42 protein-coding genes (1 of these 42 only partly in view) are annotated in these 52,728 nt (G+C 59.3%); 14 read left to right on the top strand and 28 right to left on the bottom strand.

Going from position 1 to position 52,728, the window contains the following annotated elements:
* Positions 1 to 61: 61 nt before the first annotated feature.
* Both BMZ66_RS18645 and BMZ66_RS18640 read left to right on the top strand, forming a co-directional pair.
* Positions 62 to 1,012 (top strand): IS481 family transposase, encoded by a 951-nt coding sequence (locus tag BMZ66_RS18645; RefSeq protein ID WP_092677092.1) that lies wholly within the window; start codon positions 62 to 64, stop codon positions 1,010 to 1,012.
* An 88-nt stretch (positions 1,013 to 1,100) separates the two neighbouring features.
* Positions 1,101 to 1,727: a hypothetical protein gene (locus tag BMZ66_RS18640; RefSeq protein WP_092677089.1), complete on the top strand. Its 627-nt coding sequence runs from the start codon at positions 1,101 to 1,103 to the stop codon at positions 1,725 to 1,727.
* A 16-nt stretch (positions 1,728 to 1,743) separates the two neighbouring features.
* Here the strand turns inward: BMZ66_RS18640 and BMZ66_RS18635 are convergent, their stop codons facing one another.
* Positions 1,744 to 2,403, bottom strand: coding sequence for a DsbA family protein (locus tag BMZ66_RS18635; protein WP_143080280.1), 660 nt, complete (start codon positions 2,401 to 2,403; stop codon positions 1,744 to 1,746).
* 264 nt (positions 2,404 to 2,667) lie between these two features.
* Positions 2,668 to 4,986 (bottom strand): transcription termination factor Rho, encoded by a 2,319-nt coding sequence (gene rho, locus BMZ66_RS18630; RefSeq protein WP_092677085.1) that lies wholly within the window; start codon positions 4,984 to 4,986, stop codon positions 2,668 to 2,670.
* Positions 4,987 to 5,429: 443 nt separating this feature from the next.
* Between rho and serS the strand changes: the two genes are divergently transcribed.
* A complete protein-coding gene (gene serS, locus BMZ66_RS18625; RefSeq protein WP_092677083.1) occupies positions 5,430 to 6,704 on the top strand; it encodes a serine--tRNA ligase in 1,275 nt (424 codons plus the stop codon).
* A 199-nt stretch (positions 6,705 to 6,903) separates the two neighbouring features.
* Here serS and BMZ66_RS18620 read toward each other — a convergent pair whose 3' ends face one another.
* The 3 genes from BMZ66_RS18620 to BMZ66_RS18610 all read right to left on the bottom strand — a co-directional run bounded on the left by BMZ66_RS18620 (position 6,904) and on the right by BMZ66_RS18610 (position 10,195).
* Entirely contained in the window at positions 6,904 to 7,140 is a 237-nt protein-coding gene (locus BMZ66_RS18620) for a UBP-type zinc finger domain-containing protein (protein ID WP_262507602.1), read from the bottom strand.
* A 60-nt stretch (positions 7,141 to 7,200) separates the two neighbouring features.
* Positions 7,201 to 8,250, bottom strand: a complete 1,050-nt coding sequence (locus tag BMZ66_RS18615; protein ID WP_092677079.1) for a glycosyltransferase family 9 protein — start codon at positions 8,248 to 8,250, stop codon at positions 7,201 to 7,203.
* A 208-nt stretch (positions 8,251 to 8,458) separates the two neighbouring features.
* A complete protein-coding gene (locus BMZ66_RS18610; RefSeq protein WP_092677076.1) occupies positions 8,459 to 10,195 on the bottom strand; it encodes a DNA polymerase/3'-5' exonuclease PolX in 1,737 nt (578 codons plus the stop codon).
* Between the two features lie 137 nt (positions 10,196 to 10,332).
* Here BMZ66_RS18610 and BMZ66_RS18605 point away from each other — a divergent pair, with 137 nt between their 5' ends.
* The 5 genes from BMZ66_RS18605 to BMZ66_RS18585 all read left to right on the top strand — a co-directional run bounded on the left by BMZ66_RS18605 (position 10,333) and on the right by BMZ66_RS18585 (position 14,406).
* A complete protein-coding gene (locus BMZ66_RS18605; protein ID WP_092677147.1) occupies positions 10,333 to 10,740 on the top strand; it encodes a hypothetical protein in 408 nt (135 codons plus the stop codon).
* 119 nt (positions 10,741 to 10,859) lie between these two features.
* Positions 10,860 to 11,468 (top strand): thioredoxin family protein, encoded by a 609-nt coding sequence (locus tag BMZ66_RS18600; RefSeq protein ID WP_092677074.1) that lies wholly within the window; start codon positions 10,860 to 10,862, stop codon positions 11,466 to 11,468.
* 118 nt (positions 11,469 to 11,586) lie between these two features.
* Positions 11,587 to 11,997, top strand: a complete 411-nt coding sequence (locus BMZ66_RS18595) for an EVE domain-containing protein (protein ID WP_092677072.1) — start codon at positions 11,587 to 11,589, stop codon at positions 11,995 to 11,997.
* A 103-nt stretch (positions 11,998 to 12,100) separates the two neighbouring features.
* Complete coding sequence (locus tag BMZ66_RS18590) at positions 12,101 to 13,765, top strand: hypothetical protein (protein WP_092677070.1); 1,665 nt, start codon at positions 12,101 to 12,103, stop codon at positions 13,763 to 13,765.
* Between the two features lie 86 nt (positions 13,766 to 13,851).
* Complete coding sequence (locus BMZ66_RS18585) at positions 13,852 to 14,406, top strand: DUF4252 domain-containing protein (protein WP_092677068.1); 555 nt, start codon at positions 13,852 to 13,854, stop codon at positions 14,404 to 14,406.
* Positions 14,407 to 14,564: 158 nt separating this feature from the next.
* Here BMZ66_RS18585 and BMZ66_RS18580 read toward each other — a convergent pair whose 3' ends face one another.
* Together BMZ66_RS18580 and BMZ66_RS25225 are read right to left on the bottom strand one after the other, a co-directional pair.
* Complete coding sequence (locus BMZ66_RS18580; protein WP_092677066.1) at positions 14,565 to 15,863, bottom strand: aminopeptidase P N-terminal domain-containing protein; 1,299 nt, start codon at positions 15,861 to 15,863, stop codon at positions 14,565 to 14,567.
* A gap of 181 nt (positions 15,864 to 16,044) precedes the next feature.
* Positions 16,045 to 16,497, bottom strand: coding sequence for a hypothetical protein (locus tag BMZ66_RS25225; protein WP_143080278.1), 453 nt, complete (start codon positions 16,495 to 16,497; stop codon positions 16,045 to 16,047).
* Positions 16,498 to 16,938: 441 nt separating this feature from the next.
* Between BMZ66_RS25225 and BMZ66_RS18565 the strand changes: the two genes are divergently transcribed.
* Positions 16,939 to 17,181, top strand: coding sequence for a hypothetical protein (locus tag BMZ66_RS18565; RefSeq protein ID WP_092677059.1), 243 nt, complete (start codon positions 16,939 to 16,941; stop codon positions 17,179 to 17,181).
* A gap of 109 nt (positions 17,182 to 17,290) precedes the next feature.
* On the opposite strand, the gene trxA is transcribed toward BMZ66_RS18565, so the two are convergent.
* Both trxA and dnaE read right to left on the bottom strand, forming a co-directional pair.
* Entirely contained in the window at positions 17,291 to 17,620 is a 330-nt protein-coding gene (gene trxA / locus BMZ66_RS18560) for a thioredoxin (RefSeq protein ID WP_092677057.1), read from the bottom strand.
* 309 nt (positions 17,621 to 17,929) lie between these two features.
* Positions 17,930 to 21,643 (bottom strand): DNA polymerase III subunit alpha, encoded by a 3,714-nt coding sequence (dnaE, locus tag BMZ66_RS18555; RefSeq protein WP_092677054.1) that lies wholly within the window; start codon positions 21,641 to 21,643, stop codon positions 17,930 to 17,932.
* A 327-nt stretch (positions 21,644 to 21,970) separates the two neighbouring features.
* Here dnaE and BMZ66_RS18550 point away from each other — a divergent pair, with 327 nt between their 5' ends.
* On the top strand, positions 21,971 to 23,038 hold the full coding sequence (locus BMZ66_RS18550; RefSeq protein WP_092677051.1) for a fatty acid desaturase family protein: 1,068 nt from the start codon (positions 21,971 to 21,973) through the stop codon (positions 23,036 to 23,038).
* An 8-nt stretch (positions 23,039 to 23,046) separates the two neighbouring features.
* On the opposite strand, the gene BMZ66_RS18545 is transcribed toward BMZ66_RS18550, so the two are convergent.
* The 8 genes from BMZ66_RS18545 to BMZ66_RS18510 form a co-directional block, all read right to left on the bottom strand.
* Complete coding sequence (locus tag BMZ66_RS18545) at positions 23,047 to 25,356, bottom strand: LysM peptidoglycan-binding domain-containing protein (protein ID WP_092677049.1); 2,310 nt, start codon at positions 25,354 to 25,356, stop codon at positions 23,047 to 23,049.
* Between the two features lie 303 nt (positions 25,357 to 25,659).
* Positions 25,660 to 28,545, bottom strand: coding sequence for an outer membrane beta-barrel protein (locus tag BMZ66_RS18540; RefSeq protein WP_092677047.1), 2,886 nt, complete (start codon positions 28,543 to 28,545; stop codon positions 25,660 to 25,662).
* Positions 28,546 to 28,626: 81 nt separating this feature from the next.
* Complete coding sequence (locus BMZ66_RS18535; RefSeq protein WP_092677045.1) at positions 28,627 to 29,271, bottom strand: O-methyltransferase; 645 nt, start codon at positions 29,269 to 29,271, stop codon at positions 28,627 to 28,629.
* Positions 29,268 to 30,197 (bottom strand): YDG/SRA domain-containing protein, encoded by a 930-nt coding sequence (locus BMZ66_RS18530; protein WP_092677043.1) that lies wholly within the window; start codon positions 30,195 to 30,197, stop codon positions 29,268 to 29,270. The genes BMZ66_RS18535 and BMZ66_RS18530 overlap by 4 nt, the downstream gene beginning before the upstream one ends.
* Positions 30,194 to 31,432, bottom strand: a complete 1,239-nt coding sequence (locus BMZ66_RS18525) for a M16 family metallopeptidase (protein WP_092677041.1) — start codon at positions 31,430 to 31,432, stop codon at positions 30,194 to 30,196. Before BMZ66_RS18525 ends, BMZ66_RS18530 begins: the two co-directional genes overlap by 4 nt.
* Positions 31,433 to 31,582: 150 nt before the next feature.
* Positions 31,583 to 32,581 carry a glycosyltransferase family 9 protein gene (locus BMZ66_RS18520; RefSeq protein WP_092677039.1) on the bottom strand — a complete coding sequence of 333 codons (999 nt, stop codon included), beginning with the start codon at positions 32,579 to 32,581 and terminating at the stop codon, positions 31,583 to 31,585.
* Between the two features lie 131 nt (positions 32,582 to 32,712).
* Positions 32,713 to 33,177 (bottom strand): Lrp/AsnC ligand binding domain-containing protein, encoded by a 465-nt coding sequence (locus tag BMZ66_RS18515; RefSeq protein ID WP_092677037.1) that lies wholly within the window; start codon positions 33,175 to 33,177, stop codon positions 32,713 to 32,715.
* Between the two features lie 401 nt (positions 33,178 to 33,578).
* Positions 33,579 to 35,804, bottom strand: a complete 2,226-nt coding sequence (locus BMZ66_RS18510) for a protein-disulfide reductase DsbD family protein (protein ID WP_092677035.1) — start codon at positions 35,802 to 35,804, stop codon at positions 33,579 to 33,581.
* A gap of 258 nt (positions 35,805 to 36,062) precedes the next feature.
* On the opposite strand from BMZ66_RS18510, the gene BMZ66_RS18505 reads away from it, so the two are divergent.
* On the top strand, positions 36,063 to 37,397 hold the full coding sequence (locus BMZ66_RS18505) for a hemolysin family protein (protein WP_092677032.1): 1,335 nt from the start codon (positions 36,063 to 36,065) through the stop codon (positions 37,395 to 37,397).
* A gap of 79 nt (positions 37,398 to 37,476) precedes the next feature.
* On the opposite strand, the gene BMZ66_RS18500 is transcribed toward BMZ66_RS18505, so the two are convergent.
* The 3 genes from BMZ66_RS18500 to BMZ66_RS18490 all read right to left on the bottom strand — a co-directional run bounded on the left by BMZ66_RS18500 (position 37,477) and on the right by BMZ66_RS18490 (position 40,216).
* Positions 37,477 to 38,121, bottom strand: coding sequence for a TM2 domain-containing protein (locus tag BMZ66_RS18500; RefSeq protein ID WP_092677030.1), 645 nt, complete (start codon positions 38,119 to 38,121; stop codon positions 37,477 to 37,479).
* A 310-nt stretch (positions 38,122 to 38,431) separates the two neighbouring features.
* A complete protein-coding gene (locus BMZ66_RS18495; protein WP_092677028.1) occupies positions 38,432 to 38,944 on the bottom strand; it encodes a gamma carbonic anhydrase family protein in 513 nt (170 codons plus the stop codon).
* A 288-nt stretch (positions 38,945 to 39,232) separates the two neighbouring features.
* Complete coding sequence (locus tag BMZ66_RS18490; RefSeq protein WP_092677026.1) at positions 39,233 to 40,216, bottom strand: radical SAM protein; 984 nt, start codon at positions 40,214 to 40,216, stop codon at positions 39,233 to 39,235.
* A gap of 118 nt (positions 40,217 to 40,334) precedes the next feature.
* On the opposite strand from BMZ66_RS18490, the gene BMZ66_RS18485 reads away from it, so the two are divergent.
* On the top strand, positions 40,335 to 40,826 hold the full coding sequence (locus BMZ66_RS18485; RefSeq protein WP_092677024.1) for a hypothetical protein: 492 nt from the start codon (positions 40,335 to 40,337) through the stop codon (positions 40,824 to 40,826).
* An 11-nt stretch (positions 40,827 to 40,837) separates the two neighbouring features.
* On the opposite strand, the gene BMZ66_RS18480 is transcribed toward BMZ66_RS18485, so the two are convergent.
* The 6 genes from BMZ66_RS18480 to BMZ66_RS18455 all read right to left on the bottom strand — a co-directional run bounded on the left by BMZ66_RS18480 (position 40,838) and on the right by BMZ66_RS18455 (position 46,151).
* A complete protein-coding gene (locus BMZ66_RS18480) occupies positions 40,838 to 41,617 on the bottom strand; it encodes an endonuclease III domain-containing protein (protein ID WP_234795157.1) in 780 nt (259 codons plus the stop codon).
* A 147-nt stretch (positions 41,618 to 41,764) separates the two neighbouring features.
* Positions 41,765 to 42,481, bottom strand: a complete 717-nt coding sequence (locus BMZ66_RS18475; RefSeq protein WP_177204798.1) for a YiaD family glycine zipper/OmpA-like lipoprotein — start codon at positions 42,479 to 42,481, stop codon at positions 41,765 to 41,767.
* Positions 42,482 to 42,703: 222 nt separating this feature from the next.
* Positions 42,704 to 42,994, bottom strand: a complete 291-nt coding sequence (locus BMZ66_RS25220) for a YMGG-like glycine zipper-containing protein (RefSeq protein WP_143080277.1) — start codon at positions 42,992 to 42,994, stop codon at positions 42,704 to 42,706.
* Between the two features lie 201 nt (positions 42,995 to 43,195).
* A complete protein-coding gene (locus BMZ66_RS18465) occupies positions 43,196 to 43,945 on the bottom strand; it encodes a YiaD family glycine zipper/OmpA-like lipoprotein (RefSeq protein ID WP_234795156.1) in 750 nt (249 codons plus the stop codon).
* A gap of 116 nt (positions 43,946 to 44,061) precedes the next feature.
* Positions 44,062 to 44,964, bottom strand: a complete 903-nt coding sequence (gene accD / locus BMZ66_RS18460) for an acetyl-CoA carboxylase, carboxyltransferase subunit beta (protein ID WP_092677021.1) — start codon at positions 44,962 to 44,964, stop codon at positions 44,062 to 44,064.
* 140 nt (positions 44,965 to 45,104) lie between these two features.
* Positions 45,105 to 46,151, bottom strand: coding sequence for a class I fructose-bisphosphate aldolase (locus tag BMZ66_RS18455; RefSeq protein ID WP_092677019.1), 1,047 nt, complete (start codon positions 46,149 to 46,151; stop codon positions 45,105 to 45,107).
* A 333-nt stretch (positions 46,152 to 46,484) separates the two neighbouring features.
* On the opposite strand from BMZ66_RS18455, the gene BMZ66_RS18450 reads away from it, so the two are divergent.
* Positions 46,485 to 47,513 carry an OmpA family protein gene (locus tag BMZ66_RS18450; RefSeq protein WP_234795155.1) on the top strand — a complete coding sequence of 343 codons (1,029 nt, stop codon included), beginning with the start codon at positions 46,485 to 46,487 and terminating at the stop codon, positions 47,511 to 47,513.
* 232 nt (positions 47,514 to 47,745) lie between these two features.
* Positions 47,746 to 49,191, top strand: coding sequence for a hypothetical protein (locus tag BMZ66_RS18445; RefSeq protein WP_092677016.1), 1,446 nt, complete (start codon positions 47,746 to 47,748; stop codon positions 49,189 to 49,191).
* Positions 49,192 to 49,334: 143 nt separating this feature from the next.
* Here BMZ66_RS18445 and BMZ66_RS18440 read toward each other — a convergent pair whose 3' ends face one another.
* Positions 49,335 to 52,229, bottom strand: a complete 2,895-nt coding sequence (locus BMZ66_RS18440) for a TonB-dependent receptor (RefSeq protein WP_092677014.1) — start codon at positions 52,227 to 52,229, stop codon at positions 49,335 to 49,337.
* A gap of 258 nt (positions 52,230 to 52,487) precedes the next feature.
* On the bottom strand, positions 52,488 to 52,728 hold the end of the coding sequence (locus BMZ66_RS18435; RefSeq protein WP_092677012.1) for an energy transducer TonB. 323 nt of this gene lie beyond the right edge of the window; the window shows 241 of its 564 coding nt (coding positions 324-564); the start codon falls outside the window, past its right edge — the gene reads right to left on this strand; its stop codon occupies positions 52,488 to 52,490.

The raw sequence follows: 52,728 nt of genomic DNA, 5'->3' as shown, positions 1-52,728 counted from the left end.
CTAGGTGTATAGTCCCAAGGAGTGATGGTGTATTTTCCGGGCTGGAATTTTGCACGAACCTATGGGACAAGTACTCCACGGCAGCGCCCGCACAACAGCGGCAGTACGGCGCGCTATCCAACACAGCCAGGAAAGCCTACAAAGCTTAGCTGCCCGCTACAGCATCAACCCCAAAACGGTGGCCAAGTGGCGCAAGCGCCCGACTACAGCCGATGCGCCCATGGGCCCCAAGCCGGTATCGACGGTGCTCAGCGCCGAGCAGGAAGCCATCGCCGTGGCCTTTCGTCGGCACACCTTGCTGGCACTCGATGACTGCCTGTACGCCCTGCAGGCCACGATTCCGCACCTGTCCCGCTCGGCGCTGCACCGCTGTTTCCAACGCCACGGCATCAGTCGCCTGCCGCTGAACGAGGACGGGCAGAGCCCGCCGAAAAAGAAATTCAAAGACTACCCCATCGGCTACCTGCACGTCGATTTCGCCGAGGTCCAGACCGAGGAAGGTAAGCAATACCTTTTTGTGGCCATCGACCGCACCAGCAAGGTGGCGTTTGCCGAATTACATCCGCGTGCCAAACGGGTCGCCGCGGCCGAATTTCTGCGGCGCGTGCTCGACAAGCTGCCCTACAAAGCGCATACCGTGCTGACCGACAACGGGGTGCAGTTCACGCCCCAGCCGCACCAATTTCTGCCGGGTGGGCACAGTTTTGACCGCATTTGCCGCGAATATGGTGTCGAGCATCGTCTCACGAAGCCAGCTCACCCCTGGACCAACGGCCAGGTCGAGCGCATGAACCGCACCATCAAAGAAGCCACCGTCAAGCGCTTCCACTACCAGAGCACCGACGAGCTCAACGAGCACTTGCAAGCCTTTTTGCTAGCCTACAACCACGCCAAGCGCTTGAAGACGCTACGCGGGCTGACCCCACATGAATTCGTCTGTGCGCAGTGGCAAAAGAACCCGACTATATTTACCCGAAACCCGACCCACCTCACGCTGGGACTATACACCTAGGCTAGCCCGGGTAGCTAACTTCCGCTTGCATCTTAAGCGGCTTCGCCTCGTATTACTGGTGAGCTTTTTCGTACTTATGTCCCTTCCTATGCGCCCTTTCTGGCTTGCTTTATTGCCGCTGCTGGCGGCTTGCAATTCGACTCCTTCAGCAGTGCAAGAGGGCACCGAAGCCCGCGTTACGGACAAATCCGCGGCCGACACCTCGCAGCTACCGGCTCCGGATACCACCCGCGCAGCGGCAGCCAGCACCCAGTCCGACACCTTGGTTTCGGTACAGCAGACGCATGCCTTCAGCCAGCCCGACTATAAGCCCGACGTGTTCCGCCTCGTGCTACGGGGCCCTTCGGTGCTGGAAGGCGCGGCTACCTTCACCATTACGACTGCCGCCGGCGAGGTGATTTTCCGGGAAACGCTCAGCGCGGCTGAGCTGGAAGCGCCCATGGTCTACGAAATGAAGACGGCCACCGTCACCCCCGCTGAGCGGGAAGCATTTGTGCGGCGGCGTATGAACGAGTTTTTTCGGGCGTCAAGTTTTTCCAGCCCGGCTGTAGTGGCGTCCGCTCCTTACCCTGCCGGGCCCGACGCCCCAGACCGTGCCGCCTGGGACGACCTTCGCAAACGCACCAAAAGCATTCGCTTCACTTATCTAGTGGGAAAAGAAGACCGCCGCAGCATTGCTTGGTCGCCGCTTCAGAAGCAAGTGATACACCTGTAGGAAGCAAAGCAGCCAGCTACTGCGCCTCTGCCAGCAGTTGCTCCAAGCCCTGCCGCACATGCTCGTAGGGCTGGTAGCCGCGGGCCAGCACGTAGCCCTGCTCTCCTATACGCACCACGCTGGTGGGAAAACCCTGCACCCCAATGCGGGCCACTGCCGCAAACTCCTGCTGGGTAGCGCGAACCGTTTCGGGTGCCGCAAAACGTCGCTGAAACTCCACTACGTCGACGCCAAAGGGCAGCAACAAGACGTTGTAAGTGCTGGGCTCGTTGAGGTCCAACCCATCCTGAAACAATGCAGCCTGCACGGCATGGGCGAAGCCTACTGCTCGGGCGGGGTCTTGGGTAATCTGGCGAAAAGCTACAATGGCGCGGCACGGCGGCTCCGAATCGTAGAAGTAGGTACCCTCTTCCGCTAGGGCTTTAAAGGCGGAGCCAAGTGTTACGCCGGTTGCTTTTTCCACATCGCCAAGCGCGTTCTTGATGTAGCCCCAGGTTTCGGAAATGGGCGTGGCGCGCTCGCCGGTGGCCATGCCGCCGCACAGCACCGACACATCCAACCTGCCTGCAAACTCCTGCTGCACCCGGTTGATAACCGGGCTCATGCCAAAGCACCAGCCGCACAGCGGGTCGTGGATGTATAGCAGTTCTGGTAGGGAAACGGGAGTAGTTTGCATGGGCATTTAACAAAGTAAACCGAGAATTGTGGCTCCTACGCTTCACATTCCTCTACCTACCGCCTCGCCTTTGGGGAAACTGCCTGAGTAAAAACAGTAAAAGCTTTGCGTGAGAATTGAATTTATTCTGCGCCAAGGCCGTTGTACTCATGCTATGTTACCCCATTGCTAGACGCTATACCTGCTTATCAAGCATTAGTTATAATTAAACAAAAAGCCCGCTACAGTCATGTAGCGGGCTTTTTGTTTTAAGAACCGAATGGCTTAGCCGTTCATTGATATCAAGAACTCTTCGTTGTCCTTGGTGCCTTTGATGCGGTCCTTCAGGAATTCCATCGCCTCGGTGGCGGTCATGTCCGACATGAACTTGCGGAGTACCCACACGCGGCTCAACTCGTCCTTGCTCATGAGCAGGTCTTCGCGGCGGGTGCCGGAAGCCGGGATGTCGATGGCCGGGAACACACGCTTGTTGGCCAGCTTGCGGTCCAGCTGCAGTTCCATGTTGCCGGTGCCTTTGAATTCCTCGAAGATAACCTCGTCCATCTTCGAGCCGGTCTCAATCAAAGCCGTGGCGATGATGGTGAGCGAGCCGCCGCCTTCCACGTTGCGGGCCGCACCGAAGAAGCGCTTGGGCTTTTGCAAGGCGCCCGCGTCGATACCACCCGAAAGGATGCGCGATGAGCTGGGCTGCACTGTGTTGTAAGCCCGAGCCAGGCGGGTAATGGAGTCGAGCAGAATCACCACGTCGTGGCCACACTCTACTAGGCGTCGGGCCTTGTCGAGCGCCATTTCGGCGATTTTCACGTGGCGGTCAGCTGTTTCGTCGAAGGTCGAGCTCAGTACCTCGGCTTTCACGGTGCGGGCCATGTCGGTCACTTCCTCGGGGCGTTCGTCGATGAGCAGAATCATCAGGTATACCTCGGGGTGGTTTTCCGAAATAGCGTTGGCCACTTCCTGCAGCAGCACGGTTTTACCGGTCTTGGGCTGGGCCACAATCAGGCCGCGCTGGCCCTTGCCGATGGGGGCAAACAAGTCGAGCACGCGGGTGCTGATTTGGCTGGACTTCGTGCTCAGCTTCATGCGCTGGTCGGCGAAGAGTGGCGTGAGGTGGCTGAACGGCACCCGGTCGCGGACTTCCTCCACGGTGCGGCCGTTCATGCTATCGACGCCCACCAGGGCAAAGTACTTCTCGCCTTCGCGCGGCGGACGAATGGTGCAAATCACCGTGTCGCCGGGCTTCATAGCAAACTGCTTCACCTGCTGCGGCGACACAAAAATGTCGTCGGGCGAGGATAGATAGTTATAGTAGGGCGAGCGCAGGAAACCGTAGCCACCGTCGGGCATAAGCTCAAACGTGCCACCACCGGGCACCACCAGGTCGAGGTCCTGGCGGGCGGGGCGCTGGGGCTCGCGCTGCTGCTGGGGTTCGCGGGGCTCGCGAGGCTCGCGCTGGGGCTGGTCGGCGCGGGGCGTGCCGTCGGGGTTGAGGGCGCGCTGCTGGCGCTGCAAGTCGCGCTGGGCGTAGCGCTCTTCGCGGGTTAGGTTGCGGTTATCGCGGCCGTCGCGCTCGGGGCGCGGCTGGTCGTTGCGCGGCTCGCGGGGTTGGCCGTCACGGTTTTCGCGGGGCTGGTCGTTGCGGGGCTCACGCTGTTCCCGAGGCTCGCGCTGCTCGCGGGGCTGGTCATTCCGGGGCTCACGGTTCTCCCGGGGTTGGTCGTTGCGGTTGGGGCGCTGCTCGCGGCCGTCGCGCACCTCACGGTTGTCGCGCTCAAAACGGTCGGCGCGGTTTTCGCGGCGGTCGGAAAAGCCGTTGCCACCAAACTCGCGGCGACGGTCGTCGGGGTTGCCACTGCGGGTATCGGTGCCGTTTTCAGCGGTTCCATTGGCGGTGGCCTCGGCAGCAGCGGCAGCCTCGGCGGCTTTTTCAGCAGCCATTTCGGCGGCGCGCTGCTCCGTGATGGGGCGGCCGGCGCGGTCTACCCGTTGGCGCTCCCGGCGCTCGGGGCGGGCGGTAGTGGCATCCTGTTCGGTGCTGTTTGCTTGGTTAGTGTCGCTGGCTAATTCGCCGCCGTTGATTTGCTCGTCGGCGCTGGGAGCAGCGTCTTGGGCAGGCTCGGGAGCAGCTACTGGCACTGGGTCGTTTGCCAAAGAGGCTCCGGTAGCATCGCTGCCGGGCACGAGGGCAAGGCCCTCGATGGGGTCTAGGATTTCAACCGTAGTAGCAGCGGGTGCAGCGGGCGCTTCACGGCGCAGCTCGCGCGGGGCGCGGCCGTTAGCGGCTTTAGGGGCAGGCGGGGCTACGTCCGAAAAAGGCTGCTCGGCGGTGCTGGGGGCTGGCCGACGGCTTTTGGCACGACTGGGGCTGGGCGCTACTGCAGCCGGGGCGGCGGGAGCTTCGGCAACGGCGGCCGGGGCCGGGGTGTCGGTTTGCTCGGCCAAGCTTGGAACCAAGGCTTGCTGGTCGAGGATTTTGTAAATCAAATCCTGTTTGCTGAGCCGCTTGAAGTTGCCGACGTTCATTTTTTCGGCAATCTCTTTCAGGTCGGACAGCAGCCGGTCCTTCAACTCGTTAATGGTGTGCATAAAGGGAATAGGGGGAGAAACATCGGCTTAAAGCGAGGAGCTGGCGGCCCAAAAAGCCCGCTTGGGGGCTCAAAAAGCCAGCTACGGCACGGAAGCGGACTGGCCGCGGATAGTACATTGGCAAGAAACGCGGGCTATACAGCATAGCAGCGCGCGGAGCGCAATGGATAAGCAAGAAATTAGGTGCAGAAAGGGGGCCGCTGGGATTCAGCAAAAGACGGGCCGGAGGCGGGCGCTGGGGCCCGTTGCTCCTGCCACGGCGGCCGGTTGCTAACGCAATGTTAGCGCATTACGGGCAAACTGCCAAATCGGATGCCTGCCTCGCAAACTTTAACACCGCCCATCGTAAAATAAGTTGCGCGCCCGGCGCAAGCCCCCTGTAGCGGCCTGTGGCTCCGGCCGGTTTTACTTCCGACATTTGCCCCCATTCCACTTCGTACCCCATGCTGCAGATTTCCGTTCTCCGCGACCAGACCGAGTTGGTGCTGGCTGGCCTCGCCAAAAAACATTACGCCACCGCCGAAGCCGACGTGGCCGCCATTCTTGACCTGGACCAGCGCCGCCGCTCCCTCCAAACCACCCACGACGCCTCCCAGGCCGAAGCCAACGAGTTGGCCCGTCAAATCGGGGGCCTCATGAAATCAGGCGACAAAGCCGGGGCCGAAACCCTCAAAGTGCGTACTGCCGAGCTGAAGCAGCACACCCAAGCCGCCGCCACCGAACTCGCGCAGGTAGAAGAAGAACAGCAGCAGCTTCTCTATAAGCTGCCCAACCTGCCGCATGCCAGCGTGCCCGAAGGCCGCGCTGCTACCGACAACGAGGTGGTGCGTGAGCACGGCACCAAGCCTGCTCTGGGCCCCGACGCCCAGCCCCACTGGGAGCTGATTAAGAAGTACGACATCATCGATTTCGAACTCGGCAACAAAATCACCGGTGCCGGCTTTCCCGTGTATAAAAACCAGGGTGCCCGGCTCCAGCGCGCCCTCATCAACTTTTTCCTGGACCAAGCCCGCAACGCTGGCTACACCGAAATGCAGCCCCCGATTCTGGTGAACGAAGCCAGCGGCTACGGCACCGGCCAACTCCCGGACAAGGACGGCCAGATGTACCACGACGCCAAGGACAACCTCTACCTCATCCCCACGGCCGAGGTGCCGCTGACCAATATCTACCGCGACGAAATTGTGCCGCTGGACAAGCTGCCCGTGCGCATGGCCGGCTACACGCCCTGCTTCCGCCGCGAGGCCGGCTCCTGGGGTGCCGATGTGCGCGGCCTCAACCGCCTGCACCAGTTCGACAAAGTAGAAATCGTGCAAATCACGGAGCCCGACCAGAGCTACGACGCCCTGGAAGCCATGCTAGCCCACGTTGAAGGCCTGCTGCAGCAGCTAAACCTCCCCTACCGCGTGCTGCGCCTCTGCGGCGGCGACATGAGCTTCACCGCCGCCCTCACCTACGACCTGGAGGTATGGAGCGCCGCCCAGGGCCGTTGGTTGGAAGTAAGCTCGGTGTCCAACTTCGAAACCTATCAAGCCAACCGGCTCAAGTGCCGCTACCGCGCCGACGGCGGCAAAACGCAGCTACTGCACACCCTGAACGGCTCGGCCCTGGCCTTGCCGCGCATCGTGGCGGCGCTGCTGGAGAACAACCAGACCAGCAATGGCATTGAACTGCCGCAGGTGCTGCACAGCTACTGCGGTTTCGAGCGGATTGTCTGAACCGCGGATTTATCGGATTGAGCGGATTAGTCGGATTTTGTGGACGACTCGTCAATGACTATCAAGAGCATTGCAATGAAGAAAGGCCACCCAATTGGGTGGCCTTTCTTCATTTTCAGAAATTGGGTTTTTCAGTAAAAACTGAGTCGTCCACAAAATCCGACTAATCCGCCAATCCGATAAATCCGCGGTTCAGAAATTAATATTCCGCCATTTCCTCATCCACATAGCACCACAGCCACTTTTCGCTGGGCTCGGCCGAGGCAATGACGGGGTGCTGGGTGCCTTGAAAATGCTTGGTGGCGTGCATGTTTTTCGAATTATCGCAACAGCCTACGTGGCCGCACTCCTGGCAGACGCGCAGGTGCACCCAATCATCGCCCATGGCGACGCATTCCGGGCAGGCGTACTCGCTGGCAGTTGTTAAGTCGGTCAGCGAAGAGAGGTGCTAGCAGATTTCGGCCATAACTCGTGAGGTTTAAGGTTAAGCCACAAGTTAGCGACCGTCGCGCGAAGGCGGCAGTTCCAGGTCCAGCGCTTGGTCGCGCATGCACTTGAAGTGGCCTTGCGGGCATTTGGCAAAGCCTATTTTGGAGCACGGCCGGCACGACAGCCCGGGCACCTCCAGCACCTTGAACTCGGTGCGGTAAGGGTACATGCCGAAGGCGGGCACGGTATTGCCCCACACGCTGAAAATTTCCTTGCCAAAAGCGGCGGCAATGTGCATCAGGCCAGTGTCGTGGCTGACTACGAATTGGGCCTGGCGGAGCAAGGAGGCCGATTGATGCAGCGAGTAGCGCCCGCAGCCGTTGTGGATAAGTAAGGTATTTGGTGGGTTAGTCGGAAAATAATAAGGATTACTGGGAACGACATTGGCCGGTGCTTGAACAGCCGCTTGCGTCTCGAAAGCCTGTTGTATAACATGGCCAATGCTTTCGTCTTCGGGGCCGCCCAGCAGCACAATGGGGCGCGAGAGTTTGCCACACAGCTCAATCAGCTTTTCGACGGGCAGGCGCTTGGTGGCGTGCTGAGCGCCAATGGCTACGGCCACGTAGCCGCGCTGAAATGCGGGCGGCAAGGTGGCCAGGTCTACTTCCTGATTTTCCGGGATAAAGTAATCGAGGCCTCTCTTATCATCTTTGACACCCAGCGGCGCGGCAGCTTCCAGGTAGCGCTGCACGATGTGCACGCGGGGCAACTTGTCGACTTTGAAATTCACGAGCAGCCATTTCTGCCAGTTCAGCTTATCGAAGCTGTTGGACGTTACGCCTAATTGTAGCTTGATGAGGCGCGTGCGCAAGTTGTTGTGCAGGTCGATGATGTAGTCGAACCGTTCGGCTTTTAGCTCTTTTACCAGTTCGCCTAGGCTGCCGGCAAGGCAATGTACTTTGGTGATGTAGGGGTTGGCTTCCAGCAGGCCACGGTAGCCGGGCTTGGTGGCATAATGGACTTCCGCGCCTGGCACCTGCTGAGCCAGCGCCCGCACCACGGGCGTGGTCAGGACGATGTCGCCGATAGAGGAAAAACGGAGGACGAGGATTTTCATGGGCTAGCAGAACAACCAACTCCCCTCCTTGGATAAGGAGGGGACGCTAAGCCGTTAGGCTTAGCTGGGGTGGTTGGATTCGTGGAACGATGCAGGCACGGGTCGTTCGGGTATCGTTCAACGAGTTCAACCACCCCCGTCCGAGCCCTTGGCTCGAACATCCCCTCCTCGGCTGAGGAGGGGAGTTGGTTGTTCTTTACATTAATAACTACTCAAACAGCGACTTCTTGTATTCCAGCGGGGGCTTGATTTCAGCTTTGCGCTTTTCGAAATACGCGGCTGCTTCCTCCGCTGACTTCGTATTAAACGTCATTTCCTTGGTCAAAAGTCCCTTGCGACCCATGAGCACACCGTAGCGCATGTCGGCGTAGCCGTCGGTGTGGTGGGCGTCGGGGTTGATGCTGAGCATCACGCCCTGGTCGAGGGCGTAGCGCACCCAGCGCCAGTCGAGGTCGAGGCGCCAGGGGTTGGCGTTGATTTCGATGATGACTTGGTTTTTGGCGCAGGCGTCGATGACGGCTTTGTAGTCGATGGGGTAGCCCTGGCGGCGCAGCAGCAGGCGGCCCGTGGGGTGGCCCAGCATGGTGGTGTAGGGGTTTTCGATGGCGCGGAGCAAGCGTTCGGTGGCTTTGCGCTCGTCCATTTTCAGGTTGGAGTGCACGGAGGCCACGATGAAATCGAAGCTGGCCAGCACATCGGAGGGGTAGTCGAGGGAGCCGTCGCTGAGGATGTCGCTCTCGATGCCCTTGAAGATGCGGAAAGGCGCCAGCTCGGCGTTCAGCTTGTCGATTTCCTGGTGCTGCTGGCGCACCCGCTCCACCCCGAGGCCATTGGCATAGTGGGCAGCCTGGCTGTGGTCGCAGATGCCGAGGTACTCGTACTGGTGGTCGCGCAGCCAGGTGGCCATTTCGCGCAGGCTGTGGTTACCGTCGGAGTAGGTGCTGTGGTTATGCAGGGAGCCGCGCAGGTCGGCGTCTTCGAGCAGGCGGGGCAGCTTTTTCTCGGCGGCGAGGGCTATTTCGCCCAGGCCTTCGCGCAGCTCGGGCACGATGAATTGCAGGCCGGCTTTCTCGTAGAGGGCTTCTTCCTGCTGGAATTTCTCGCGGCGCGCCCACTGGCGAAGGGTGGTGGAGCCGGGCACTTCTTCTGATAAATGCTCCTCGGCGGCCGAGTTCAAGAACAGCTCAGTCACAAACTGCTCAGTCGTGGTCAGCAGCACTTCAACCTGCACGCCAGAGCTGGTGGCCGTGCCGCGCCAAGCAAATGGGCCCGAGCGGCGTGGGTCGGCGGTGAGGCCGTCCATGGTATTGAGCAGTTCGTGGGCCTTGAGGGGCTTATCCGTAGCGGCTACTACGCTCACCACTTCCACGGTTTCGAGGCGGCGGCGGACTTCGCCGGCCACGGCTACTTTTTCGGTATTGAGGGCCTTGCGTAGGAGCGCCGCAATTTCTTCGCCCAACACCTCGGCCTGCGGATACAGCAGCTTGCCCTTGCTTTGGCCAGCAAACTCCAGGGATTCCAAAATGGATTCCTGGGTCTTTTTGCCGAAGCCTTTCAGCTTGCTTACTTGGTCGCTCTCGGCGGCTTCGCGCAGCTGCTCGGTGCTCTCGATGCCCAGCTCGCGCCACAGGCTGCGGATTTTCTTGGGACCGATGCCTTTGATGCTGAGCATTTCGACCACGCCGGGCGGCGTGACGTCGAGCAGGCGCTGCAGCTCGGAGAACGTGCCGGTATCGAGCAGTTCGGCCACTTTGGCGGCGGCGGTTTTGCTCAGGCCGGTGCGGTCGGGCAGGCCGGAGCGCTCTACTTCCGAAACGGGGAAGCTTAGGGCGTCGAGGGCGTTGGCCGTGCCTTCGATGGCGCGAATCTTAAAGGGGTTTTCGTCGTGCAGCTCCATGAGCTGGGCGGCCAGCTTGAAGGCGCGGGTCAGGGCGCGATTATCCACGGGGAGGGGGTTTTGTGGGAACGAATGTAGCGTACACCGGTGCTTACGCGGTTCGGCAGCCGATGGCCGCCCGCGCCAAAACCACGTACCTAGCTGATTGGCCTTACCTTTCAGCCCACTCCTTTTCGCAGAACACCATGCTCAAGTTGCATTCTGTTGCCCGGCTGCTGCCCGTGCTGCTGCTGCTTTCCGGCGCTTGCCAGCAGCGCCGCTCCAGCGTTATACCCACCATGAAGCAGCTGGAGGGCACGTGGCTGCTCTCGCAGGAGGAGAATGAAGGCGACACGTTGGTGTACCGACCCAATACGTATGCTTTCCCACCGTCGCGGGGCCGCACGGGCTTTGCCATCAAGCCGTTCAGTCGCTTCGAGCAGTTCGACATCGCCCCCGCCGACGGCTTGGCTGGTCGCGACGGCACCTGGGCCATGGACCGCGGCAATCGCCTGCGCGTGAACCTGGCCGAAGGGCAAGACTCGTCCTACACGCTGGAAATTCTTGACCTCGACTCTGTTCGGCACGTGCTCAAGGTGCGGCGCCTGCCGTAGCGGGAATCAGCGGTTGAATCTTCGCAATTTCAGGAGCGAACGCTTCACCTTGACAAGAACCTGAAGAACTGCCTTCCCTGCCACGGCGTTCCGTGCCCACTACCCTTCTGCTTTTGAACATGTCTTTTGTAAGCGCTATTTGGCCAGTACGGGTTGCCGTGCTGGTTCTTCCGTTGGTCAGCGCGTGCTCTACGCAGGCGCAACAGCCTCTCAAAGGCAAATCCACTAGTTCTACTGCTGAAACCACCGTGAAGTCTGCCCCGCAACCGACTTCGCCGCTTAGCTCCTCGCCGCAGGTGATACTAGATTATCCGGTGACCAGCGGCACGCCCCAGGCCCCCGCCGCGGCATGGTTCTCCGACCTAGGAGCTGCCCAGGCGCAGGCCAAGGCTACAAACCGGCCCCTTGTAGTGGTTTTTTCGGGCTCGGACTGGTGCCAGCCCTGCGTGGTGTTTGAGCAGGAAGTTTTTTCGCAGCCCGCTTTCGCGGCTTACGCCCAAAGCCGGTTGGTGCTGGCTCATTTCGATTACCCCCGCCAGGCCCAGAACCAGCCCACGCCCGCCCAAGTTAAGCTTAACCAGGCCGCGGCAGCCCAGCTCAACCGCGAAGGCGATTTTCCGCTGGCCGTAATTGTGGCGCCGGATGGGAAAGTATTGGCCAAAACCGGCTACATACCCGGCGGGCCGGCTGCTTTTGAAAGGTATTTGAACAAAATAGTGGGCAAGTAGGTGGTGAATTGGGGAAGTGGCGGCATCATACTACCAAGAAGCCGCTGAATGGCGGGGCCCTTAGCTTTGCCCTGCAATCATTCACGACTCCCCATTTCGCTGACATTTCCCTTACTACATGAAGCATTGGCTTGTTAAATCTGAACCCGAAGCGTATTCCTGGACCACGTTTGTGCACGAAGACGGCACTGCCTGGACTGGGGTCCGCAACTACCAAGCCCGCAACAACCTGAACCTGATGCAGCCCGGCGACCAAGTGCTATTTTACCACAGCGTGAGCGAAAAAGCCGTAGTAGGCATTGCTGAAGTGGCCGCCCCGGCCGCGCCCGATGCCACCGCCGAAGCCGGCTCGCCGTGGGTGGCCGTGGCCCTGCGCCCGGTGCAGCCCCTGCCCCAGCCCGTGAGCCTGGCCCAGCTCAAAGCCGATGACCGCCTGAGCGAATTGGCCCTGTTGCGCCAGTCGCGGCTCTCGGTATTGCCCGTGCGGCCCGAGGAATTTGATGCTATTCTGGCACTCGGCACGAAATAAAGCTGCCTTTTCACGGAACAGAAAGGCATGGTTCGGTTGTATCTTTAAATTAGTTACCCTTCGTTGGAGTAAGCTGTTACTATTGTTTTTACGGCGCACGGGCATGAAACCTTACTACCCTTCCCTGCTGCTCGCGTTGTGGGTGCTGGCTGCCTCGCCGGCGCTGCACGCCCAGAAGCGCGCCCTGCCTCCGCCCCCACCCAACGCGCCCCGGCAAACCGCGCGCACCGAGCTACCTCTCACTGTGGCAAACAGCGAAGTGCACGTGCAAACGCTGCCCGCCGACAGCACCGTGGTACTGCTGGTGGGCCGCGAACAGACCCTTTCCCGCAAGTCTTCTTTCGGTTTTCAGCAGTACGACCACAACCTGCAGCTCCGCAACGAGCTGGCGCTGGAAGTGCCCGATGAGTTTGAGTTTAAGCGCATATGCGCCGAGGGCAATACTGTGTACGCCCTGTTTTCGTCGCAAACCATACCGGGCCGGCTGATGGCGGCTGCCTACAACGGCCGCCTGGGCCAAGTGCGCACCCAGCAATTCGAAACCAAGCTAAGCCGCGAAATTGTCGAGCTTAAGGCCCTCGACGGCCGCCTGTTTGCCACGGTGCTCCTCAACGACCAGCAGCACGTGACGGCCCTGCTGCTGGACGTGGCCACCGGCCAGATGCAGTACCTCTCGTCCATCTACGAGCCCATGCCCACGCAGCTCACCTTCGTGGCCGATGCCGCCACCCGGCGCGCCGAGTACGTGGTGACCCAAACCAACGGGCGCAAGTCGCGCCTGCTGCTCAAGCAGCTCACCGAGCGCGGCCAGCTAGTAAGCTCCGAATTTGTGCAGACCGAGAGCGAGCGCAGTCTCATTACGGCCCAGCTTACCCCACCCCAGGACACCACTGCCCGCCTGCTGATGGGCACTTACTCCCTGCGCGACCCCACTTACGCCCAAGGCCTGTTTGCCACCGACCTACGCACAGCAGCGAGCCAGGGCACCAAGCCGCCGTTGCGGTTCTACGACTTCCTGCGCCTCAAGCACTTTTTCGACTACATGAAACCCGCACGCCAGGCCCGCCTGCGCGAGCGCACCCAGCGCCGGATGGCCCGCTCGGTGTCGCCGATGCGCTGGCGCTACCGCCTGTTGCTGCACGAGCTGGTGCCGCAGCCCGACGGCGGCTACGTGCTGGTGGCCGAGGTGTACTACCCGCACTACCGCTACAACAGTTACGGCACCTACACGGGGCCATTCAATAACATTGGCAACCAGTTTGGGGGCAACTACGGCAATTCCCGCGTGTTCGACGGTTACCAAACTACCCATGCGCTGGTCTGCGGTTTCGACCGGTCGGGCGCATTGCTCTGGGATAACACCTTCGTGGTCGAAAACCTGCGCCGCTACAACCTGGAGGAAGCCGTGCGGCTCCAAACCCTGCCCGACGGCCGACTGGTGCTGGCGTACCTCGACCAAGAAAAGCTGCGCTATAAGCTGATAAACCGGGCCGAGTCATCGCCCAACGACCACCATGTGCTCATCCAGACCGGTTCCGGCCCCACCGACACCGGCAAGGAGCGGGCCGCCGATACTTTTCAGGCCGATTTGCTGCCCTGGTTTGGCACCCGCTTTGTGGCCACCGGCTACCAGCGCGTGCGCGCCGAGCGCAGCGCTGACCGGGAAGTGTTTTTCCTGAACACGATTGACTTTCAGACGTCCGACGCCAGCGGCGTGCCGAAGGAAGAGCCAATCAAAGAGGAAAAGGCAAAGGCAGAAAGCCGGTAGTGGCTGGAGAGCGAGGGGCAGGCCGCAGGCAACCGCAGCCCGGCCTGCGTGCGTACAACGCACCTATTCCAACGCACCTTTGCCCCATGATTCAAAAACTTCGCCTTCCCGTTCTGTTCCTTATTTTGCTCATGGCCGGCTGCCGCACCGCTGGCCCTGGCACCCCGGCTACTACCGTGGCTTCGTTTTTCTCGAAGTACCAAGGCCGCTCGGGCTTTAAAACCATGGACTGGTCGGCCGACCTGCTCGAACGCCTGGCCTTGGTGCGAGCCGCCAAGCTGCTCGGCGGCTCTGAGCTGACCAATGCCATTACCGGCATTCGCAAGGCCCGCGTCATCAGCTTCGCGCCGGTGACTGGCTCAGCTGAGAACCTGGCCCAGCAAGGTCTGGTGCAAGAGGCCACGGGCATCTTGCAAGGCAATCGCTATGAGCCAATTTCGGCGGGGACGGCCCTGGGCAACGACTACAAAGTATCGGTGCGGGCCAACGGCGACCGGGTTTCTGAGTTTGCCGCCATCGGCCAGCTGCCCGACGTGACCGACTCGTTTGTGTTGGTTGATGTGGAAGGCAATTTCACCCGCGCTCAGGTGCAGGCCCTCACTAAGTACCTGCCGCAAATTGTGCAGGCCACCGCTCAATAGCGCAACCCTGCACTAAAGGCTAGCCCTGAAACCGGGGCAAAAAAGAACGTCATGCTGAGCGGAGCCGAAGCATCTCTCCCGCGCCACTAATTGATTTTAGTAGTGCGGGAGAGATGCTTCGGCTCCGCTCAGCATGACGTTCTGGGCTTATCCAGCTGTTATTGCCCTGCTGAGGCCATCAGCTTCTCAATATCATCGGCCTGTAGTGGGATGTTGGCCATCAGGTCTTCGTTGCCTGTGGCGGTGAGCAGAATGTCATTCTCCAAACGGATGCCCAAGCCTTCTTCCGGAATGTAAATACCGGGCTCCACGGTGTACACCATGCCCGCCTCGAAGGTGCGGTACTTATAGCCCACGTCGTGCACGTCGAGGCCGAGGTAGTGGCTGGTGCCGTGCATGAAATACTTCTTGTAGAGCGGCGCGGCGGGGTCCTGGTTTTTCACGTCGGCGGCATTCAGCAAGTCCAGCTTGATGAGCTCCTGTTCCATGTGCTCGCCCACGGCTCGGTGGTAGGCTTCGATTTCGCCGCCAGGCACGAGGCGGGTTTTAGCGAAGTCCATCACGGCGAGCACCGAGTCATACACCTGACGCTGGCGCGGAGTGAACTTGCCATTGACTGGGATGCTGCGCGAAAGGTCGGCGGCGTAATTGGCGTATTCAGCCCCGAAGTCCAGCAGAATCACATCGCCGTCCTGGCACTGGTTGTCGTTGGTGGTGTAGTGGAGCACGCAGGCGTTTTTGCCGCTGGCTACAATGCTGCCGTAGGCCGGGCCGCGGCTGCGGTTGCGCATGAATTCGTGCACGATTTCGGCCTCAAGCTCAAACTCCCACACTCCGGGCTTCACGAAGCCCAGCAAGCGCCTAAACGCCTTTTCGGTGATACTGCAGGCCTCGCGCATAGCCTTGATTTCCTCGCGGCTCTTGATGGCGCGCTGGCGGTGTAGCAGCGGCGCGGCGCGGCGGTAGGTGTGCAGCGGGTACTGGCCCTGCAGGCGCTTGATGAAGCGGGCATCGCGGGTTTCTACCTCCACCACGGCCCGAATGTGCTCGTTGGAGTTCAAATAGACGTTTTCGGCCTCGTTCATGAGGGCGGGCAGCACCGTGTTGAAGCTGTCGAGCCACATGATGCTGCGAATGCCCGAGTTAGTGCGCGCTTCGTCTTTGGTCAGCTTGTAGCCTTCCCAGATGAGGATGTGCTCGGAAGTCTCTTTCAGGAACAGGATTTCGCGGTGCTGCGGCAGGCGCGCATCTGGGAAAATCACGAGAATGCTTTCTTCCTGGTCGACGCCGCTGAGGTAAAACAGGTCGTTATTTTGCCGAAAGGCCAACGTGCCGTCGGCGTTGGTCGGCATGATGTCGTTGGATTGAAAAACGGCCAGCGAGGCTGGCGGCAGCTGCTCGCGGAAGCGGCGGCGGTTCTCAACAAAAAGCTCGGGGGCCAGGGGGGTGTAGCGCATGCAGGGAATTGGTTGGAATGGGAACCGCAAGTTAGGCAGGCGGCTGTTGGGGGCCGAAACGGCTGGGGCTAGAGGTGCAGGGGCTGCGTATGTCCCTCGGCTTGGTTATCCCGAGTTGTATTGTACAAAAAAAGCCCTTGCCAGTACTGACAAGGGCTTTGGTGTGAACGGAGCAGCGCCGTTACTTCTTGGTTTTGGTCATCACCTTGCTCGATTTGTTGGCTTTGTAGCGCATATCGGCGGTGCCATCGGCTTTGCGGGGGCCCGTGACTACTTCGGTGCTGCTCTTGTTTTCCGAATAACGCATGTCGGGCGTGCCATCGGCCTTCATTTTGGTGCTGTTGGTGGTCTTGGTGTTGCCCGAGGGCGTGGTCATGGTGCTCGACTTGGTCATCGTGCCCTGGCCCTTGGTGCTGGTCGATGACTTAGTCATGCCCGCGGGGTTGTTCGTGGTGGTCGACCGCGTGGTGGTCACCCGACCTGGATTTTGGGTGGTCTGGGTGGTTGTTTTGGTTGAGTTGGCGCTTGTGGTGGCTGTTGCCGTGGGCGCGGCCGGAGCAGCAGGCGTTTGGGCTAAGGCCGCCGAGCCGGCAATCAAACTCAACGAGACGAGAAAACTGAGGATGCGCTTCATGATTAGGGACGAATAAGGGTGGGCGAAAAGATGGACCTCGTACGCAGTTAGGCGCGTCACAGTTGGCTGTAAATGTGAGCCTTTGTTCTTAAAAGCACGGGGTTTTTAAGCAGCACTCTATAAAGCTAGCTCTGGCCCACTGCATGACCTTCAAAAGCCCGAGCTATGCCTGCTGGCCGAGCCGAAAAGCATATGAAATATAATATATAAAGTAAATTGAAAAAAAATTCACCCGCCCTCCAATATACTACATATCAACATTTTAATCCGAGACAACTGTAGCCTCTTCAAATTCAAATAATGTCAATTATTAAATAATACAGTATTATTTGCAATTAACCCATTGCAATAAAAGTTTAAAATATGGTACTTTGCCAAAACGACATCTACTCCTTCACCAGGAGGCCCGCTTGCTAACCACACACTTAAACCCTTTTGGAGATGAACAAAAAACTTTACTCTTTGCTCGCAATATTCGCCCTGTCGACCCTGGCAATCGGCCAAACGCAAGCCGCCACAGTCGCCGCAGAGCCCACAGCAACCAGCATTTTGGGCATAGGCTTAGGAAAGAAAGCTTCGGCCCCCGAAAAGCTTGACCGGCAGCTGCACCAGCGCCAGAAGCAGCTCAAGGCCAAAGCACGCCACATCTCCCGGGCCAACTGGCGCCGCTGCCAGCGCGGCTAGCAGCCTGCCTCTCCCCGGAGGCCGGTCCTCGGGCCAAGCAACACCTGTATAAACGAAAAGCCCCTTGCCAGTCTGGCAAGGGGCTTTTCGTTTATAGACAATAACGGAATTAAGCCGTTACCTGTGCTTCTAGTTTTTGGGCCAGTACGTGCTTCGGAACAGCACCTACTTGCTTGTCAACGATTTGGCCGTTCTTGAACACGAGCAGCGTCGGGATGCTGCGGATGCCGAACTTCATGGAGGTTTGGGGGTTGGCATCTACGTCAACCTTGCCCACAATGACTTTGCCTTCGTATTCGCCGGCAAGTTCTTCCACTACGGGGCCTACCATGCGGCAGGGACCACACCATTCGGCCCAGAAATCGACCAATACTGGCTTGTCGCCGCTGATGATTTCATCAAAGTTGGCGTCGGTTATTTCAATTGCTTTGTGTCCCATTTTAGTTTGGGTTGGGTTAATGTTATTCTGGCGTATACGGCCAACGGGGTCGCAAGGTAGCAGATTGGATGGTTAAACAGTGTGTACGGGGGAAAGTTCAGAAGGGTCATCTCCCCCGCTGTGACACCCGGCGAATGGCTTAATTAGCTATCCGAAAGCTGGAAACGTCATGCCGAGCGCAGCCGAGGCATCTCGCTCGCATCGCCCTCACAATGGAGTTGCTACGATAAGCGAGATGCCTCGGTCTCTGCTTGGTGCGCAGAATGCTCGGCATGACGCTCTGTATACCACATTGCTGTACTACAAGCCCTAGATAAGCGTGCAAACCTCCATTTCCATCTCCTTCATCTTTTCAATAAAGGTTTTGGGCTCAATCTGAAAGCGGCGCGAGAACATGTCCACGGCCAGGTGCTCGTGGGGCTCGGCAAACTGAATTTCGAGGCGCTTGCTGCCGGGCGCGGCTTCAATAGCTTCTTCCAGACGGTCGAGCATGGGGCTGGTCACGGTGCGCAGGTCGAGGCGCACGCGCACGCCCTTGCTGCGCTTCTCGGCCACGTCGGCCAGGGGCTCCATGGTGAGGATGCGCAGGTCCCACTGGTCCTGGGTGTGGCGGCGCAGCTCCTGCTTGAGGCGCACGTACATGGGCGGCACCTGCTCGTTGGGGTAGTTGCGCGGGTTGATGAGCGGGGCAAACTTGGTGTAGTCGTCGCGGAACAGCGCCGGATTGATGCTCGTCTCGTAATCCTCCAGGGTGAAGGTGCAGAAAGGCTGACCGGTCTTGGTGGTCTTGAACAGCACGTTATTGATAAGGCCGGCCACAGCCATTTCCTTGTTCTTAATCTCCTCCACCTTGTCAAGGCCGCAGGTGCAGTAGGCATCCAGCTCCAGCTTGTAGCTATCGAGCGGGTGGCCCGAGAGGTAAAAGCCCACCACTTCCTTTTCGCGGCGCAGCTGCTCGGTTTTGCTCCAGGGCTCCATCTCGTGCATTTTGGGCAGCGGCGCGGCCACGGCCCCGAAGGCTCCGGCCCCGAACAGACTGTGCTGGGCCGATTCCTTGGCGGCTTGGTGCTGCTGGCCCATTTTCATGGCCTTCTCGATGAGGTTCTGGTCGCCGGCGGGCGCATCCAGGTATAGGCGGCGGTGCTTACCGAAGCCGTCGAAGGCCCCGGCCTGAGCCAGGCTTTCGAAGGTCTTCTTGTTTACGGTGCGCAGGCTCACGCGCTTGGCGAAATCGAAAATATCGGAGTACTCCCCGCCTTTCTCGCGCTCCTCCACCATGCTTTCCACCGCGAGTTCACCCGCGCCTTTCACGGCGCCCATGCCGAAACGGATGGCGCCTTCCTGGTTCACGTTGAACTTGAGCAGGGATTCGTTCACATCGGGGCCAAGCACGGGCACGCCCTGCTTGCGGGCTTCCTCAATGAAAAAGGTCACCTTCTTGATGTCGCCCATGTTGTTGGTGAGCACGGCGGCCATGTACTCGGCCGGGTAGTTGGCCTTCAGATAACCAGTCTGGTAGGCTACTACTGAGTAAGCAGCGGAGTGCGAGCGGTTGAAGCCGTACTCGGCAAACTTCTCCATCACGTCGAAGACGTCATTGGCCTTTTTGGCCGGGATGTCGTGTATCCTCTTGGCGCCTTCGATGAATTTCTCACGCTCCAAGGCCATCTTTTTCATGTCCTTCTTACCCATAGCACGGCGCAGCAAGTCGGCGCCACCGAGCGAGTAGCCGGCCAGAATCTGGGCCGTCTGCATGATTTGCTCCTGGTACACCATGATGCCCTGGCTGTATTCCAGGATGGGTTTCAGCAGCTCGTGCGGGTACTCGACTTCTTCGCGCCCGTGCTTGCGGTTGATGAAGTTCGGGATGAACTGCATCGGGCCCGGGCGGTAGAGGGCGTTCATGGCAATCAGGTCTTCAATATTCGTCGGCTTGAGGTCCTTCAAATACTGGCGCATGCCTTCCGACTCAAACTGGAAAGTACCGATGGTATCGCCGCGCTGGTACATGGCGTAGGTCTTCTCGTCGTCGAGCGGAATCTCGTCGATGTCGATGGTCACGCCGTGGTTACGCTCAATCAGACGCAGCGCATCTACGATGATGGTCAGGGTTTTCAGGCCCAGGAAGTCCATCTTCAGCATGCCGGCCGACTCAATCACCTTACCGTCGAACTGCGTGATGAGCAGGTCCGAGTCCTTGGAGGTCGAGACGGGGATGTACTTCGTGATGTCGTCGGGCGCGATGATGACGCCGGCCGCGTGAATGCCGGTGTTGCGCACCGAGCCCTCCAGCTGCGTGGCCAGGCGCAGAATCTGACCCTTCAGGTTTTCGGGCGACTCATCGCGCCGAATCATGTCCAGTTCCTGGTTTTCGGCGAAGGCGCCGGCCAGGGTAGTGCCGGGCTTGTCGGGCACCATCTTGGTGAGGTCGTTGGTTTGCGGCAACGGCAGCTCCATGGCCCGCGCCACGTCCTTGATGCTGGACTTGGCGGCCATGGTACCGAAGGTGATAATCTGGGCCACCTGCGTTTTGCCGTACTTATCCACCACGTAGTCAATGACTTTTTGACGGTTCACGTCGTCAAAGTCAATGTCGATATCGGGCATGGACACGCGCTCGGGGTTCAGAAAGCGCTCGAATAGTAGCGAGTACTTGATGGGGTCGATGTTGGTGATACCCACGCAGTAGGCCACCGCAGAACCGGCAGCTGAGCCCCGGCCCGGACCCACGGCCACGCCGATGTTGCGGCCGTGGTTGATGAAGTCCTGGGTGATGAGGAAGTAGCCCGCAAAGCCCATGGTCTGGATGATGCGCAACTCGTAATCCAGCCGCTCCTCAATTTCGGGTGTACGCTCGGCGTAGCGCGGCGGCTTGCTCATCTTCACCGTGCCGCTGCCAGCGCCCGGTCCAAAAGCCCCCACGTAGGTCAGCTCGCGCAGGAATTCATCGGCATTGGCAAAGGGCGCAGGAATGGGAAAGTTGGGCAACAGAATGTCGCGGGCCAGCTTGGGCGGCGTGATTTTGTCGACAATCTCATTGGTGTTGTCCACGCTGTCGGGCCGGTCGGCAAACAGCTCGTTCATCTGCGCTTGGTTCTTGAAGAAGAACTGGTCGTTGGCGAAGCCAAAGCGGGTGTGCGGCTTGGGTTTCTGCAGCTCCTCGTCGATGCGGCGCAGCTGCTTCTGGGCGTTTTCGTCGCGGGAGTGGTCGCGGCGCAGGTTGTCGAGCAGGTCGTAGCGCACCTGACCATTGCTGGTAAGCAAGGTGTAGTAGTTGGTGCGCACGTCGCCGACCGGGATGCTGTGCTCCTCGCCGGTGTTCACGCACAGCAGTAGGTCGTGGGCGGCGTAGTCGGTTTGGTCGACGTAGTGCGAGTCGTTGGTGCAAATCACCTTGACGTTGTACTTCTTTGCGAAGCCGAGCAGCACCTGATTCACGTCTTCCTGGCTTTTGCCGGTGCCATCGAAGTTCATCAGGCCATGGCGCTGGATTTCGATGTAGTAGTCGTCGCCGAACACATCAAGCCACCACTTCAGCTTTTCCTCGGCCTGGGCTTCGGTCCCGAACAGAATGGTCTGCGGTACCTCGGCGCCGATGCAGCAACTGGTGGCAATCAGGCCCTCGTGATATTGCAGCAGCAGCTCCTTATCAATACGCGGAAACTTGGAGTACAAGCCCTCGATGAAGCTCATCGAGCAGAGCTTGCTCAGGTTGTGGTAGCCGGCCTGGTCCTTGGCCAGCAGCAACTGGTGATGGCGGGTGTCGCGCTCGCCTTTCTCGCGGCTGAAAGCCTTCTTGTGCCGGTCCTCCACCATGTAAAACTCGCAGCCCACAATGGGCTTCACGTTGTACTTGTTGGCCTCGGCCACGAAGTTGAACGCCCCGAACATGTTGCCGTGGTCGGTGAGGGCTACAGCGGGCATCTCGTCCTTCTGCGCCTTCTTCATCAGGGCCGAAATGCTGGCCTGGCCGTCGAGTAGCGAATACTGGGTGTGCGAGTGGAGGTGCGAGAAAACGGGCATATTTTTCAATTAACAGTTATCAATTAACAGGGAGCAATTGATAATGGGAGCGGCGGTTTTAGTAAAGATACCCCCGGGCTGGGGGCAATCCCAAACCCTATTTGCCTGCTGCCTGATTCCCTGAGGGGTGCGTTTTTTAGGGCTTTGGCCAGACCGCTGGCCTCTGTCTAGCCGTCGATACTGAACTTGTTAAGCGCTACCGCGTTTTATATCAAGCTGCCGTTAGCCTTCTGGGCTCGCTGCTGATTTTGTGTGCCGCGCCGCTGCTTTCGAGCACTTCGCATCTGCTTTCTAGTCCCGGATAGCAATAATCTTCCTATCCCCACTATGAAAAGCTTTGTTGCTACCACCGACCCGGTTTACCTCGCCCCTACCAATCCATCCCGCTTCGACCAGTTTTTTGGCCGCTACGTGCAAGATGTGCGCGACCTGCCGTTTATCTACCTCATTCTGAAGATATCGGCCACGCTGCTGCCTTTGGCGGTGCTGCTGTTTGTGCCTGCGCTCACGGGCTGGGCGTGGTGGGCGGTGCTGGCCGTGTACCTGTTTCTGGGCAACCTGCGCTTCAAAGGGCCATTTGGGCTGATGCTGCACTGCACCAGCCACCGGGTGCTGTTCAAAAAGAAGTACGGCTTCCTCAACAACTACATTCCGTGGGTGATTGGGCCGCTATTTGGGCAGACGCCGGAAACTTATTTTACGCACCACCTGGGCATGCACCACCCGGAGAACAACCTGCCCGACGACGACAGCTCCACCATGTTTTACCAGCGCGACTCGCTGCGGGGGTTTGCGCAGTACTTGGGCAGCTTTTTCCTGCTGGGCATCCCGCAGCTGGTGCAGTACTTCACGCGGCGCAACAAGCCCAAGCTGCGGCACCGCCTGCTGCGCGGCGAGCTGGTGTACATCGCGGCTACCATCGGGCTGGCGTTTGTGAACCTGCCGGCTACGCTGGCGGTGCTGGTGCTCCCGGTTATTCTTTCGCGCGTGGTGATGATGCTGGGCAACTGGTCGCAGCACGCCTTCATCGACGCCGCGGCCCCCGATAACTGCTACCGCAACAGCATTACGTGCATCAACACGCCCTACAACCACAAGTGCTGGAACGACGGCTACCATATTAGCCACCACCTCAAGCCGGCCCTGCACTGGACCGAGCACCCGCACCACTTCCGCCAGAACCTGGCCGAATACTCCCGGCAAGATGCCATCGTGTTCGACGGCATCCACTTCCTCCACGTATTTCTGTACCTGATGACCAAGCGCTACGACCGGTTGGCTCAGCACTTCGTCAACCTTGGCGACCGGAACCGCAGTACCCAGGAAGTAGTAGCCCTACTGCGCGCCCGCACCCAGCGGATTTCCCGCACGGCCTACACCGCGCAGCTGGCTTAGCAGCGGCGCTATTTCCCTTTCACGGTGAGCACCTCCCCAATCCGGACGTTGCCGTCGAGCTTGTTATTCCAAGCCTGCAGGTCGGCCACGGTAACTTGATACAGCTTGGAGATGCTGTACAAAGTCTCTCCCTTTGCCACAGTGTGCTGAATATCTGCAGATGCCGGCGCAGCTTGCGAAGCAGCAGGCTTAGGCACATAAATGGCCGGATTGGGCCGCCCTGCTGTGCTAGTAGACCGGGCTGCCGGCACGGGCATAGTAACCGGCGCAACAACCGGCGCAGCAGCTGCGGGCTGCGAATCCGCCGCATTCAGCAGCAGCACCTGGCCCACGGATAAGGTAGCAGGCAAAGTAAGGTTGTTCATTGCCATGAGCGTAGCCGGAGACATCTGATAGCGGCGGCTGATGGAGTAGACCGTTTCACCCGGCTCGACGCGGTGCGCAGCTTCGGCAGCAGTCGCAGCAGTCGGTGTGGCTGAGGCCACGGGCCGGGGCGCGGTGGGTACCGGACGTGGAACTGCGGGCTTGGCTGGAGCTGGTACCGGCACGGGCGCCGGCGTAGGTATGGCGGCTACGGCCGGGGCCGGCTTAGCTGGTGCTACCACGGTGGGAGCCGGGTTAGGTGCTGCGATGGGCTCTACTTCTGCTTCTGCCACCAGCTCAGGCTCACGCGGCTCATCGGCCAACGGCGCCGAGGCCGGCGCTGCTGCGGGAGGCGGCAGCTGCGCCACTGTTGGGGCTGGAGCAGGCGCATAAACCGGAGCAGATGCCGGGGCTGGAACGGGCGCAGACTCTGGCGCGGGTACAGAAACCGGCGCGGGCGCCGTCGGACGAGCCGGGGCAGGCGCTGCCGCTACCGGAGGGGTGCGGCTAGGCAATGCCTCGCCCCATCCCTCTTCGGAATCCAGGCGGCGCTTTCTGGAAGGTTTGCCGGCTCTTGCCACGGGGGCACTGGACCGCTGCTCAGCCACTGGCTCGCTGCGCACGGGCTGCGGGATGACAACCGGCCGGCGTTCGATGCCGCGGCTCTCGGGCAGCGCCCGGTACTCCACGGCCACTTCGCGGGGGCGCACGTGCTGCAGCCAGAGCAGGCGGCCGGGGCGCAGCTCTTCGTTGCGGGCCATGCGGTTTTTATTGAGCACGGATTTTCTGCGCATGCCGTACTTCTGCGCTACGTCGAATACAGTTTCTTTGGGCTGCACCACGTGGTATTCCACGGCGCCCACGTCGCGCTTGCTTTCCAGGTAATACGGGCGGCCGGTGATGGCCACGTCAAAAGCCCGGAGCTCGTTATAGCGCAGAAACTCGCCCAGCCGCTTGTTGCCCCGGTGGGCCAGGTCAGCGGTGGTTTCGCCGGGCAGGGCAATCAGGGCGCGCAGGTTGTTGAGTCGCACCTCGGCCGTGGTAGTTGGGCTTACTTCGGGCACATTGAGCAACTCTTTGCTGCTTTGCAGGCGCTGGTTGGCAATGATGCCCGCCGCCTGCGTTACGTCGCCAATGGGCACAATGAGCGTGTAGGGTCGGTCGGTGGGCACGGCGGCGGCCAGCAGCCAGCGGTTGTGTAAGGCTAGGTTGGCAGGCTCGGTGTGTAGGGCGAGGGCCTGAGCTTCGAGGGTTTGGCCGGCGGTGGCCGGGAACTCCTGCAGGCGCAACGGCGGCTTGGGGTTGAGGCCACAAGCTGGCTCAAACGCCACTTTATGGGCCAGAAACGTGATGATGTACGGCGAAGTGGCCTCGGTAATGGCCATTTCGGTGGCGTTCACGTCGGTGGGCAGCACGTAGGGCTTCACGCCGGTCAGGCCCAGGTTGTAGCTCAAGAGGGTGTTCAGCCAGTTGCGCAGCGAGGCATTGTTGCGCAAAAGGTAGCGGGCAGCGGCGCGCGTGCTGGCAGTGAGGTGCTTGCGCTCGTCCACGTTATTGTTCATCACCAGGCCCAAGCCAGCAGCGGTTTCGCGCTTAAACTGCCAGTAGCCCACAGCCTCGTGCACGCTTTGCGCATCGCCGAGCAGGGCACTTTCCTGCAGCACCAGGTAGCGGAAATCAAGCGGCACGCCTTCCTCTTTCAGCACGCGGTCGATGATGGGGAAGGCTGCATCGGCCATGTCGACCCGGGCCTGAAACGAGGCTTGGTGACGGCTCAGGCCATCGGCCTTCTGCTGCACCAGCCGCTGCGCTTCATCGTTCAGCACCAGGCGCAGGCCCAGCACATCAAACGAGGCGGCCACCTGCGGCCGGGGAAAAGCAGCCGAGGCACGGGCCGCCAACGGACCCGCCCACGCCAGGGCCCACAACAGAAACAATACTACAGAATTTCGCATAAACAAAGCGGACGGAGGGCGGCCACCGTGGCCACCTCCCGCCCGAAGTTGCAAAGAACCTGAATTTTGACCAAATGGTCCGTTGTGCGTGGTGCGGCGCGCTAACCATGGCAACTGTCTATCATACCCAAAGTCCCCAAAACCCTGTCAAGCCACAAGCTATCCAAACGTTTGTCATCCTGAGCCTGCGAAGGACCTTATCACCAAAGAACAATTTGCAGCAATCAATCGGCACAAGCGTGGTAAGGTCCTTCGCTCTGCTCAGGATGACAGGCTATTACTTACCAACTGATGAAAAATTACCTACTGCGAGCCACCGCCGCGGCGCCCACCACCATCCGGCCGGCCAGAGCCGCGCTCGCCGCGGGGGCCATCGGTGGGCTCAGCAGGAGCCACCACATTGCCGCTCCGGATGTTGTAAGTAAACATTAGCATGAGGTAGCGCTGCAGGATGGTGGTTTGCACGTCTTCGTAGTAAGCCTCCGTCACGTTGCGCTGAATGGCGCGGTTCTGGCCCAGCAAGTCGAAAGCGTACACCCGGATTTCGCCACGCTGGCCCGGCAGTACTTTTTTGCCCAGGCTGGCATTCCAGAGCACGTATTGCTGGTTGAAGCCCGCCGAGAGACCCGAAAAAGCCTGATGCACAAGGTCGGTTTGCAGGTTGATGCCCGGACCGAAAATCCAGCCCAGCCGGAACCGGGTAACCTGCGCGAAGTAGTTGGTATTGAGGCGCGCCTGCAGGGTGTTGCGCACAAAGTTCTGGCTTGAGGTAGTGGAAGCCGTGAAGTCCAGGTTGGGGCTGATGTTGGAGCTGAGCGTGATGCCGGCCCCAAACGAGGGCGTGCGGGCGAAGTTCAGGCCGCCGTTCACGATGCCCGGCCGTTGGGTAAAGTTGGCGTTGGCGCTCAGGTTCACGTTGGTTTTCAGGGCTGTGATAGGCCGGCCGTAGCTCACCAGCGAGCGCAGCGTGTACTCCTGGCTCAGGTTGGTGGGCTGGGTGAGCTGGCCGCCGGCAGGCAGGCGAACGGCGGGCGCGCCCTCGGGCACCACGCTGGTGTCGCGGGCCGCTACCAGGGTGCGGTTGGAAATGGGGTCCTGGGTAAACGAGCCCGACAGCAGCGCAAAGAAATTGCTGGATACTTCCGGGTTGGAGGCCGTATAGCGCAGGTTGGCCGAGTGCTGGAACTCCTGGCGCAGCGTGGGGTTGCCAATGGTCAGCTGCAGGGGGTTGGAGTTGTTCACCACGGCCTGCAGCTGGTTCACGTTGGGCGGGCTGGTGCTGGTGCGGTAGTTAAAACGCAGGTTTTTCTGCCGCGTGAAGCGGTAGTTGACGTTGGCGTTGGGCAGCACATTCACGAAGGTGTAGCGCCCGATGCTGGGCCGGGGGAACTGTGCGTCGCTGTAGAGCTCGGCATACTGCCCCGATAGTCCCACGCTGGCCTGGTACTTGGGGGTGTTGTGCCGGTAGGTCAGCCCGCCCGACTGCGTGAGGTAGTAGTTGTCGAACACGTTGCTCAGGCCTTCGTTGAGCTGGCGGGTGTCGCCGGTGAGCAAGTCGTAGGTGTATTTCTGCGAGCTGTTGGGGGCGTAGTTGATGGTGTAGTTGCCCTGCAGGATGTCGGTGCGGCTGAGGGCCTCGGTCAGCGAAAGGTTGCCACTGATGTTGCCGCCGTTTTGGTTGAGGGTGCTGGCCTGGTTGAGGCTGTTGAGGGCCGAACCGGTGTCGACGGTGCGCAGCAGGTTGTTGCCGTCGCGGTGGCTGTAGCTGCCCCCAATGTTGAGGCTGGCCGTGCGGCCGGGCTTGGCAAAGCGGTGGCGCAGCAGCAGGTCGCCGCCGGTGTTCAGGCCATTATTGTTGGAGCCGTAGTTGCTCGCAATGCGGCTTTGCTCTTCCCCGCCGCGCCGCGTGAGGCCGGCAATGTTGGTGGTAGCCTCGTTTTGCTGGTAGCTGAAGCGCGGCCGAAACAGAATGGAATTGGCCGAATCAATCTTATGCTCCAGGCGCATGTTGAAGCGCTGGTTGGTGTTGAGGCTGTTCTGGTTGTTGTTCTGGGTGTAGGTGGTGTTGGCTTGCTGGGGCAGCACGTACTGGCGCTGCGTATTGCTGAGCAGCGTGTTGTTGGCCCGGTTGAAAAAGTAGCTGGCCGACATATCGGTCTTCTTGTTCCAGGAGTTCGAGTAGTTCAGGCCCACGGCATTGGTGCGGGTGATGCCCCCGTTCTGGTTCACGAGAAAGTCGCCGGCGTTGCCACCGTTGCCGCCGCCACCCTGGCCACCGCCTCGGCCGCCCCGGCCCCCGCCGCCCTGGTTGGAGTTGCCCACCACGCCCAGCAGGTCCTCGGTGCCGAAGTTCTGCTCGTTCACATTATTCGACTGGGCCAGCACCGAAATACGCTGGTCGCCCTTGAAGGTATTTACGTTGCCGCTGGCGCGGTAGCGCTCCGTGCCCGCCCCGGCCAGCACGCGCCCAAAGGTGCCGTTGCGGAATTCTACCTTGGTTACGATGTTGATGGTCTTGGTGGTGTTGCCGTCGTCGAAGCCCGAAAACCGGCTCTGCTCGCTGCGCTGGTCAAATACTTCCACTTTGTCCACCATCTCGGCGGGCAGGTTGCGGAGCACGGCGTCGGGGTCGTTGCCGAAAAACTCTTTGCCGTCGACCAGCACGCGCTGCACAGCCTCGCCCTGTGCCTGCACCTTGCCATCGGTGCCCACGGTCACGCCGGGCATCTTCGTGATGAGGTCCTGGGCGGTGGCATCGGGGTTGGTTTTGAAAGCCCTGGCGTTGAACTGGGTGGTATCGCCCTTCTGCACTGATTGAGCCGCCTGGCCAGTCACTATTACTGTCTTAAGCTGCACGCCGCCGGTTTGCAGCGCCAGCAGCCCCAGCTGTACGGGCGTGCCGTTCACCACCACGGCCTGGCTCAGTTTCTGATAGCCCACAAAGGAAGCATCGAGTACGTAGCGGCCGGGGGCCACGTTATCAAACTGAAAGCGGCCTTCGGCGTCGGCGGCGGTTCCGGTCCGGACCGAATCGGGCAAGCGAATGAGAAGCACATTGGCCCCGATGAGCGGCGACTGGTCTTTGCCATCGGCCACGCGCCCACTTACGGAGGTAGGTGCAGGAGCCTGCGCCCGGGCCGCGGCGCTCCCAATCAACAACAATAACAAGAGAATGGTAGAAAGCCGCATAGAACTGAAACTGGTGACGCAAACGCTTCTGACTGCCGTGGCCAGGCCAGGTTTAACGAGTAATGGGGCAGCTGCTGCCAATTATTTCTTGCGCAGGAGCAGCAATCCATCGCGCAGGGGCAGAAAAACCGGCTCTACCCGTGCGTCCTGAGCTACTTTGTCGTTGAAGGCCCGCACGAAAGGAGTGTCCTTATCGCCGCTCTTTAGCTCGTGCGTGGGCAGCACCTTGCCGCTCCACAGCACATTATCGACGATAAGCAACCCGCCCGGACGCACCTGCCCCATGACTGCCTCAAAATAAGCGTCGTTGCTGCGCTTGTCGGCGTCAATAAAGACCAAGTCCCACTCTTCATCGACCAAGGTCGCCAAAACGTCGAGCGCCGCGCCTATGTGCAGCTGCACCTGCGCCGTGAGGCCCGCTGCCGCTACGTAGCGCCGAATGCGGGCCTCTTTCTCGGGGTCAATCTCAATGGTGTGCAGCACGCCGTCTGGCGCGAGGCCCTCGGCGAGGCACAGCGTTGCGTAGCCGCAAAAAGTCCCAATTTCCAGCACGCGGCGCGGTCGCATAAGCTGGCTGAGCATGCTCAGAAACCGGCCCTGCACGTGCCCACTGCTCATGCGCGCCGTCATGGTTTGCAGGTGCGTTTCGCGGGTGAGCTGGGCCAGGAGCGGCGGCTCGGGGGCAGTGTGCAATTCGGCGTAAGCCTGGATGGAGTCGTCGTTCATTCTTCCGGCGAGAGGGAACTGGCTTTAGTACTTGCCTGCAGATAGATATGCTGACGTTGGTATGCCAAAAACTCACTTCCCACCTGATGCTGCGGCTTATAATGCAGATGACCAGATAAGCCTAATAGTGTCATGTCATTCGCAATAGCAAAACTGCCTAAATCAAAAAGAACATGATGGTTGGGACAGAAACAAAGGACATTGGCCAAAATATCGGGTCCGTGATGCGGAGCACCTAAGGGTCTAATGTGCGCAGCCTCCGCGTATAGACCAGTTGGACCTTGTAACTGCGCATCGCACACTTGGCACCGATACCTGTAGAGACTTTTAACCTCTCTCGTTATGGCAGTATCTCTAATTAGGCGTGAAGTCGTGGCTTCGTAGCGAGGAGCGGCTTCGTTTACAATAGGCTCAGGGCCGTGGAACAAATCAGGTACTATATATGGCTTTTTAAGAGGCGCTAGCCCTACAGAAGCTGATGACAACATAGGCTCCAGCCTAAACCTGAAAACACCGAAGCCCGACTTTCCCACCGCGTATTGATGGCTTGTTACCCGAAAAAGTCCTTCGTAACGAAACGCAGACGTTTTAGTATCAGTGCGCACTTTGCGATAAACACGCACTGGCCGGCCCGTTGCTTCGCTTCGAGCCAAGCCCAGATTCGAGTCCGTTAAAGTTTGGTCCGCTACCTGCTTGCCCGACTCTTGGTTTCTCCCACCATGCCCGGTGTAAAGGATATAGTCCTCATACACCTCGTCGTCCTCGTATTTATCTGACAACACAATGCTTTCAGCTCCTTCCTTCTGCGTTGCGCAAATGCCGGCTTGCCTAGGCCGATGCTGTCGATGCAGCGACAACTCCAACCTAGATTCAAACAAGTCGCCCGGACGAGCCGTGCCTACATGGCCAAAGACAGGCGCACTCATTTACCTTGCGGCACGTACTGCAGCACGCTCAGGTGGTCCTCCGTGAGCACTTCGTTAGCCATCTCGCGCAACTCGGCCGCCGAAATTTGCTCGATTTTCTCAAAAATCTCGCTCAACGGCTCCACTCGGCCCAGGTCCAGGGTGCTTTTGCCTAGCAGCTGCATCAGGCCACTGTTGCTTTCTTCGCTCATAGCGAGCTGGCCCATGAGCTGGTGCTTGGCTACGTGCAGCTGGTTGGTGGTCAACAGCTTTTCGCGCAGCAGCTTCAGCTCCTTTTGCACCAGCCCGAGGGTCCGCTTCACTTGCTTGCCCTCGGTGCCGAAGTAGATACCGAACAAGCCGGTATCGGTATAGGGCGAGTAAGTGCTGTCGATGGTGTACACAAGGCCGTACTTCTCGCGCACGGCCAGGTTCAGGCGCGAGTTCATACCGGGGCCGCCCAAGATGTTGTTTAGCATGAAAAACGGGATACGGCGCTCGTCTCCAATCGAGTAGGCCGGGCCACCCACCAGGCAATGCGCCTGGGTAATGGGCCGGGTCTCGACCTGCAGCTTGCGCTCGTAGCCGCCCACTGGCCGGCGCACCCGCGAGCCGAGCCGGGCCGGCAGCGGCGCCAGAAACTTATCGGCCAGCCGCTTCACCTCTTTAAACGGGAGGTTGCTCACCGAGCTGAACACCAGCCGGTCGGTACGCATCTGCTCCTGCAGGAAGGCATGAAAATCGGCACTCTGAAAACGGCTCACGCTCTCGCGGGTGCCCAGAATGTTGACTCCCAGCGGATGGTCGCCGAACACCACCGTATCGAAATCATCGATAATGGCGTCTTCCGGGGCATCTTGGTACATGCTCATTTCCTCCAGAATCACGCCCCGCTCCTTCTCTACCTCGCGGCCGGGGAATACGGAGTGGAACGTGAGGTCCGTGAGCAGCTCAAACGCGCGTTCGAAGTGCGTGCTGAGCAGCGCGGCGTAAAAGCAGATTTTTTCCTTGGTGGTGTAGGCGTTCAGCTCGCCGCCCACGGTTTCGAGGCGGTTGAGGATGTGAAACGACTTGCGCTTTTCGGTGCCCTTAAAGGCCATGTGCTCCCAGAAGTGGGCCAGCCCCTGCTGGTGCGGGGCCTCGTCGCGCGAGCCAATGTCGAGCAGAAAGCCGCAATGCGCAATTTTGGTATGCAGTACCTGCTTGTGCAACAAGCGGATACCGTTAGGATATTCGTGAATTTCGTAGTCGGGCATAAGAAGTACAAAGGTACTTGGGGCGGTTTACAATTAACATTTAACAATTGACAGCGAACAATTATCTGTTGGTTATTAACAATCCAAAGCCGGATTTGACAGCCGCGAATAACTGTTAATTCCTCACTATTTATTGTTAAATGCTACTTGTTAAATGTTAACTGTCCCAAGCAGTTGTTCTACCTCAATGGTATGGGCGCACCGAAAGTGCCCGAGCGGGCAAGCGCTGTGCCCGTGCAGGCCGCAAGGCTTGCAGGGCAGCGGCACTTTTGTTTGCACCACGTACGCAACCGGCGACAGCGGCCCGAACCCAAACTCAGGCACGGTGCTGCAAAAAACCGCCGTGACGGGTGCCCCCACGGCCGAGCACAGGTGCATGGGCGCCGAGTCGTTCACGTAGTTCATCACGGCCCCGCGCATGAGCGCTGCCGAGGCCAGCAAGCTCAGTTTTCCGGCTAGGTTCTGCACATTTTCTCGGCCGCTGGCGGCAACCAAACGCTCGCAAGCCGCCACATCGGGCGGGCCGCCCAGCAGGTACACCCGCAGGTTGGCGGGCAGCGCCGCGAGTAGCTCCAGCCATTTTTCTTCCGGGTACTGTTTCGTGAACCACACCGAAGTCGGCGCCACGCACACAAAGGGACCGGCCGCCGCCAAAGGTGCTGCCACCGCCTCATCGGCCGCCGACGGATAGAGCCGGGGCACCGCCGAACTTGGCGCGCCCCCCAGCAGGCGCAGGTTGCGCGTCACCTCATGAGTGCCGTCACCAATGTAGTGAGGCACGCGTTGCGTAAAGAATCGACTCAGCGGGTTCTTGGCAAAGCCGACCCGCTCGGGAGCTCGCGAAAATGCCGTGAGAAACCCAGTACTGGCAAACCGCTGCAGCGTGACGACCCGGCCATAACCTGTGGCTCGTATTTTCTGCAGCAACTGCCATAGCGCGGCGTATTTGCGATGTTTCTTGTCCCAAATCAGCACCTGCCGCACGTGGGGGTGGCCGGCCAGCAGGCCTTCGTTGCCGCGCCGCACCAGCACATCGACGGGCGTAGCGGGCTCGGTTTGGTGCAGGTATTCCAGCAGCGCCGTCATCAAAATGACATCGCCGATGAAAGCGGTTTGAATGAGCAGCGTGGCGGGCGGAACGGTGGGCATAAACGAACTACGAAAGTAAGCCAGCCAGCACTCGTTGCTACTGAGCTTTCGCCTCAACAGAAACAAGGCAGCCGCAACGCACTTGGGGTACGTTGCGGCTGCCTTACTCGGAACCATGCACTTGCCGTTGACTAAGTCAGCTGGGCCGGGCGGTTGATAACTTCTTCCAGCGAAATCAGGGTTTCGGTGCGCTCGATGCCGTCGATGGGCTGAATCCGGTCGTGCAGTACGTCGCGCAGGTGCTGCGTGTCGCGGCACACTAAGCGGGCAAACACGCCATAGGCCCCTGTGGTAAAGTGAATGCTAACCACTTCCGGAATGTCGCGCAACTGGTGCACCACACTGGTATACACCGAGCTTTTGAGCAGGTAGATGCCGAGAAAAGCATTTACGCCGTAGCCCAGCTTTTGGTAATCAATGCGCAACGTGGCGCCCTGCACAATCCCAATCTCTTCGAGGCGGGCCATGCGTACGTGCACAGTGCCCCCCGATACATTCACCTTGCGGGCAATTTCGGTATAGGGCATTTTGGCGTCCTGAATGAGCAGGTTCAGGATATTCCGGTCGGTGTCGTCAAGTTCGTAATTGCGAGCCATTTTTTGCAGAAAAGAATTAAAGGGAATACAAAACTAAGTTGTCAAAATTAAATTTATTGCAAATTCTATTACAAAGACAGCAATAGTTTGCATCAATCAGGTTGTAAGGTTACATTTGTTACAATCCAAGGCAGATAACTACACGAGAATGTAGGAAGCGTTGCAAACGAAGGTTCTGGTGTTCCAGTCTTTTCGTTTCGGGCTTTCTGATGAGAGAAATAAATTTCTTTCGCTACGGCTGTGGTTAGAAACAGAGGAGAAGAGGGGAAAAACGAGGCAGCGCATCTGGGTGGGTGCGCGCCTCACACTAGTAGGAGGCGGCTTCTGGGTGGAGGCCGCCTCTTCGTGCGTTAAATCGATTGTGGAGGGCTGGCAGAGGAATGACCGTGGGTCTGCGTGGGCTAGCGCGTGGCCACCGGCGTCTGCTGCCCTCGAAACTGCTTCAACCCAGCATCCAGAAACGCGCTGAATTGCGCCACATTGGGCTCATAGGCAATTGGCGTTACCAGGGGTTTGCCAGTGGCATCGTCCGGGTCGATGATAACATAATACGGCTGGGCGTTGAAGCCATAACGAGTAACTTGTAAATCAGCATTTTGCTTGCCCAACGTGGTTTTGAGCTGCTTGTCGCGCGGCGACGTGTACCACTCGGTTTTGGGCAGTTCCGATTTGTCGTCGACGTACAAAGCTACTACCACGAAGTCGTTGCGCAGGCGCTGCAGCACCTGTGGGTCGCTCCACACGGTAGCTTCCATCTTGCGACAATTGACACAGGCATGCCCGGTAAAGTCAATAAAAATCGGCTTATTCTGCTGACGGGCACAGCGCTTAGCCTGCTCCAGGTCGAAGTAGCCATCGAGGTTGTGCGGTAGTTCCAGAAACTCGCCAAAACGCGGCGGCTCGCACAAGGCGTTGGCTGACTGGCGGGCGGGCGTGGCGGTGCTCTGGCTGGCCGTGGCCAATGAGAAGTCGCGCTTGGTTTGGGGAGGCAGGTAGCCGGCCAGCAAGGGCAGCGGCGCTCCAAACAGGCCCGGCACCAGGTACACGGTGAAGGCAAAGGCGAGCACTGCCATTAGCAGGCGCCCCACGCTGAGGTGGTCGAGCGGCGAGTCGTGTGAGAGGCGAAACTTGCCTAGCAGGTAGAAACCCAGCAGCGCCGAGAGCACAATCCAGAGCACAATGTATACGTCGCGGTCAAGCAGCTGCCAGTGATAAGCCAAGTCGGCAGTGCTTAAGAACTTAAGGGCCAACATAAGCTCCACGAAGCCCAGAGTTACTTTCACCGTGTTGAGCCAACCGCCCGAGCGGGGCAGGCTTTTCAGCCACGAAGGAAAGATGGCAAACAGCGTGAACGGCAGCGCAAATGCCAACGAAAAGCCCAACATGCCCACAATGGGTGTAATCCGCTCGCCGCGGGCGGCCAAGCCTAGAATACTCCCGACTATGGGCGCCGTGCACGAAAACGATACCACTACCAGCGTGAGGGCCATGAAAAAGATACCCATCCAGCCGCCTTTGTCGGCCTGAGTATCCACGCTGTTCACAATGGTGTGCGGAAGCGTTATTTCAAACAAGCCCAAAAACGAAAGCCCGAACACCACGAATACCACGAAGAAAATGACGTTTGGCAGCCAATGCGTGCTGATGAGGTTAGGCCCGTCTTCGCCCAGCAGCGCCGACACCAGCACCCCCACCAGCACATAGATGCCGATGATGCTGGCCCCGTACACCAGCGCCTTCAGGATGCCGCGCTGGCGGCTGTCGTTGCCGCTCGTGAACAGCGAAACCGTCATGGGCACCATGGGAAACACGCAGGGCGTAACCAGCGCCGCCAACCCAAACGTGAACGCCAGGAGCGCAAATGACCAGAGCCCCCCTGCTTTGTTCACGGGGTCTTCGGCCACAACGCCGGCTACGGCCGGTGCGGCGGCAGCTACCGTCGCGGTGGGCTCTTCGCTGGGCACTACATCGCCGGGTAGCACCGGTGCAGTAGCAGTTGCTGGCGATTCAACAGAAGCCAGTGGTGTAGCACCCGGAGTAGCCGAAGCAGCAGGAGCCGCACCCGGCGTCGCCGTTGCCACTGCAGCAGCTTCTGCCGGCGTCGCACCGGGCTGGGCAGTTGCGCCAGTGGCAGGCCCAGGGCCACCCGCTACGGCTACCGGTCCGAAGCTCAGGGTTTCGTTGCCGGGCACGCAGCGGCCGTCCACGGTGGTGCAGCTTTGGTAATCAGCTTCGGCCGTGATGGTGAGCGGGCCCGGCTGCAGCACGCGAATACGCTGGCGCAGCTGGCCAGTTCTTTCCCAGAAGGCGACCTCGCCTTTGAAAACTTCGTCCTGCTCGTGGTGCGATTTAATGGACTGCAGCTTGCCCACCAAGGCATAGGCCGGGCTGGGCTTAAAAGCTATCGTGAATACTACCGGCCCTACTTCGTCGCTAAAATCAGAAGCGTACAGGTGCCATTTGTCGTCGATGCGCGCATTCACGACCACCTCAATCTCCTCCCCTACCTTGGCGCTGGACTGGCTCAGCGCCGTGCTCAAGTGAGTGGGCTTAAGAATCTGGGCAGTAGCCGGGGCGACCACGCACAACCAGAGCAACAATAACTTAACCATCAAAAAAATCTTCATAACTGCAAACCAGAAGGCCGCTGTATTGTGTTACCTCTCCATCATGAAGAAGGCTGGCGCGACGGAATCCGTTCCCGCCAATCATAGGCATCGACGGCAATCCCGCCCTTCCTTACATGTGCTTTCTTTCACAAAATAAGGCTGTCCGTACCACAAACTGGCGGCCGGAAAGTTCAGCGGCCCAACTAGCCGCGCTAATCTCCGTACTTTTGAAATAAATAAGGTTCCCAGACCGACCGTGTCGCGGGAGCCATCCACATGGGTTTAAAAATATTATTCACCGTTTTACTTGTTTTAGTAAACGGATTTTTCGTGGCCGCCGAATTCGCGCTGGTCAAAGTGCGGATATCGCAGATAGAGCTGCGCGCCAAAGAGGGCAACCGACTTGCCAAGCTCACCCTGAGCATCTTACAGGACCTGGAAGCTTACTTGTCGGCCTCGCAACTGGGCATTACGCTGGCCTCACTGGCCTTGGGTTGGATAGGCGAAAGCGTGGTGGCGTCCATCATTCTGGCGGCTGTTCATGCCCTCGGCCTAAACGTGACGGACGAGTTGGCCCACCAGATTGCGCTGCCCACTTCGTTTGCCACCATCACGGTGCTGCACATCGTTATTGGCGAGCAGGCGCCCAAAATGCTGGCTATTCAGCGCCCTGAGGCTCTGAGCATCGCTATTGCCCTGCCGCTGCGCATATTTTATATAGTGAGCTTTCCCTTTATCTGGGTTCTCAACAAGCTCTCGGGCATGACGCTGCGTCTGATTGGGGTAAATTCGGTGCACGGCAGCGACGCCCACACCTCCGACGAGCTGCGCATGCTGCTCGACCAAAGCAAGGAGAGCGGCGAGATTCAGGACTCGGAGCACGAGCTCATTGAGAACGTGTTTCAGTTCAACGACCGCATGGTGAAGCAGATTATGGTGCCCCGCACCAAGCTCTCGGCCCTAGACGTGAACGCCCCCGCCGACCAGATTCTCGACATCGTGTTCAACGAGGGCTACTCGCGCATGCCCGTTTACGAGGGCAATATCGACAACATCGTGGGCGTGCTCAACGTGAAGGACTTGCTGCCCATCATCAGCCGGCAGGAGCCCGTGGAGCTGGCCCGCATCATGCGCCCGCCCTATTTCGTGCCCGAAACGAAGAAAATCAACCGCCTGCTGCGCCAGTTTCAGCGCAAGCACATTGTGATGGCTATCGTGAGCGACGAGTTCGGCGGCGTGTCGGGCATCGTCACCATTGAGGATATCATGGAAGAGCTCGTGGGCGAAATCCAGGACGAGTACGACAACGAAGTGCCCGTGGTGGAGAAGGTGACCGAAGAGGAATACCGGGTGAACCCCGCCACTCCCATCTCCGACGCCAACGAGTACCTTCCCTTCCCCTTGCCCGAGGGCGAAGACTACGAAACCGTGGGCGGCCTGCTCAACGTTATCTACGGCAGCATCCCGGAAGTGGGCGACGTGGCCGTGCTCGACCCTTACGAGTTCCGGGTGCTGCAGCGCTCGCGCCGCGCCGTGGAGCTGGTGCAACTGCGCGTGACTACTGTGGAAGAGCGCGCCGCGCCGCGCGGGGACTTGGGCCACGAGCTGTAAGGCGGCCCGCGCTGCCACGGGACTACCCGCTTCTGAGAGTGCAGAATACTGGTAGTTGAGAGGCCTTATTTGAAGCGAGCTATACACCTTCCCTGAGGATGTGCATTCCATCAATCAGGGCCCGTAGGTATACGCTCAATACTGCGCCAACGCCTAGTAGCAAAAAGAAAACCGCTACGAGTGCCGCTCCCAAACCGCCACCGAACACGGCTAGGTTGCCAATGGGAATGGCCAGGGCCGCTAGGGCAAGACCAGCCAGCGTGATAAGCAAATACCAAAGTGCCCGCCTATTGTCGCCGAGGTAAAATAAATGGGCTCCGAAAAAGCCTAACACCACAGCTAGTGCAAACGCTACACCTTTGCGCGCATAGCGTACTGGTGGGTCGGGTTCCAGCGGACTTGCCGCCTTTGCTAGGCGCTTGCCAATCACTACGTGCTGTGTGACAAATAGCATTGGCATGGGGATTAAAACCGCAGCTGCGGCACGCCGGGCCTTGGTAGCGGGCCGTCTACGGGAATGTAGGAGCAGCGTTTTTGTGCGTGACGACGCGACCATCTTCTCGGTTACAGACATAGGGCCTGCGGTAATGGCCGTTGCTTTCGGCCCTTCTACTGTCGCTTGCGCTACCGCAGCCCCTGCCTGAAATTGATAGCTAGCGCGCTGGCAGCTATTAATAAGATCAAGGAAAAGAAAGGCACAGAGCGTGCGGTAGAAGTTGGCCATGAATTCAATGGAAGAAAATACCAGCGTCTAGTGAAGCTCCCGTTTACTAATAGGGTTATCAACACCGCTATGGGTAGTAATTGCTGCTAAGCAACGCTGCCTGATTAGTCTTGGCAATCCGTTATGTGCTAATAATAGGCTTTCTGACTACTTGGATTGGGAGTCTAAAAAGCTGAATCCACATTCCAAGCGTAGTAAAACAGCATTTTTAACGGACTTTTCAAAAACTTAAAAGAGCAGTCAATTCTTCTGCGTTGCACACACCGCGGGGGCACCGGTAACAGAATCATGAAAAGTCAAGCCTAGGTTCTTATCGAAACCAGCTGGCGTAGGTCTGGTAATTGACTGCGGTGCGCTTCAACCCTTCGCGCTGCTCGTCCGTCACAGGCTTAATTTTTTTGGCGGGCACGCCGGCGTAGAGGTAGCCTGGCTCGCACACGAAGTTTTCCAGCACCACGGCCCCGGCCGCGATGATGCAGCCGCTGCCTACCACGGCGTGGTCCATCACAATGGCCCCCATGCCAATGAGAACATCGTCTTCCACGGTGCAGCCGTGTACCAGAGCCCGGTGCCCAATGCTCACGCGGCTGCCGATGGTGAGCGGCGCCTTCTGGTAGGTGCAGTGCAGCACCGCCCCGTCCTGAATGTTGGTTTCCTCGCCGATGCGGATGCGGTGCACATCGCCGCGAATCACAGCGGTGAACCAGACGGTGCAGCCCCTGCCCAGTACCACGTCGCCTACGATTGTGGCGTTTTCAGCAATAAAGCAGTCGGCGGGAATTTCGGGGTGAATGCCGTGAACGGAAAGAATTAGTGCGGGCATAGTTTTTTTAATAACAGTGAGCAGTGAGCAGTGAGCAGTGAGCAGTGAGCAAAAGAACGTCATGCTGAGCGCAGCCAAAGCCTCTCGCTCGCCTCTTCTACACTAGATGCCAATCGTCTGTCATGCTGAGCCTGCGAAGCATCTTGTCACCGCTGAATGATTAGTTCTAGCCTGATAAGATGCTTCGCAGGCTCAGCATGACAGCCGGCGCGGTAGAGAGGCTTGCCTACGGCGACCTTCGGTTCGGCTGCGCTCAGCATGACGTTCTTTTGAATTACAATGCCCTCGTTAAGCCTTTAATAACCGCTTCCAGGTGCCTTTCTCCCAGTTGTATTTCAGCGTGCTGGGCAGCGCCTGCCAGAAATACTTGCTGGTCTCCACCGCGAAGCTGGGCTGCATGTAGCAGTTAATCGTGCAGCCCTCGCAGGCGGGCAAGCGGCCCTCCAGCGCTGCCAGCCGCTGCGTTTCCGGCGCATTGTATAGCTCAAACAACCCACCCTCAATGGGAAACTTCTGTTCGCCAAGATGATAGCAGGGCAACACCAACTCATTGCTGGGCGAGATAACCAGTGTGGTGCTGGCAGCCCGGCACACGGGCGCGGCAATGTGGTTACCTCCGTCGCGCCGCAGCTGGATAAAGGCTTCATTCAGATAAACGCCCTTGCGCTTGCCGAAGGCCGAGAGGTAGTCTAACTCTTCGGGCGTGAGTTGCTCGCCGGTTTCCACGTCGCCGTACTCGAAGGCGGGGTTGAGAATCAGCACCAGGCCGTTGGGCTGGGCGATGTCGCGGTACACGGCTTCCAAATCTGCCAGATTCTTGCGGAAAACGGTGAAGAGGATATCTGGCCGTTCGCCCAGCGCCTTGGCCACGCGGATACTTTCGAGCACGAAATCGTAGCAGGCCACTCCCCGGCCCAGGTCGTGGGTGGCGCGGTCGGCCGAGTCAAGCGAGAAGTGCAGCATGTCAACCAAGCCGCGCAGCTTCTCAGCATTTTTGGGATACAGCAGGCCGTTAGTAGTCACGGTGGTGATGAAGCCCATTTGGCGGGCCAGCCCCAGAAACTCGGGCAGCTGGCGGTGCAGCAGCGGCTCGCCTCCCGTAAAGTCAATCACCGACACGCCCAGGCGCTTAAGGTCGCGCAGATTCTGCGTCACATCCTCCAGCGTGATATAGGGCGAGGGCTTCTCCCAGATATCGCAGAATGCGCACTTCGCATTGCAGCGATAAGTGACGTAGTAATTGCAGAGTACGGGGTGCTTGACGAGGCGCATAAGTGGGCTAAAGGTACGGCCGGGCACCCCGCTTCAACGGGCCAACTGGATGATGCAACCAAACGTAACGGCAGCCGGTCAAGGTAGTGTTGCCATTCAATAATTATCCGCCGCGCTTATGTCCAGACTCCTCACTCCGCTGGCTATTCTTCTTCTAGCAATAATTAGCACGCTCACGGCCTGCCAGAAAGAGACCGCCACGCCAGCGCTGGACAATACCTTGGTATTTGGCAGTTTCTACGGAGAATGCTACGGCCCAAACTGCATTCGGATTTTTCGGCTCGACCTGGCCAAGCAAACGTTGGCTGAAGACATAAACGACCGGTATCCATCCGCCGCTGCCCCTTATAAAGGCCAATACCTAGCGCGTAGCGCCGCCAATTTTCGCCGGGTTCATGGCCTAATGCAGCAAGTACCGCCGCAACTGCTACTCGAGCGTGCCAACGTTATCGGCCAGCCAGACGCAGGCGACTGGGGCGGCTATTATGTAGAAGTGCGCCAAGCCGGTACTCGCCACTTTTGGCTGATTGATACCCAAAAAAGCAACATCCCGTCCTACCTCCACGCCTTCACGGATAGCCTTCGCACGAATATTCAAGCCCTGCGCTAGCGACCTGTGCTTTAATGGGGCAGCTTGCCCCACGCATTGGAATCCCATTGGGTAGGCGTGGCCGCCAGCGCTTCGGGCGTGGCTTCGCCGTAGTGCTCTTGGTAGTAATTGCAGAAGCCCTTTAAGGGGCAGCGTGGGCAGTTTGGACGCAGGAAAAAGCAAATCTGCTGCCCGTGCCAATAGTTGTGCTTGTGGAAGTTGAACAAGGCTTCGGCATCGGGTGGCAGCAGGGCCAGCAGCACGCTGTGCGCTTTTTCTACCGACACTTTGGGCCCCAGAAAGCCCACGCGCTGTGCCACCCGGTGCACGTGCGCATCGACGGGCAGCACCGGCTTGCGGTAGTTGAAGAGCAAGAGCAGCGAGGCGGTTTTCAGGCCGATGCCGGGCATGTCGGTCAGCCAAGCCATGCCGCGCTCCACGGGCCAGTCGGCCAGAAAGTCCAGGGTAAAGCTGCCCCCGGTTTCGGCCTGAATGCGGCGCAGCACCTCCTGAATGCGCGGCGCCTGCGTGTCGGGCCAGCGCGTGGTGCGAATGGCGTGGGCCAAGTCGGGCGTGGGCGCGGCCAGCACACCCGGCCAGTCGCCGAAAGCTTCCAGCATGCGGTCGTAGGCCAGCTCTTCGTCGGCGTGGGTGGTGCGGTGCGAGAGAATGGTGGAAATTAGCTCGCGCATGGGCGTGCGCCGCGGAGCTTTGGGCACCGGCCCATAAAACGCGTTGAGAATCTCATGGTCGGCCCAGGCTTTTTCGGCGGCGGGCGAGTCTTTATGAACCGCAAATTTATCGAATGGCACGGATTAGTCGGATTTTGTGGACAATACTTAAACGGAAAAAGCCGCCCAAGCGGGCGGCTTTTTCTATTCAATAATACTGTCGACTAGACCCGTCGATTAATCGTCCACAAAATCCGTGGAATCCGACCAATCCGCGGTTCAGACAGCTTACAGTTGGCCACGCTTGGCGGCTTTCTGCATTTTTTCGTTGGCGAAAATTGCGATTTCCACACGACGGTTGGCAGACTTGCCGGCAGCGGTGGTGTTGTCGGCTACAGGCTGGCTCGAACCATAGCCAGTGGCCGTGATGCGGGCATTGTCGACACCCTGAGCAGTGATTTCGTTGGCAACGGCGCGGGCGCGACGCTCGGACAGGGGCTGGTTGATGGCATCCGAACCGGAGCTGTCGGTGTGGCCTTCAATTACCGCGTTGGTGTCGGCGTACTTCTTCAGCGTAGCCGCCAGTTGGTCGATGTTGCCAGCAGCAGAAGGCGTCAGCGCAGCCGAGTTGGTGTTGAACAAGATGCCCGAAGCAAAAGTGATTTTGATGCCTTCACCTACGCGCTCTACGGTAGCACCTTCAAGGTCGCGACGCAGCTCAGCAGCAGCTTTGTCCATTTTGCGGCCGATGAGGGCACCAGCCGTACCGCCCACGGCAGCACCAATGATGGCACCTTTGGCAGTGCCCGACTTGCCACCAATCAAACGACCAGCAACGCCACCGGCTACGGCACCGCCCAGGCCACCAATGATGCCACCCTTGAGGGTTTTGCTCATCCCAGCAGGCTTATCAGTCGATACGGTAGAAGTTTGGGCCTGCGCGAAGGAGCTCACCAACAGCAGCAAAGCCAACATAAAAGTGATTGACGAACGAAAGAATTTCATGATTGAAAGAGATTTGGAAATAGGGGTTAGCCAGATTGAATCCGCAGCATATGCAACGGGCCGGCAAGTACGCCATTTGCAACCACCTTGCCAAACTCCGTAAGTTGAACGAAGTCTCTAACTCGTCAAACGCCACCCCTGGCTCGATAAAGCAAAAAAACGGCCCTACCGTGCAGGAAGGGCCGTTTTTATTATTCAGCCGAAAGCGTTCGGACTATGAATCTACTTCTTTTTATTGCGGTACTCATTGTACCGGGCCGGGTCTCTCTTCTTGTCGCGCTTGCGGCCCAGGATGCCGCCGCCCACCGCGCCGGCTGCCCCGCCAATGATGGCCCCTTTGCCCCCGCCAATAACGGCGCCAGTTACGGCACCGGCACCACCGCCCACGGCAGCCCCTTTGGCTTTATTGCTCCAGCCTTTCTTGGGGGTAGGCTCCGTTTGGGCTTGGGCAGCCGAACCGGCCAGCAAAATGAAGGAAAACACCAACAGGAAAAATATCTTGAGATTTTTCATGACGATTACAAATTAAGGGTGAGAAACACCCAGATTAAACGCAGGCACCTCGCCGGTGGTTTTAGGTCTTACCTGGCCTGTTGGCCATTAGCGTGCCGATGACATAAAAAAAAGCCGCCTAACGAGGCGGCCTTTTTCAATTGCTTTGTCGGGCCCTTCACAGCTGCACAGCGCAGCAGGCGGCCAGACCAAGCGTTCAGCTTACAAGCGGCCGTCTTCGGCAGCTTTCTTCATTTTTTCGTTGGCGTAGATGGCAACCTCAACGCGACGGTTGGCCTGCTTGCCTTCGACAGTAGAGTTGTCGGCTACGGGCTGCGACGAGCCATAGCCCTGGGTGGTGATGCGGCTGGAAGCCACGCCTTTGTTGATGGCCGAGCTGGCGACGGCCTGGGCCCGGCGCTCCGACAGCGGCTGGTTGATGGCGTCGGAACCCGTGTTGTCGGTGTGGCCTTCAATCAGCACGTTGGTGTCGGGGTACTTCTGCAGCACGGCGGCCATTTTGGTGATATCCGACTCCGAAGCTGCACGCAGGCTGGCCGAGTTAGAATCGAACAAGATGCCCGAATCGAAGGTGATTTTGATGCCCTCGCCTACGCGCTCTACGCGGGCGTTTTTCATGTCGCGCTGCAGGTCTTCGGCAGCTTTGTCCATTTTGCGGCCAATGATGGCACCGGTGGTACCACCAGCAGCAGCGCCTACGATAGCGCCAATGGCCGTGCCCCGGCCTCCGCCGATAACGCGGCCCAGGATAGCGCCGGCGGCAGCGCCGGTACCAGCCCCGATGAGGCCGCCTTTGGTGGTTTTGCTCATGCCCTCTTTGCGGGCGCCGGTTCCGTTGTTAGTGGAGAGGTCAGGTTGCGTAGTAGTGCCGGTTTGCCGCGACGATGCGCAGGAACTAAACAACAGCACGAAGGCCATCAGCACAGTAAGAAGAGATTTGGAGGTGTTCATGTGAAAATGAAAATTGGTGAGGATGTTTCGGGCATTATACGGGAAAAACCCGTTCCGGTAACGGATACGGGCTTTTCAAGAAGTGTGCCGAAAAAAAATAAAATTTAATACGGGCTCTAGTGAGCTTTGGATGAGGTGCGTCGGGCTTCGCGCTGCTCGGGCACGGGAGCGGCCGCGGGCTGCAGCATGCCCAGCAAATGAGCCAACCGCTGCTTGAGCTCGCGGCGGTCCACAATGAAATCGAGGAAGCCGTGCTCAAGCACAAACTCGGCGCTTTGAAAGCCCTTAGGCAGGTCTTTACCAATGGTTTCTTTGATAACCCGGGGGCCGGCAAAGCCAATGAGGGCGCCCGGCTCGGCAATGTTGAAGTCGCCGAGCATGGCGAACGAGGCCGTGACCCCGCCCGTGGTGGGGTCAGTGAGCAGGCTTACGTAGGGCACGCCGGCTTCCGAGAGCAGCGCCAGCTTGGCCGAGGTTTTGGCCATTTGCATGAGCGAGTAGCCGGCTTCCATCATGCGGGCCCCGCCCGAACGCGAAATCATCAGGAAAGGCGTGCGGGTTTGGCGGGCATAATCAATGGCCCGGGCAATTTTCTCGCCCACCACCGAGCCCATCGAGCCGCCGATGAACTTGAAATCCATGGCGGCCACCACCAGCGGCTGGCCCGCCGACAGGCCGTGGGCCGTACGCACGGCGTCTTTCAAGCCGGTGTTGTGCTCGGTGGCCGCAAGACGTTTCGGATACTCTTTGGTATCGACAAAGCGGAGCGGGTCGCCCGAGGTGAGGGCGGCATCCAACTCTTCGAACTGGCTGCCATCGAAAAGGAAGTCGAAGTAGTCGACCGCATCGATGCGGTCGTGGTAATTACAGGAGCCGCACACGGACAACAGGCGCTTGTGCTCGGCCATGGTAACCACGGCTTTACACTCCTGGCACTTGTGCCAGAGGCCGTCGGGGGTCTCCTTTTTTTGGTCGGTAGGGGTGACGATGCCTTTCTCTACGCGCTTGAACCAGGACATATATGGGAGGGTGCTTATAGCTGGAAGCTAGTAGTTCGAATTAAAACTGTAAGGTCAAAAGTAAGGGATTGTCAGGCTTGCGGAAGAAAAAGCTGGCGGTTGCCGGGGCAGCCAGCCGCTTTCCACAGCTCCGGCAGTGGCTACGCCAGCGTAATGGCGGGGTTAAGGTACACGTCCTGAATGGCATTGAGCAGGGCCACGCCTTCGGCGAAAGGGCGCTGGAAGGCCTTGCGGCCCGATATCAGGCCTTGCCCGCCGGCGCGCTTGTTTACGATGGCCGTTCGCACCGCTGACTCGAGGTCGCCGGCGCCGAGGCTTTCGCCGCCCGAATTAATGAGGCCAATTCGACCCGAGTAGCAGTTCAGCACCTGGTAGCGGGTGAGGTCGATGGGGTGGTCGGTGCTGAGCTGGTCGTACATGGCCGGCACGCACTTGCCAAACTTCAGGGTGCTGAAACCGCCGTTATTTTCGGGCAGCTTCTGCTTGATGATGTCGGCGCCCATGGTCACGCCCAGGTGGTTGGCCTGGCCGGTGAGGTCGGCAGCCACGTGAAAATCCTTCTGGGCGGTTTTGAAGGCATTGTTGCGGGTGTAGCACCACAGCACGGTGGCCATGCCCAGGGAGTGGGCCTCCTCGAAGGCGGCGGCTACCTCCACAATTTCGCGGTTGCTGTCTTCGGAGCCAAAGTAGACAGTGGCCCCCACGGCGGTGGCGCCCATGTCCCAAGCCTGCCGCACCGAGCCGAACATGATTTGTTCGTACTTATTGGGGTAGGTCAGCAACTCGTTGTGGTTGATTTTGACCAGAAACGGAATTTTGTGAGCGTATTTGCGGGCCACGCTTCCGAAGGTGCCAAAGGTGGTGGCCACGGCGTTGCAGCCGCCCTCAATAGCCAGCTTCAGAATGTTTTCGGGGTCGAAATACATTGGGTTCGGACCGAACGAGGCGCCCGCGGTGTGCTCAATGCCCTGGTCGACCGGCAGGATGCTGACGTAGCCAGTGCCACCCAGCCGGCCGTGGTTGTAGAGCGCGCCCAGGCTGCGGAGCACCTGCGGCGTGCGCCCGCTGGGCACAAAGCAACGGTCCAGAAAATTGGGGCCGGGCGCGTGAAGCAGGTCTTTGCTCACTACGCACTGGTGCGTCAGCAGGGCTTCGTTTTCGGAGCTCAGGGTCAGGGGGGAGGCCATTCGGAAAGAGCAGGTTAAGGGCGGTGGGGCCGTGGGCAGCGCGGCAGGAGGTGGGCAAAGATAGCCGGAAAAATGCTGGATAAATTGGGCTTTAACCGGGTTGGCGTTGGCTCAGCGCTTTCAAAAAACCTGTGATTTGCCTAGGCCCTACCCGCCTGCCCTCCCCGTCGGGCATTCGGGCAGCACTGGGTTTCAGCGCCCTTCATACGTGCAGGCGCAGCTTGCCGGGGAAATACGCAGTGGCCGAAACTTCGTTAGGCGCTACCTTGCTACACGAATGCGGCCGGGTGGTCCGGCCGCTGATGGTCCGGCCTTTCGCCTTCTTTGATTTTTGTGAAAAACCTCTCCCCTGCCCTCCTGGCTTTGTCGCTGCTGGCGGCCCCTGTGCTCAACAGCTGCGTAACGGCCAAGAAATACGACGACCTGAGTGCCCGCCAAAAGGCCGATGCCGACGGCAAAGCCACCGCCGAGCGCCAGTACCGCAGCGCCACCGCCGAGCTGCAAAAAGCCACCGACGAGCTGGCCCAGCTGCGCCTCACCCAGAAGCGCCTCGTGAACGACTCGGCCGAAACCGGCGCCGCCTACCGCAAAACCCGCGGCCTGTACAACGAACTGAATAACAGCTACGACAAGCTGCTCAAAAACAGCGACCGGGAGCTGGCCAACAAATCTTCGGACTACAACAAAGTGGCCCAGGACCTGGCCCGCCGCGAAGCCGAGTTGGGCGTGCTGGACACCAACCTGCAAAAGAGCAAGGCCGATAACGACCGTCTCGCCGCCGACCTCAAGGTGCGTGAAGCCCGCCTCACCGAGCTCACCAAGGCCCTGGCCGAGAAAGACAAGGCCGTGAATGACCTGCGCGCCCGGGTGAGCAAGGCCCTGCTCAGCTTCAACTCCAGCGACCTTCAGGTGAAACTGAAGGATGGCAAGGTGTACGTGTCGCTTTCCGAGCAACTGCTTTTTAAGTCGGGTTCGACCAAAGTGGACCCCAAGGGCCAGGAAGCCCTGAAGCAGCTCGCGGCCGTGCTGCAAGAGCAGAAAGACGTGAACGTGGTGGTGGAAGGCCACACCGACAACGTGCCCATTACGCGCGGCACCGCCGGCCTCACCGACAACTGGGACCTGAGCACCCTGCGCGCCACCGAAATTGCCCGCCTGCTCACCAGCGGCGGCGTGGCGCCGGCGCGTGTGACGGCCTCGGGCCGCGGCCAGTTCGTGCCCGTAGCCAGCAACGACACGCCCGCCAATAAGGCCATGAACCGCCGCACCGAAATCATCCTCACGCCCAAGTTGGATGACTTGTTCCAGATTCTGGATACCAACTCTTCGGGTAAGGCCGCAGCGGTGCCAGTGGGGAAGTAAAATCATCCCAACCAATTGCATGCAGTCAACAATCCCCAGTTCGGTAGTTCCGGCTGGGGATTATGCTTTTCAAGCAGATTATTAATTCGAGCAACTAGTAATTGGTGAAAAGCAAAGCCAGGCATTTCATAATTACTGCAATAAATTTATCACTAGCTAGTTACACTAATCCCAACGACCCCGTTTCCTCGGCTGCTCCCACACTTACTCACATCTACTTTCCGTCGCCGCCATGCGTCCAATTCTACTCATCCGCAGCTTGGTCATTCTTTTTGCTTGGTTAGGCAGCATATCCGTTGTCAAAGCCTCTCACACGCTGGGCGCCGAGCTTGTCTACGAATACATTGGCACCACCGCTTCTCCCAACCGGTACCGCGTCTCGGCCTGGGTATTTAACGACTTTACTTCTGTAGTAAGAAGCACTTCGTTCACCTTAACCTGTGGTAAAAACGAATGCGGCAACACCCAGTCGGGCAGCTTTACCACCGAGCTTATGCTCACTCGTACGCTGCCAGCACCCATTACAAGCTGCGTTGGGGCACCTAGCGTTTCCTATCAAATAATGATGATTGAAGGAGAAGTGGATTTGCCCCCAGCCCAGTGGACGCTGAGCATCAACGGCGAAAACCGACACTCGGGCATTAGCAACCTTCCGCAGTCCTTCAACCAGTCTATCCATGTTACCGCCACCCTGGATAACTCCACTGGCTTGGTAAACTCCTCCCCAAAGTTCACTTCGCATTATCTCATTCAACTAGTCGGCAATCAGCTACAACGCCATAGCTTGAGCGCCTTCGACAGCGAAGGCGACTCGCTGACTTATGAATTGGTGCGGCCCGTGTCAAAAACCAGCATTACGCAAGCATGTGGGGCATTGGCTGCCGGAAGCACCGTGGCTCCGCATTTCGACATAAATGCAGGCACTGGCGAATTACTTACACGCGCCATACCGGTACAACAGGGCATTTTCATCGTAGCGGTCGCAGTGAACGAGTACCGACGCGTGAATGGTACTTGGCAGCGAATTGGGCAAATCAACCGCGACATGATTTACTACATTACCAGCGGTACGAATCAGGTGCCAGTGTTTAGTCAGGTTGCGTTCAGCAACAACCCCACCGGCCAGCTGCTGGGCCAAACCATTAGAGCGAGCCAAGGCCAGACTATAGTGCTCAACCTTACCGCAACCGACCCGGACGCGGGCCAGACGGTTCTGGTTTTCAGCGAGGCGGCCGGCACCACCCCGGGCGTTACGTTCCAGGCGCAGGGAAATGGGCAGGGCCAGCTTAGCTGGCAGGTACCCGCGGGGTTCCTGACTGGGCGCTATGTCCTCACGGCAACCGCTGTCGATGATGCTTGCCCGAGCAAAGGCGTAACTACCCAAGTCATTTCATTCCTGGTTGCGCCCCAGCAACCCTTGGCCACTCGAGTACGCCAGTCGCTGGTGCAGGCCCCGCACCCGATGCCCTTTCGGGAAGAAGTCCGCTTCCAATTCGCTGAAAAAGGCAGCCAGCCGGTGGTGATTTTCGACGAGCTCGGCCGCACCGTGGCGCAGCTCCTGAGTGCGGCCGATGGCAGCATCAGCTGGCGCCCGGCTAGCACGTTGCCCGCGGGCCTTTACCTGGCGCGCAACCTGGGTGGCACCCAAGTGGCCCGCTTAGCTTATGCTGGCCAGTAGTTTCTGCTTTTGGGAAATGCTGGTTGACTCACCACGAGGGCATTAATCCAACTTTCTTGCTTTTACGGTTCACCCATTCAAAGACCAATAAAAAAAGCCAGCCCCGATTCTGGGGCTGGCTTTTTGTTGGAAAACAGTCGTTTTTAGAGCGACACGTTGAGGCGCGCAAAGTAGAACGCGCCGTTGAAGCCAAACTGGTTGGGATTGTAAAGCGTACGGCCACGGTTAGTATTGTCGAGGTTGGAGACGTAGCTCGTCGCCCCATCGGTCGAGAAGTTGTTGGGATTGTTCCGCGGGTTGACGCGGTACTGGTCGGGGTAGACGTTGAAGATGTTGTTGGCTCCTACGGCCAGGCCCAGTTGCTTCAGCAGTTGGAAGTTGAGCGTCAGGTCGGTTACCCACTTGGCCGAGAAGGTTTGGTCGATGCTCGAGAAAAGGAAAGGGTTGGGGTTAGCCGTGGTGGGCTCTGGGTCGACGCGGGCGTCGTAGAACTTCACTTCGCCAAAGCGCACGGTACGAGCTTCTACGCCCAACTTGCCAATGCGGTAGTTGGCGCTCAGCACGATTTTGCTGTTCGGCTGCGCATTCTCGAGGCGGCCGCGTTGCTGGCGGTCAAAGAAGATGTTGCGCAGCGTGGGGTCCTGCAGCTGCCCTGGCACAATCACATCGCGCACCAAGGTTTCGGTGAAGTTGGCGGCAGCCGTTAGGCCCAGCGTGCTATTTGGTGAGAGCGTCAGACGCTCGTTCAACACCAGGTCGATGCCGCGGGTGCGGGAATTGACGGCGTTGGCGAAAAACTGCACAATGCCTACATCAGTGGCGCCGGCCGCGTTGAGGTAGCTTGCTACCAGTGCGTTGGTCCGATTGAACTGGGTGCTGAGCACAATCCGGTCCTTGATATCAATCCAGTAAGCATCGGCCGTAAACGTCAGGGTTTGGGCCAGTCGCGCCGTCAGGCCGGCACTGTAGTTGGTCGAGCGCTCCTGCTTGAGCGAGCCCACCCCGAACTGGCGCACGATGTTGTTGTCGTTGTTGGCCGTGAGCACGGTTTGGGGGTTGCCCTGCACAAACTGAGTGCTTTGGTTGGTGAAATAGCGCTGCTGCAGCGAAGGCGCCCGGAACCCGTTGCCTACGGAGCCACGCAGGGCTACCCCGTCGGTAATGCTAAAACGAGCCGCGGCCTGGCCGCTCACGTTAGAGCCGAAGTCGGAGTAGTTTTCGGCCCGGCCCGCCAGGTGAACCAGCAGCTTTTCGGTAATGTCGCTTTCCAGGTCAACGTAGCCCGCCAGGTTGGTGCGCGACTTATTGAGCACGTTGCTGGGCTGGAAGCCGGGAAATACCTGCGCGCCGGCCGCCGCTGGGCCCAGCTGACGGCCGTTGTTGACGTTCACGTTGAGCGTGCGTGGGCCAGTGTCGGCCAGCCGGCCGCCGTTGATATAAGAAGCTTCGTCGCCGGCGGTGATTTGATAGTTGTCGAGGCGATACTCGCCTCCCACGGCCACGTTGAGCGTAGCCAGCGGCCCCACTTCTGTGTAGCGACGGGTAAGGGTCAGGTTGCTGGTGTTTTGGCGGAAAAATATTTGGCCGGCGTAGAATTCGGTGGGGCTCGTGCCCAGCGGCAGCGAGGCATTGATGGAGTTTACCACCCGGAAATCCATCGAGTTGGAGCCGTACACATTGCTCAGGTCATAGCTAAAGCCCAGCACCTGTCCGCGCAGGCCCGCCAGCAGCGACCGGTCTTTAATAGTAGGCTGAATCAACGGCAGAAAGCCATTGGGGTACTTGGTTGAGTCGTTCTGAACGCTGTAGCGACCGGGCAGGCGCGAGAAACCCGCCGCACTGCCTTCGCGCTGCATGATGCCCGCCGAGCCGTAAAGCTGCAGGCCGGGTGCCAGCCGGAAGGCTCCGTTAAGGAAACCGCCGTAGTTGCGGGCATCGGAGTTGCCAAAGCGCAGGTTGCGGCGGTCGTAGCCGCGCTGCGACACGAGTTGGTCGTCGCGCTGCTTCAGGGACTGCCGCTCTGCCGAGCTCAGGGCGAGCGTGGCAGGGTTTGTTCCACCGGCAGCAATGGCCGGGTTGAAGTTGGGGTTGGGCTTGTTGGGGTAGTTGCCGGCGTTGTCGCCGAGGTAGATAAGCGGGGCTGTGTCGACGCCGCTGCGGTTGGTGTAGCTGCGGTTGGAAAACAGGCCACTCACGTTGAGGAAGCCCTTACCGCCCAAGCCAATGCCCACGTTGGCGTCGGCCTGAAACAGCTGCCCGTCGTTTTCAACGGTTTGTCCGGCTTGCGTGCTCACGTTTACGCCGGTGCTGTCGTCTTTTAGCTGCACGTTGATAACCCCGGCGATGGCGTCGGAGCCGTAAAGCGCGGCGGCACCATCGCGCAGCACTTCAATGCGCTTGACGGCCGAAATCGGAATAGCGTTCAGGTCGGTGCCCACCGAGCCGCGGCCCACGGTGCCGTTCACGTTGACCAGCGCTTGGTTGTGACGACGCTTGCCGTTGAGCAGCACCAGCACCTGGTCGGGGCCGAGGCCGCGGAGCGATGCCGGGTCGAGGTGGTCGGTGCCGTCGGAAATGGTTTGGCGGGCCGACTGAAACGAGGGGGCCGTGAAGGTGAGGGCCTGGGCCACGTCGGTTTGGGCAAACGCCCGGATTTCGCGGGCCGAAATCACGTCGACCGGGGCTGTGGTCAGGATGTTGGAGCGGCCTTCGGTGGCGCGCGAGCCGGTGACCACGACTTCGTTCAGGTCCTGGGCGCTCACTTGCAGCGTTACGTTGAACGAGGTGCGGCCGTTTACGGGCACGGACTGGGTCTGGAAGCCCACGGCCGAGATAGAGAGCGTGGCATCGGGGTTTACCTGCAGTGCGAAGTTACCGTCGCTGTTGGTGGCCAAGCCGTTGTTAGTGCCTTTTTCGAGCACGGTGGCGCCCGGAACGGGCTCGCCGCGGCTGCCAGTCACGCGCCCCGATACCGATATTTTCTGGGCATTGGCCGTCAGTCCAAGCAGGACGAACAGCAGGAGTAAGAGTTGTCTCATGGAAAAAACAGAATGGTGAAAAAAGGAGAAGGGATTATGTGAACGACTTGAAAATTGAAATGGGCGCTTAGAATTGCCATGAAGCTACGACAGCTATCCGCAATTAACTCAGGGGTTCGAACTGATTTTAGAAATTGGATGATGCGGCTATCACCGGGTGCGGAGCGGGAAGAAATTGCTTGCGCGGGGAGCGCCGGAATGGCCTGGCAGGTAGTAGCTGCCGCATGGGCTCCGCTGAATAGGCCGCGAGTTGCCCGCCTACTTCAAACGAAAGGTAAAGGGCAACTCGTAAACAACGGGCACGGCCTGGGAGCCCACCCGGCCGGGCACCCACTCGTTGGGCACGGTGCGGGCCACGCGCAGGGCTTCTTCGTCGCAGCCGCTGCCAATGCCTTGTACTACTTTGTAGTTGCTGAGGTGCCCGAGCGTATCGACCACAAACTCCACCACCACCCGCCCCTGGACGTTGCGGGCCTCGGCCGCGGGCGGGTACTTGAGC

The sequence above is a fragment of the Hymenobacter arizonensis genome, assembly GCF_900115775.1.
In the GTDB taxonomy this organism is placed as follows: domain Bacteria; phylum Bacteroidota; class Bacteroidia; order Cytophagales; family Hymenobacteraceae; genus Hymenobacter; species Hymenobacter arizonensis.
The sequence above is the reverse complement of the archived record's forward strand: the minus strand, read 5'-3'. Positions and strand labels throughout refer to the sequence as shown.

Coding starts and splice junctions, on each gene's coding strand:
- BMZ66_RS18645 (WP_092677092.1), top strand. CDS start 62: ATGGGACAAGTACTCCACGGCAGCGCCCGCACAACAGCGGCAGTACGG.
- BMZ66_RS18640 (WP_092677089.1), top strand. CDS start 1,101: ATGCGCCCTTTCTGGCTTGCTTTATTGCCGCTGCTGGCGGCTTGCAAT.
- BMZ66_RS18635 (WP_143080280.1), bottom strand. CDS start 2,403: ATGCAAACTACTCCCGTTTCCCTACCAGAACTGCTATACATCCACGAC.
- rho (WP_092677085.1), bottom strand. CDS start 4,986: ATGCACACCATTAACGAGTTGAAGGACCGGCTGCTGTCCGACCTGAAA.
- serS (WP_092677083.1), top strand. CDS start 5,430: ATGCTGCAGATTTCCGTTCTCCGCGACCAGACCGAGTTGGTGCTGGCT.
- BMZ66_RS18615 (WP_092677079.1), bottom strand. CDS start 8,250: ATGAAAATCCTCGTCCTCCGTTTTTCCTCTATCGGCGACATCGTCCTG.
- BMZ66_RS18605 (WP_092677147.1), top strand. CDS start 10,333: ATGCTCAAGTTGCATTCTGTTGCCCGGCTGCTGCCCGTGCTGCTGCTG.
- BMZ66_RS18600 (WP_092677074.1), top strand. CDS start 10,860: ATGTCTTTTGTAAGCGCTATTTGGCCAGTACGGGTTGCCGTGCTGGTT.
- BMZ66_RS18595 (WP_092677072.1), top strand. CDS start 11,587: ATGAAGCATTGGCTTGTTAAATCTGAACCCGAAGCGTATTCCTGGACC.
- BMZ66_RS18590 (WP_092677070.1), top strand. CDS start 12,101: ATGAAACCTTACTACCCTTCCCTGCTGCTCGCGTTGTGGGTGCTGGCT.
- BMZ66_RS18585 (WP_092677068.1), top strand. CDS start 13,852: ATGATTCAAAAACTTCGCCTTCCCGTTCTGTTCCTTATTTTGCTCATG.
- BMZ66_RS18580 (WP_092677066.1), bottom strand. CDS start 15,863: ATGCGCTACACCCCCCTGGCCCCCGAGCTTTTTGTTGAGAACCGCCGC.
- BMZ66_RS25225 (WP_143080278.1), bottom strand. CDS start 16,497: ATGAAGCGCATCCTCAGTTTTCTCGTCTCGTTGAGTTTGATTGCCGGC.
- BMZ66_RS18565 (WP_092677059.1), top strand. CDS start 16,939: ATGAACAAAAAACTTTACTCTTTGCTCGCAATATTCGCCCTGTCGACC.
- trxA (WP_092677057.1), bottom strand. CDS start 17,620: ATGGGACACAAAGCAATTGAAATAACCGACGCCAACTTTGATGAAATC.
- dnaE (WP_092677054.1), bottom strand. CDS start 21,643: ATGCCCGTTTTCTCGCACCTCCACTCGCACACCCAGTATTCGCTACTC.
- BMZ66_RS18550 (WP_092677051.1), top strand. CDS start 21,971: ATGAAAAGCTTTGTTGCTACCACCGACCCGGTTTACCTCGCCCCTACC.
- BMZ66_RS18545 (WP_092677049.1), bottom strand. CDS start 25,356: ATGCGAAATTCTGTAGTATTGTTTCTGTTGTGGGCCCTGGCGTGGGCG.
- BMZ66_RS18540 (WP_092677047.1), bottom strand. CDS start 28,545: ATGCGGCTTTCTACCATTCTCTTGTTATTGTTGTTGATTGGGAGCGCC.
- BMZ66_RS18535 (WP_092677045.1), bottom strand. CDS start 29,271: ATGAACGACGACTCCATCCAGGCTTACGCCGAATTGCACACTGCCCCC.
- BMZ66_RS18530 (WP_092677043.1), bottom strand. CDS start 30,197: ATGAGTGCGCCTGTCTTTGGCCATGTAGGCACGGCTCGTCCGGGCGAC.
- BMZ66_RS18525 (WP_092677041.1), bottom strand. CDS start 31,432: ATGCCCGACTACGAAATTCACGAATATCCTAACGGTATCCGCTTGTTG.
- BMZ66_RS18520 (WP_092677039.1), bottom strand. CDS start 32,581: ATGCCCACCGTTCCGCCCGCCACGCTGCTCATTCAAACCGCTTTCATC.
- BMZ66_RS18515 (WP_092677037.1), bottom strand. CDS start 33,177: ATGGCTCGCAATTACGAACTTGACGACACCGACCGGAATATCCTGAAC.
- BMZ66_RS18510 (WP_092677035.1), bottom strand. CDS start 35,804: ATGAAGATTTTTTTGATGGTTAAGTTATTGTTGCTCTGGTTGTGCGTG.
- BMZ66_RS18505 (WP_092677032.1), top strand. CDS start 36,063: ATGGGTTTAAAAATATTATTCACCGTTTTACTTGTTTTAGTAAACGGA.
- BMZ66_RS18500 (WP_092677030.1), bottom strand. CDS start 38,121: ATGGCCAACTTCTACCGCACGCTCTGTGCCTTTCTTTTCCTTGATCTT.
- BMZ66_RS18495 (WP_092677028.1), bottom strand. CDS start 38,944: ATGCCCGCACTAATTCTTTCCGTTCACGGCATTCACCCCGAAATTCCC.
- BMZ66_RS18490 (WP_092677026.1), bottom strand. CDS start 40,216: ATGCGCCTCGTCAAGCACCCCGTACTCTGCAATTACTACGTCACTTAT.
- BMZ66_RS18485 (WP_092677024.1), top strand. CDS start 40,335: ATGTCCAGACTCCTCACTCCGCTGGCTATTCTTCTTCTAGCAATAATT.
- BMZ66_RS18475 (WP_177204798.1), bottom strand. CDS start 42,481: ATGAAATTCTTTCGTTCGTCAATCACTTTTATGTTGGCTTTGCTGCTG.
- BMZ66_RS25220 (WP_143080277.1), bottom strand. CDS start 42,994: ATGAAAAATCTCAAGATATTTTTCCTGTTGGTGTTTTCCTTCATTTTG.
- BMZ66_RS18465 (WP_234795156.1), bottom strand. CDS start 43,945: ATGAACACCTCCAAATCTCTTCTTACTGTGCTGATGGCCTTCGTGCTG.
- accD (WP_092677021.1), bottom strand. CDS start 44,964: ATGTCCTGGTTCAAGCGCGTAGAGAAAGGCATCGTCACCCCTACCGAC.
- BMZ66_RS18455 (WP_092677019.1), bottom strand. CDS start 46,151: ATGGCCTCCCCCCTGACCCTGAGCTCCGAAAACGAAGCCCTGCTGACG.
- BMZ66_RS18445 (WP_092677016.1), top strand. CDS start 47,746: ATGCGTCCAATTCTACTCATCCGCAGCTTGGTCATTCTTTTTGCTTGG.
- BMZ66_RS18440 (WP_092677014.1), bottom strand. CDS start 52,229: ATGAGACAACTCTTACTCCTGCTGTTCGTCCTGCTTGGACTGACGGCC.